This is a genomic window from Pseudomonas sp. BF-RE-25 (genome assembly GCF_019956105.1).
Classification (GTDB): domain Bacteria; phylum Pseudomonadota; class Gammaproteobacteria; order Pseudomonadales; family Pseudomonadaceae; genus Aquipseudomonas; species Aquipseudomonas migulae.
On record NZ_JAHBDB010000097.1, the window covers coordinates 1 to 56739 of the forward strand.

The 56739-nt window shown below is 58.8% G+C and carries 55 protein-coding genes and 1 pseudogene (1 of these 56 only partly in view); 20 read left to right on the top strand and 36 right to left on the bottom strand.

From position 1 onward, the window contains the following. Positions 1-143 precede the first annotated feature (143 nt). The 3 genes from htpG to KGB24_RS28540 form a co-directional block, all read right to left on the bottom strand. Entirely contained in the window at positions 144-2048 is a 1905-nt protein-coding gene (gene htpG / locus KGB24_RS28530) for a molecular chaperone HtpG (RefSeq protein WP_223416199.1), read from the bottom strand. Positions 2049-2129: 81 nt separating this feature from the next. Continuing rightward, complete coding sequence (locus tag KGB24_RS28535) at positions 2130-2582, bottom strand: PaaI family thioesterase (protein WP_008032685.1); 453 nt, start codon at positions 2580-2582, stop codon at positions 2130-2132. Further along, positions 2579-3055 carry a PaaI family thioesterase gene (locus KGB24_RS28540; RefSeq protein ID WP_008032683.1) on the bottom strand — a complete coding sequence of 159 codons (477 nt, stop codon included), beginning with the start codon at positions 3053-3055 and terminating at the stop codon, positions 2579-2581. The genes KGB24_RS28535 and KGB24_RS28540 overlap by 4 nt, the downstream gene beginning before the upstream one ends. Positions 3056-3213: 158 nt before the next feature. Between KGB24_RS28540 and KGB24_RS28545 the strand changes: the two genes are divergently transcribed. Then, entirely contained in the window at positions 3214-3447 is a 234-nt protein-coding gene (locus KGB24_RS28545; protein ID WP_008032682.1) for a hypothetical protein, read from the top strand. 76 nt (positions 3448-3523) lie between these two features. On the opposite strand, the gene KGB24_RS28550 is transcribed toward KGB24_RS28545, so the two are convergent. The 14 genes from KGB24_RS28550 to sdhC form a co-directional block, all read right to left on the bottom strand. Then, entirely contained in the window at positions 3524-4183 is a 660-nt protein-coding gene (locus KGB24_RS28550) for a hypothetical protein (RefSeq protein WP_008032680.1), read from the bottom strand. Between the two features lie 5 nt (positions 4184-4188). Then, positions 4189-4977, bottom strand: a complete 789-nt coding sequence (locus KGB24_RS28555) for a hypothetical protein (protein WP_223416198.1) — start codon at positions 4975-4977, stop codon at positions 4189-4191. A 159-nt stretch (positions 4978-5136) separates the two neighbouring features. Then, a complete protein-coding gene (locus tag KGB24_RS28560; RefSeq protein WP_223416197.1) occupies positions 5137-5538 on the bottom strand; it encodes an MAPEG family protein in 402 nt (133 codons plus the stop codon). Then, positions 5538-6275 carry a DUF599 domain-containing protein gene (locus tag KGB24_RS28565; protein ID WP_008032675.1) on the bottom strand — a complete coding sequence of 246 codons (738 nt, stop codon included), beginning with the start codon at positions 6273-6275 and terminating at the stop codon, positions 5538-5540. Before KGB24_RS28565 ends, KGB24_RS28560 begins: the two co-directional genes overlap by 1 nt. A gap of 265 nt (positions 6276-6540) precedes the next feature. Further along, positions 6541-7854 (bottom strand): branched-chain amino acid transport system II carrier protein, encoded by a 1314-nt coding sequence (gene brnQ / locus KGB24_RS28570; protein ID WP_223416196.1) that lies wholly within the window; start codon positions 7852-7854, stop codon positions 6541-6543. A 428-nt stretch (positions 7855-8282) separates the two neighbouring features. Next, on the bottom strand, positions 8283-9164 hold the full coding sequence (sucD, locus tag KGB24_RS28575) for a succinate--CoA ligase subunit alpha (RefSeq protein WP_008032672.1): 882 nt from the start codon (positions 9162-9164) through the stop codon (positions 8283-8285). Beyond that, on the bottom strand, positions 9164-10330 hold the full coding sequence (gene sucC, locus KGB24_RS28580) for an ADP-forming succinate--CoA ligase subunit beta (protein WP_007898980.1): 1167 nt from the start codon (positions 10328-10330) through the stop codon (positions 9164-9166). Before sucC ends, sucD begins: the two co-directional genes overlap by 1 nt. 196 nt (positions 10331-10526) lie before the next feature. Further along, entirely contained in the window at positions 10527-11963 is a 1437-nt protein-coding gene (lpdA, locus tag KGB24_RS28585) for a dihydrolipoyl dehydrogenase (RefSeq protein ID WP_008032670.1), read from the bottom strand. Between the two features lie 108 nt (positions 11964-12071). Continuing rightward, a complete protein-coding gene (gene odhB, locus KGB24_RS28590) occupies positions 12072-13292 on the bottom strand; it encodes a 2-oxoglutarate dehydrogenase complex dihydrolipoyllysine-residue succinyltransferase (protein WP_008032669.1) in 1221 nt (406 codons plus the stop codon). A gap of 42 nt (positions 13293-13334) precedes the next feature. Further along, positions 13335-16166 (bottom strand): 2-oxoglutarate dehydrogenase E1 component, encoded by a 2832-nt coding sequence (locus KGB24_RS28595; RefSeq protein WP_008032666.1) that lies wholly within the window; start codon positions 16164-16166, stop codon positions 13335-13337. A gap of 259 nt (positions 16167-16425) precedes the next feature. After that, positions 16426-17130, bottom strand: coding sequence for a succinate dehydrogenase iron-sulfur subunit (locus KGB24_RS28600; RefSeq protein WP_008032664.1), 705 nt, complete (start codon positions 17128-17130; stop codon positions 16426-16428). Between the two features lie 11 nt (positions 17131-17141). Further along, positions 17142-18917, bottom strand: a complete 1776-nt coding sequence (sdhA, locus tag KGB24_RS28605; protein WP_059402220.1) for a succinate dehydrogenase flavoprotein subunit — start codon at positions 18915-18917, stop codon at positions 17142-17144. A 3-nt stretch (positions 18918-18920) separates the two neighbouring features. Beyond that, the gene (gene sdhD / locus KGB24_RS28610) at positions 18921-19289 is read right to left on the bottom strand and encodes a succinate dehydrogenase, hydrophobic membrane anchor protein (protein ID WP_008032661.1); all 369 of its coding nucleotides are present in this window, start codon (positions 19287-19289) and stop codon (positions 18921-18923) included. Continuing rightward, positions 19283-19657: a succinate dehydrogenase, cytochrome b556 subunit gene (gene sdhC, locus KGB24_RS28615; RefSeq protein ID WP_017127965.1), complete on the bottom strand. Its 375-nt coding sequence runs from the start codon at positions 19655-19657 to the stop codon at positions 19283-19285. Before sdhC ends, sdhD begins: the two co-directional genes overlap by 7 nt. Positions 19658-20021: 364 nt before the next feature. Here sdhC and gltA point away from each other — a divergent pair, with 364 nt between their 5' ends. Beyond that, positions 20022-21311, top strand: a complete 1290-nt coding sequence (gene gltA / locus KGB24_RS28620; RefSeq protein ID WP_008032658.1) for a citrate synthase — start codon at positions 20022-20024, stop codon at positions 21309-21311. A gap of 1028 nt (positions 21312-22339) precedes the next feature. On the opposite strand, the gene KGB24_RS28625 is transcribed toward gltA, so the two are convergent. From KGB24_RS28625 to KGB24_RS28635, 3 genes are all read right to left on the bottom strand, one after another. Continuing rightward, complete coding sequence (locus KGB24_RS28625) at positions 22340-23998, bottom strand: cation acetate symporter (protein ID WP_008026758.1); 1659 nt, start codon at positions 23996-23998, stop codon at positions 22340-22342. Next, on the bottom strand, positions 23995-24306 hold the full coding sequence (locus KGB24_RS28630; protein ID WP_008026759.1) for a DUF485 domain-containing protein: 312 nt from the start codon (positions 24304-24306) through the stop codon (positions 23995-23997). The genes KGB24_RS28625 and KGB24_RS28630 overlap by 4 nt, the downstream gene beginning before the upstream one ends. Positions 24307-24589: 283 nt before the next feature. Next, entirely contained in the window at positions 24590-25441 is an 852-nt protein-coding gene (locus KGB24_RS28635; RefSeq protein WP_008039894.1) for a glycine betaine ABC transporter substrate-binding protein, read from the bottom strand. Between the two features lie 301 nt (positions 25442-25742). Here KGB24_RS28635 and KGB24_RS28640 point away from each other — a divergent pair, with 301 nt between their 5' ends. Continuing rightward, positions 25743-27338: a beta (1-6) glucans synthase gene (locus KGB24_RS28640; RefSeq protein WP_223416195.1), complete on the top strand. Its 1596-nt coding sequence runs from the start codon at positions 25743-25745 to the stop codon at positions 27336-27338. Between the two features lie 109 nt (positions 27339-27447). On the opposite strand, the gene KGB24_RS28645 is transcribed toward KGB24_RS28640, so the two are convergent. Next, the gene (locus KGB24_RS28645; protein WP_223416194.1) at positions 27448-27816 is read right to left on the bottom strand and encodes a hypothetical protein; all 369 of its coding nucleotides are present in this window, start codon (positions 27814-27816) and stop codon (positions 27448-27450) included. A 225-nt stretch (positions 27817-28041) separates the two neighbouring features. On the opposite strand from KGB24_RS28645, the gene KGB24_RS28650 reads away from it, so the two are divergent. Both KGB24_RS28650 and KGB24_RS28655 read left to right on the top strand, forming a co-directional pair. Further along, entirely contained in the window at positions 28042-29340 is a 1299-nt protein-coding gene (locus KGB24_RS28650; RefSeq protein WP_008026764.1) for a hypothetical protein, read from the top strand. Then, the gene (locus tag KGB24_RS28655; protein WP_008026766.1) at positions 29333-30121 is read left to right on the top strand and encodes a VacJ family lipoprotein; all 789 of its coding nucleotides are present in this window, start codon (positions 29333-29335) and stop codon (positions 30119-30121) included. The genes KGB24_RS28650 and KGB24_RS28655 overlap by 8 nt, the downstream gene beginning before the upstream one ends. Positions 30122-30305: 184 nt before the next feature. On the opposite strand, the gene KGB24_RS28660 is transcribed toward KGB24_RS28655, so the two are convergent. After that, positions 30306-31220 carry a DUF808 domain-containing protein gene (locus KGB24_RS28660; RefSeq protein ID WP_223474902.1) on the bottom strand — a complete coding sequence of 305 codons (915 nt, stop codon included), beginning with the start codon at positions 31218-31220 and terminating at the stop codon, positions 30306-30308. A gap of 134 nt (positions 31221-31354) precedes the next feature. On the opposite strand from KGB24_RS28660, the gene KGB24_RS28665 reads away from it, so the two are divergent. Then, positions 31355-31963 carry a TetR/AcrR family transcriptional regulator gene (locus KGB24_RS28665; protein ID WP_008026771.1) on the top strand — a complete coding sequence of 203 codons (609 nt, stop codon included), beginning with the start codon at positions 31355-31357 and terminating at the stop codon, positions 31961-31963. Positions 31964-32062: 99 nt separating this feature from the next. Here KGB24_RS28665 and KGB24_RS28670 read toward each other — a convergent pair whose 3' ends face one another. Both KGB24_RS28670 and KGB24_RS28675 read right to left on the bottom strand, forming a co-directional pair. Then, entirely contained in the window at positions 32063-32521 is a 459-nt protein-coding gene (locus tag KGB24_RS28670; protein ID WP_223416499.1) for an REP-associated tyrosine transposase, read from the bottom strand. A gap of 197 nt (positions 32522-32718) precedes the next feature. Beyond that, a complete protein-coding gene (locus KGB24_RS28675; RefSeq protein ID WP_008039877.1) occupies positions 32719-33159 on the bottom strand; it encodes a GlcG/HbpS family heme-binding protein in 441 nt (146 codons plus the stop codon). Between the two features lie 267 nt (positions 33160-33426). Here KGB24_RS28675 and gcl point away from each other — a divergent pair, with 267 nt between their 5' ends. From gcl to KGB24_RS28715, 8 genes are all read left to right on the top strand, one after another. Next, entirely contained in the window at positions 33427-35202 is a 1776-nt protein-coding gene (gene gcl / locus KGB24_RS28680; protein ID WP_008026775.1) for a glyoxylate carboligase, read from the top strand. 132 nt (positions 35203-35334) lie between these two features. Next, the gene (gene hyi / locus KGB24_RS28685) at positions 35335-36117 is read left to right on the top strand and encodes a hydroxypyruvate isomerase (RefSeq protein WP_192226085.1); all 783 of its coding nucleotides are present in this window, start codon (positions 35335-35337) and stop codon (positions 36115-36117) included. 150 nt (positions 36118-36267) lie between these two features. Continuing rightward, the gene (locus tag KGB24_RS28690; protein ID WP_223416498.1) at positions 36268-37161 is read left to right on the top strand and encodes a 2-hydroxy-3-oxopropionate reductase; all 894 of its coding nucleotides are present in this window, start codon (positions 36268-36270) and stop codon (positions 37159-37161) included. Between the two features lie 147 nt (positions 37162-37308). Next, on the top strand, positions 37309-38589 hold the full coding sequence (locus KGB24_RS28695; RefSeq protein ID WP_223416497.1) for a glycerate kinase: 1281 nt from the start codon (positions 37309-37311) through the stop codon (positions 38587-38589). Beyond that, entirely contained in the window at positions 38579-39994 is a 1416-nt protein-coding gene (pyk, locus tag KGB24_RS28700; protein WP_008026782.1) for a pyruvate kinase, read from the top strand. The genes KGB24_RS28695 and pyk overlap by 11 nt, the downstream gene beginning before the upstream one ends. 152 nt (positions 39995-40146) lie before the next feature. Continuing rightward, the gene (locus KGB24_RS28705; RefSeq protein ID WP_008026785.1) at positions 40147-41061 is read left to right on the top strand and encodes an urea transporter; all 915 of its coding nucleotides are present in this window, start codon (positions 40147-40149) and stop codon (positions 41059-41061) included. Between the two features lie 21 nt (positions 41062-41082). Further along, on the top strand, positions 41083-41907 hold the full coding sequence (locus tag KGB24_RS28710) for an ion transporter (RefSeq protein ID WP_008026787.1): 825 nt from the start codon (positions 41083-41085) through the stop codon (positions 41905-41907). A gap of 93 nt (positions 41908-42000) precedes the next feature. Continuing rightward, positions 42001-42996: a sulfate ABC transporter substrate-binding protein gene (locus tag KGB24_RS28715; protein WP_223416496.1), complete on the top strand. Its 996-nt coding sequence runs from the start codon at positions 42001-42003 to the stop codon at positions 42994-42996. A gap of 184 nt (positions 42997-43180) precedes the next feature. Here KGB24_RS28715 and KGB24_RS28720 read toward each other — a convergent pair whose 3' ends face one another. Further along, complete coding sequence (locus tag KGB24_RS28720) at positions 43181-43798, bottom strand: hypothetical protein (protein WP_223416495.1); 618 nt, start codon at positions 43796-43798, stop codon at positions 43181-43183. A 214-nt stretch (positions 43799-44012) separates the two neighbouring features. Between KGB24_RS28720 and KGB24_RS28725 the strand changes: the two genes are divergently transcribed. Next, positions 44013-45218, top strand: coding sequence for an MFS transporter (locus tag KGB24_RS28725; protein ID WP_223416494.1), 1206 nt, complete (start codon positions 44013-44015; stop codon positions 45216-45218). A gap of 113 nt (positions 45219-45331) precedes the next feature. On the opposite strand, the gene KGB24_RS28730 is transcribed toward KGB24_RS28725, so the two are convergent. Further along, entirely contained in the window at positions 45332-45736 is a 405-nt protein-coding gene (locus KGB24_RS28730; protein ID WP_192226071.1) for a type II toxin-antitoxin system HicB family antitoxin, read from the bottom strand. A gap of 314 nt (positions 45737-46050) precedes the next feature. Here KGB24_RS28730 and KGB24_RS28735 point away from each other — a divergent pair, with 314 nt between their 5' ends. The 4 genes and pseudogenes from KGB24_RS28735 to KGB24_RS28750 all read left to right on the top strand — a co-directional run bounded on the left by KGB24_RS28735 (position 46051) and on the right by KGB24_RS28750 (position 48923). Then, on the top strand, positions 46051-46770 hold the full coding sequence (locus KGB24_RS28735) for an SDR family oxidoreductase (protein WP_223416493.1): 720 nt from the start codon (positions 46051-46053) through the stop codon (positions 46768-46770). 145 nt (positions 46771-46915) lie between these two features. After that, a complete protein-coding gene (locus KGB24_RS28740; protein WP_223416492.1) occupies positions 46916-47803 on the top strand; it encodes a LysR family transcriptional regulator in 888 nt (295 codons plus the stop codon). A gap of 81 nt (positions 47804-47884) precedes the next feature. Next, positions 47885-48352: a helix-turn-helix domain-containing protein gene (locus KGB24_RS28745; protein WP_008026802.1), complete on the top strand. Its 468-nt coding sequence runs from the start codon at positions 47885-47887 to the stop codon at positions 48350-48352. Continuing rightward, positions 48349-48923: pseudogene (locus KGB24_RS28750) on the top strand (PIN domain-containing protein). The gene KGB24_RS28745 and the pseudogene KGB24_RS28750 overlap by 4 nt, the downstream one beginning before the upstream one ends. Before the next feature lie 56 nt (positions 48924-48979). Here the strand turns inward: KGB24_RS28750 and KGB24_RS28755 are convergent. The 10 genes from KGB24_RS28755 to ccmA all read right to left on the bottom strand — a co-directional run bounded on the left by KGB24_RS28755 (position 48980) and on the right by ccmA (position 56348). Continuing rightward, positions 48980-49384 carry a hypothetical protein gene (locus KGB24_RS28755; protein WP_008026806.1) on the bottom strand — a complete coding sequence of 135 codons (405 nt, stop codon included), beginning with the start codon at positions 49382-49384 and terminating at the stop codon, positions 48980-48982. Between the two features lie 14 nt (positions 49385-49398). After that, entirely contained in the window at positions 49399-50601 is a 1203-nt protein-coding gene (ccmI, locus tag KGB24_RS28760; RefSeq protein WP_223416491.1) for a c-type cytochrome biogenesis protein CcmI, read from the bottom strand. Further along, the gene (locus KGB24_RS28765) at positions 50594-51067 is read right to left on the bottom strand and encodes a cytochrome c-type biogenesis protein (RefSeq protein WP_192419640.1); all 474 of its coding nucleotides are present in this window, start codon (positions 51065-51067) and stop codon (positions 50594-50596) included. Before KGB24_RS28765 ends, ccmI begins: the two co-directional genes overlap by 8 nt. Continuing rightward, positions 51064-51600, bottom strand: coding sequence for a DsbE family thiol:disulfide interchange protein (locus KGB24_RS28770; RefSeq protein ID WP_223416490.1), 537 nt, complete (start codon positions 51598-51600; stop codon positions 51064-51066). The genes KGB24_RS28765 and KGB24_RS28770 overlap by 4 nt, the downstream gene beginning before the upstream one ends. Beyond that, positions 51597-53585: a heme lyase CcmF/NrfE family subunit gene (locus KGB24_RS28775; protein ID WP_223416489.1), complete on the bottom strand. Its 1989-nt coding sequence runs from the start codon at positions 53583-53585 to the stop codon at positions 51597-51599. Before KGB24_RS28775 ends, KGB24_RS28770 begins: the two co-directional genes overlap by 4 nt. A gap of 3 nt (positions 53586-53588) precedes the next feature. Further along, a complete protein-coding gene (gene ccmE / locus KGB24_RS28780) occupies positions 53589-54044 on the bottom strand; it encodes a cytochrome c maturation protein CcmE (protein ID WP_008026817.1) in 456 nt (151 codons plus the stop codon). Continuing rightward, complete coding sequence (gene ccmD / locus KGB24_RS28785) at positions 54041-54217, bottom strand: heme exporter protein CcmD (RefSeq protein WP_008026820.1); 177 nt, start codon at positions 54215-54217, stop codon at positions 54041-54043. The genes ccmE and ccmD overlap by 4 nt, the downstream gene beginning before the upstream one ends. Continuing rightward, on the bottom strand, positions 54214-54969 hold the full coding sequence (locus tag KGB24_RS28790; RefSeq protein WP_008026821.1) for a heme ABC transporter permease: 756 nt from the start codon (positions 54967-54969) through the stop codon (positions 54214-54216). The genes ccmD and KGB24_RS28790 overlap by 4 nt, the downstream gene beginning before the upstream one ends. A gap of 78 nt (positions 54970-55047) precedes the next feature. Then, positions 55048-55716, bottom strand: coding sequence for a heme exporter protein CcmB (gene ccmB / locus KGB24_RS28795; RefSeq protein ID WP_008026823.1), 669 nt, complete (start codon positions 55714-55716; stop codon positions 55048-55050). Continuing rightward, positions 55713-56348: a cytochrome c biogenesis heme-transporting ATPase CcmA gene (ccmA, locus tag KGB24_RS28800; RefSeq protein ID WP_008026825.1), complete on the bottom strand. Its 636-nt coding sequence runs from the start codon at positions 56346-56348 to the stop codon at positions 55713-55715. The genes ccmB and ccmA overlap by 4 nt, the downstream gene beginning before the upstream one ends. Before the next feature lie 196 nt (positions 56349-56544). Here ccmA and KGB24_RS28805 point away from each other — a divergent pair, with 196 nt between their 5' ends. Beyond that, positions 56545-56739: the start of a flagellar hook-length control protein FliK gene (locus KGB24_RS28805; RefSeq protein WP_223416488.1), read on the top strand. Its footprint extends 1380 nt past the window's final position; 195 of the gene's 1575 nt are visible here — the first part of the coding sequence; the start codon lies at positions 56545-56547; its stop codon lies off the right edge, out of view.

Consider the following 56739-nt stretch of genomic DNA (forward strand, 5'->3'; position numbering starts at 1 on the left):
TGGGTATAAGAGACAGCATGAGGACGCCATCGCCGGCAAGCCGGCTCCTACAGGTTGGGTGATCAGCCCTGGCTCATGACTCACTCCCAGTAAAAGACCCCAGAATGAAAAAACCCGCCGAAGCGGGTTTTTTTACAACGTCGTTAAACCGACAGTTCAACCAGCAGCTTGTTGAGACGGCGCACATACGCGGCCGGGTCCTTCAAGCTGTCGCCGGCCGCCAGGGCCGCCTGATCGAAGAGAATGTGCGACAGGTCACCGAAGCGCTCGTCGCTCTGCTCGTTGTCGAGCTTCTCGATCAGCGGGTGCGCCGGGTTGAATTCGAAGATCGGCTTCGAATCCGGAACCTTCTGCCCGCTGGCTTCCAGGATCTGACGCATCTGCATGCCCAGGTCCTGCTCGCCGATGGCGAGAATCGCCGGGGAGTCGGTCAGACGATGGGAAACCCGCACTTCAGCCACGGATTCGCCCAGCGCAGTTTTCAGACGCTCGACCAGACCTTCTTTGGACTTGGCGACTTCTTCCGCGGCTTTCTTGTCTTCTTCCGAATCCAGGTTGCCCAGGTCGAGGTCACCGCGCGCCACGTCGACAAAGCTCTTGCCGTCGAAGTCGTTGAGGTAGCTCATCAGCCACTCGTCGATGCGGTCGGTCAGCAGCAGCACTTCGATGCCTTTCTTGCGGAAGACTTCCAGGTGCGGGCTGTTTTTGACTTGCGCGTAGGTTTCGCCGGTCAGGTAGTAAATCTTGTCCTGACCTTCCTTGGCGCGAGCCAGGTATTCGGCCAGACCCACAACCTGCTCGCCTTCTTCGCCCTGAGTGGACGCAAAACGCAGCAGGCCGGCGATTTTCTCTTTGTTGGCGAAGTCTTCTGCCGGGCCTTCTTTCATGACCTGACCGAAGTTCTTCCAGAAGCCTTTGTATTGCTCTGGCTCGTTCTTCGCCAGTTTTTCCAGCATGTCCAGCACGCGCTTGGTCAGCGCCGACTTCATGGAGTCGATGATCGGGTCTTTCTGCAGGATTTCCCGCGACACGTTCAGCGACAGGTCATTGGAATCGACCACACCCTTGATGAAGCGCAGGTACAGCGGCAGGAACGACTCGGCCTGGTCCATGACGAACACACGCTGCACGTACAGCTTCAGGCCTTTCGGCGCTTCACGCTGGTACAGGTCGAACGGAGCGCGGGTCGGTACGTAGAGCAGTGAGCTGTATTCGAGCTTGCCTTCGACCTTGTTGTGGCTCCAGCTCAGCGGGTTTTCGAAATCGTGAGCGATGTGTTTGTAGAACTCCTGATACTCCTCGTCCTTGATCTCGGTACGAGGACGGGTCCACAGGGCGCTGGCGCGGTTGACGGTTTCCCATTCAACAGCCGGCTTCTCTTCGCCTTCAGCCGCTGCCACTTCTTTCGGCAACTCGATCGGCAAAGCGATGTGATCGGAGTACTTCTTGATGATGTTGCGCAGACGCCAGCCATCGGCGAACTCGTCTTCACCGGACTTCAGGTGCAGGACGATGCGAGTACCACGATCGGTTTTCTCGACGGTGGCAACTTCGAAATCACCTTCGCCCTGCGACGACCAATGCACGCCTTCGCTGGCGGCAGCACCGGCACGACGGCTGAACACGTCGACTTTGTCGGCGACGATGAAGGCAGAGTAGAAACCCACGCCGAACTGACCGATCAGGTGCGAGTCCTTTTTCTGATCGCCCGTCAGGTGTTTCATGAAATCGGCGGTGCCGGATTTGGCGATGGTGCCCAGGTGGGTGATCGCATCTTCACGGCTCATGCCGATGCCGTTGTCTTCGAGGGTGACGGTTTTAGCGTCCTTGTCGAAGCTCACACGGATTTTCAGTTCGGCGCCACCTTCCAGCAACTCAGGCTTGGACAGGGCTTCGAAACGTAATTTGTCGACAGCGTCAGAGGCGTTCGAGATCAATTCGCGAAGGAAGATTTCCTTGTTGGAATACAACGAATGGATCATGAGGTGCAGCAGCTGCTTCACCTCGGTCTGGAAGCCCAGGGTTTCCTTTTGAGTTTCCACACTCATGGTCATCAAACTCCAATCAGATGGCAGTGGCCGCGACCTAGAGGGTCGGCGGCGGGTTGTCATCAAAGTTGGGGGCTCGGATCAGGATTTCAAGGGCTCATCGATTTTGAAGTGGGCGCGGGCCGTGGCGATGGGTTCGGATTCGGTGCTTTGCCAGGCGGTCACTGCCACGTTTGCGACACGCCGCCCCTGACGGCACACCTGGCAGCGCGCCCACGTATCGCGAAACTGCCCGGCGCGCAGGTAGTCGAGGGAAAAATCGATGATCTTCGGCACACCCGGTGAGCCGGTAAAAATCAGCAGGTGCAAGGCCGCGGACAGCTCCATGAACCCGGCAATGACGCCGCCGTGAATCGCTGGCAGTAAAGGATTACCAATGTTGTCCTTGTTCGCCGGCAGACGAAACAGCAGGTCATCCCCCACCCGCGAACACTCAATACCGATCAGTTTGGCGTAGGGAATCAGATGCAGCAGCGAGGCATAGTCGCCCTGCTCATGGGCCTGTTGCAGTTGTTCCTTGAAATTGTCGGTCATTTCGCACCTCCGGCAATGGCGCCACCAAACCCTTTGGTGCCTTTGACGCCCTTGCCCATGCGCATGAACGTGCCGACGACATGGGCGATGGGCTGCTCGGGATCGTCCTGATAAGCAAAGCCACGGGCGAAGATCACGTCGGTGGTGACCCGGTAGCACTGGGCAAAACCATAGACGTCCTTATGCGGTTCGGCGGCATGCATGTAGTCGATGCGCAGGTCGAGGGTCGGGCACACTTCGAATTCGGGTAGCACGCAGAGTGTGGCCATGCCGCACGCGGTGTCCATCAGGGAGGTCAATGCCCCGCCATGGATCACGCCGGTTTGCGGATTGCCGACAATTTGCGGGCTGTACGGCAGGATGACCGTCAGTCCGTCGCTGCTGGCGCTGTGAACGCGCAAACCAAGTACCTGGCAATGCCTGAGCGCCGAAAGGAATCGCGTCGCGCGCTCAAAAACGGGGTTTTCGGCCATGTGGTAAACACTCTTCTTAGTACTCGGAGATTGTATTAGGTGTATTCGTAAAAGTTCCCGCAGGAATAATCTTATATATCTGAACGAATTGAGGAACTTAACCCTGATGTCCACGCTCGAAAGGCCAGATAGATATTTTCCATAAGGAGAAACACCCCATGCGTAAGACTTTAGCTATTGCCTTGATGTTGACCGCTTCCCTCGGTCTCGCTGCCTGCGATAAAAAATCCGAGGACAAAGCTCAAGAAGCCGAGAAACATGCTGAGCAAGCTCAGCAAGACATGAGCAAAGCTCAGGATAAAGTGAACGACGCTGCGAAAGAAAACGCCGAAGCTGCCAAAGCTCAGGCTGAATCGGATGCCGCTGCAGCAAAAGAAGCACCTAAAAACTAAAACAGTTTTTAGCGTGATAAAGAAAACCCGCCAAGTGCGGGTTTTCTTTTGTCTGTCATTTGCCATTAGAGCAACTTTATCCGCCGCTAGTTGGCGGCGGCTGAAAGGCACAATCACCGGAATAGCCCGGCCGACCATCACACACTTTCAAACAGCCCGTCTCGTTTTTAAACCGTGCACTGACGGATAGCGCATAACCGTATTCCGGCGTTATCACGCTCAATGTCGATGCGCAGGACGTCTGCGTATTGAAGCGAAAGGTGATGATTTCATGCCTTTCACGACGCTGAAACAACAACGCGAAGGTGTTGCCGCTATTCCACATGGATTTGCGCGGCACCACGAAACGATAGTGCTGTTCGTCCAGTCGCTGACCAAACACCTTGAACTCGCTACGCCCGGTCTCGATCTTGGGCACCGGATAGGGAATCGGTAGCACGTAGGGCAGCCCGGTCAGGCCCGTGCTGGCATCCAGGCCTTTCTGGAAATAAGGCACCTCGATATGAGGGAAACCGCTGTAAGTGATGCGGTCATCGGCATAAAACTGCCGTTGGGATGGCTTGTAATCCGGGGGAACCGCAAATTCGACGTCAAACGTCAGCAACGCCTGGCTTGCGTCCAGATTTTCGGACAAGAACTCCCTGTTGCTCGCGCCATTGTCACTGACGCAGCCCCCAAGCGACACCGCGATACTGATCAACAGCAAGACGCCACAACCCACTGGTAAATTTTTCATCAGGCTTAGCGCTCGGAAAGAGGCAATGCGGGACCCAGGCCACGACCGACCAGCTCCCACGTGCCGTTTTTGGCCTTCCAGTGGAAGCGCTTGGCGAACCAGGCAATAGTCATTTCCCTATCCAGACGGTGGTTGTCCATGCTTGGCACGCCATCCTTGTGTGCTTGAACCGCCTGGACGTATGCGGCCTTGGAAATATCGGCCAATTCACCGACGTTGGCATCGGCCGGTAGCTGATAGGCAGCGTCGAGGCCGTCCTCACGTCCGGCCACCAATATTTGTCTGAATGTCAGGTACGCCGCCAGCCGATTATCCGGGGACACTGACATCAGTGCTCCCCAAGGTCCGTATTCCTTGGCCTTGAACCTGGTGTCGAACCACAGCACCTCGCCAGTGTGGGTATCCAGCGCACGGCCGGACTCGGCGAACAGCAAAACCTCCTCACGCCCTGGTTGCGGTACGCCCCAGTCAGGAAACTTCTTATCTTTGAGCGGGCTTAATATACGCGCCAAGGGCGCACCATTTTGCACACCAATGAGCAGCGTACCGACACCGTCGTAGCCCGAAGTGACTACCAAGAGCATCGGTTGACCTTCGCTCAACGCCTTGATCGGCCGCACACCGTTGACTTCCCGGGCGCCGAGGGGCCAGTAGCCCTGCGAACGAAACACGATGGAATACTGCGTCCCGGGGCCATAAAAACTTTCTTTATTGGGACCAATCAGGAAATCGCCGAAGCGCTTGGCCTCGGGCACGACGGATGGCGAGGCCTGCGCTAACGCACTCCCTGCCATTAGAGCCCATATCCACCAGCCGAGTCGGCGGTGTGGAGGCTGACACGTTTGAAATCCGTTCAAGAACTGCCTTCCATGAGAAACCGAAGCAGGATGTTACATCGTCATCCAGCTGACGCCCACTGATCTAAATACCCCGCAAAGTGATCGGCTCCTTCGTTATAACAACAGTGTTCTGAACGTCGGGCTGATCATCAGCAACAGCGAGCACACCAAACCGACAAACCAGACCAAACTGCGCTGCCAGGCCAGATCGCTCCAATAGCACACTAAGTAAATGACCCGCGTAATCACAAAGATGATTGCCAGCGAATCTATCAGCCAGCCCGCCATTTGCGTGGTGTGCGCCATCAACACCCCCACGGCAAACAATATAAACGCCTCAAAACAGTTCTGATGAGCTGCCACAGCGCGGGCGCCAAACCCAGTGAGTTGTGCCTGTTGCTGGCGCGGCAGATGATTGTCGTAACCGCCCTGCTCTTTCATGGCCCTGGCCACCGGCATGCGGGCCACATAGATCAGCAAGGCACTGATAAACACACACCAGAACGGAATACTCATCAAGCGGCCTCTCGGTTCGCCTCGGGCAATGGCGCCTCTGTAGGGGTATAGACCATCACGTCGAGAACGTCGGAATGAAACTCCCGGCGATACAGCACCAGCACCACGCCAGCGCTCATCAGCATGAACAACCAGGGGCTGACGAACCACGCCAGCATGGTCATGCCGAAGTAATAGGAACGCAGGCCGAAGTTGAACTGGTTGGCAGCCATGGAGATGACACGCGCCGCCCGTGCGGCAAAGGCTTTACGCTCCAGCTCGGAAACATGCCGCTCGCCGACCATAGGGGCCGACCCCACGAGAATCGCAGCGAAGTTGTACTGGCGCATGCACCAGCTGAACGTGAAGAACGCATAAACAAACACCAGCGCCAGGCACAGCAACTTGATCTCCGACATGCCCTGGGAGGCCTGTTGCACCATCGGGATGTCCGCCAGCAATGACACCGCCCGTTCCGACGCACCGAGCACGGTGAGAATACCGGCCAGGATAATCAGCGTGCTGGAGGCGAAGAACGAAGCGTTGCGCTCCAGATTGCCGATCACACTGGCATCGGCGATGCGGTTGTCCCGCATCAGCATGCGCCGCATCCAGTCTTCGCGGTACAGGTGCAACACACTGGCCAGGCACGCCGTGTCGCGGCCCTTCCACGTTGCATAACGGGTGTAGCCGCCCCAGCAGATGACAAACCAGATGGCGGCAAGAATGTGGATCAGGTTGGCGTGGATGAACGACATGCAGGTCCTTGTGATGTGTTAGGGAGTAACGAAATCCAATGTGGGAGCGAGCCTGCTCGCGATGACGGATTTACATTCAACACGGATGCTGACTGATCTACCGCTATCGCGAGCAGGCTCACTCCCACATTGGATTTTGCAATGCTTCGACGTTAGCTTAAGGAAAAAGACACTGCCTCACGCGCATAAAAAATGCCCCGTATCGATTGATACGGGGCATTTCCATGTTCGCTCAAGACCCGCTTATGGCGAGCCGTGAAACGCCTTAAGCCAGCGCTTCTTCGCGCTTGCCCAGCATGCGATCGCAAACCACCGCAACCACCAGGGTCATGACCGACGGCACCAGCCACGCCAGGCCCTGCTCACTCAGCGGCAAATGCGCCAATTGCGTCGGCATCCAGTCCGCCAGACCTGCGCCCTTGAGCGCGTCGATCAGGCCGAAGATGAACGACACCAGCATCACCGGACCAACAATACGGCCCTGCTCATGCCAGAAGTCCTTGCAGAAGCTCAGGGCGACCAGCGCGATGCACGGCGGGTAGATCGCGGTGAGGACCGGGATCGAGAACGCGATCAGCTTGGTGAGGCCCAGGTTGGACACCAGCAGGGAGAACGCGGCGAGGATGATGACCAAGGTCTTGTAGGACAGTGGCAGCACACGGCTGAAGTATTCGGCACAGGCGCACGTCAGACCGACTGCCGTAACCAGGCAGGCCAACGAAATCAGCACAGCGAGGAAACCACTGCCCAAGGAGCCAAAGGTGTGTTGAACGTAGGCGTGCAACACCGCCGCGCCGTTGGTCGCACCGGCGGCCACTTCATGGCTGCCCGAACCGAGGCGAAACAGGCTGACGTACACCAGCGCCAGACCGACGCCGGCAATCAGCCCGGCAATGATCGCGTAACGGGTGATTAGCACTGGAGAATCCACGCCACGGGAGCGGATTGCGTTGACGATAACGATGCCGAATACCAGCGCGCCCAGGGTATCCATGGTCAGGTAACCATTGATGAAGCCCTGGGAAAACGGTGCCGCGACATACTCGGGCGTCGCCACGCCGATATCACCGGCCGGCAACGCGAACGCGGCGATGCCGAGGGCGGCCAGGGCGATAATCTTCAGCGGTGCGAGGAAACGTCCTACGGTGTCCAGCAAACGACCCGGGTAGAGCGAGATGAAGAACACCAGCAGGAAGTACACCGAGCTATAGAGGAACAGCGCCAGCGGGCTTTCGCCGGTCAGCGGCGCCAGGCCCACTTCGAACGATACGGTCGCGGTGCGCGGCGTCGCGAACAGCGGGCCAACGGCGAGGTAGCACGCAGCGGCCAGCAAGCCACCGGCGATTTTGCCGATCGGGCTGCTCAAGGCATCCATCGCGCCACCGACCTTGGCCAGAGCAACAACGGTGATCACCGGCAGACCGACCGCGGTGATCAGAAAGCCCAGCGCCGCCATCCAGACATGAGGTCCGGACTGCAAACCGACGATAGGCGGGAAGATGATGTTGCCAGCCCCGACGAACAGGGCAAACGTCATAAAACCAAGTGCCAGGATGTCCTGGCCTTTCAACACTTTCATTAAGGAAATACCACACTACTGAATCGGAATTTAGAGAGGGATTTCCCTTATGGGTGAGGGAAATGCTGTCGACCCGTATAGGACCGACCCTTTAGCGCGAAGCTTCCTTGTGGGATGCGGACGCAAAAATGGCGGCTAGCCTAACGAATTTGAGCGACAAACGCACTGTTAGAGGGCGAACTATCCGATCTGCGACATTTTCGTGTCGCGTTTTTGCATGTAATTGGTTGGTGTCTGTAAGTACCCCTTCGCGGGCAAGCCTCGCTCCTACAGGTTTTTCGTCGTTTGCCGTACTTGTGATCGACGAAGAACCTGTAGGAGCGAGGCTTGCCCGCGAAGGGGTCGGCACCAACGATACAAACCCCGGAAACGACAAAGGCCACCCGAAGGTGGCCTTTGTTTGGTGAAGCGTCAGCTAAGCGCGAGGCTTACTTGACAGCCCAACCAGTCAGCTCGGCCAGGGCCTTGCCGATGTCTGCCAGCGAACGCACGGTTTTAACGCCTGCGTCTTGCAGTGCAGCGAATTTCTCGTCTGCAGTGCCTTTGCCGCCAGAGATGATTGCGCCAGCATGGCCCATGCGCTTGCCCGGAGGAGCAGTCACACCAGCGATGTAGGAAACAACCGGCTTGGTCACGTGTGCCTTGATGTAGGCAGCCGCTTCTTCTTCAGCCGAACCGCCGATCTCACCGATCATCACGATCGCTTCGGTCTTCGGGTCTTCCTGGAACAGCTTCAGGATGTCGATGAAGTTCGAACCCGGGATCGGGTCACCGCCGATGCCGACGCAAGTCGACTGACCGAAACCGGCGTCAGTAGTTTGCTTCACAGCTTCGTAGGTCAGGGTGCCGGAACGGGAAACGATACCGACCTTGCCTGGCAAGTGAATGTGACCTGGCATGATGCCGATCTTGCATTCGCCTGGAGTGATCACGCCTGGGCAGTTAGGGCCGATCAGGGTGATACCCAGCTCGTCGCACTTAACTTTAGCGTCCAGCATGTCCAGGGTAGGAATGCCTTCGGTGATGCAAACGATCAGCTTGATGCCGCCGAATGCTGCTTCCAGGATCGAGTCCTTGCAGAAAGGAGCTGGAACGTAGATCACGCTGGCGGTGGCGCCAGTGGCAGCTACAGCGTCTTTCACGGTGTTGAACACTGGCAGACCCAGGTGCTCGGTGCCGCCTTTACCAGGAGTTACACCACCAACCATCTTGGTGCCGTACTCGATGGCTTGCTGGGTGTGGAAACTACCTTGCGAACCGGTAATACCCTGGCAGATAACTTTGGTGTCTTTATTGATCAGGACGCTCATTATTTGCCCTCCGCAGCTTTAACGACTTGTTGAGCAGCGTCGGTCAGGCTGGTAGCAGCGATGATGTTCAAACCGCTTTCTGCCAGTACTTTAGCGCCCAGCTCAGCGTTGTTGCCTTCAAGGCGAACAACAACCGGGATTTTCACGCCGACTTCTTTCACAGCGCCGATGATGCCTTCGGCAATCATGTCGCAACGAACGATGCCGCCGAAGATGTTGACCAATACTGCAGCGACGTTAGTGTCGGACAGGATGATCTTGAACGCTTCGGTAACGCGTTCTTTGGTAGCACCGCCGCCCACGTCGAGGAAGTTGGCTGGTTTGCCGCCATGCAGGTTGACGATGTCCATGGTACCCATGGCCAGGCCAGCACCGTTGACCATGCAACCGATGTTGCCTTCCAGCGCTACGTAGTTCAGTTCGAACTTGGCAGCGTGCGCTTCGCGCGGATCGTCTTGCGACGGATCGTGGAAAGTCTTCAGCTTAGGCTGACGGTACATAGCGTTGGCGTCGATGTTGATCTTGGCGTCGAGGCAATGCAGATCGCCGTCAGCCTTGATCACCAGCGGGTTCACTTCCAGCAGAGCCAGGTCGTGATCCTTGAACAGCTTGGCCAGACCTACGAAGATCTTGGCGAACTGAGCAACCTGCTTGCCTTCCAGACCCAGCTGGAATGCCAGCTCGCGACCCTGGAATGGCTGAGCGCCAACCAGTGGATCGATAGTGGCTTTCAGAATTTTTTCTGGAGTGTCGTGAGCGATTTTCTCGATGTCCACGCCACCTTCGGTGGAAGCCATGAACACGATGCGACGGCTCGAACGGTCAACGACAGCGCCCAGGTACAGCTCTTTAGCGATATCAGTGCACGATTCAACCAGGATCTTGGTGACTGGCTGACCATTGGCGTCAGTCTGGTAAGTCACCAGACGCTTGCCCAGCCACTGCTGTGCGAAGGCTTTGGCGTCTTCTTTGCTGCGAACCAGCTTTACGCCGCCCGCTTTACCGCGACCACCAGCGTGGACCTGGGCTTTGACAACCCACTCGGTGCCGCCGATTTTGTCGCAAGCTTCTGCTGCTGCTTCCGGGGTGTCTACCGCATAACCGGTGGAAACTGGCAGGCCGTATTCAGCGAACAGCTGCTTACCCTGATACTCGTGAAGATTCATGCTTATTACCGTCTTCGTTAGGTACTGCGCATTCGGTGCTGCACTTGTTCAAGTGCCGCACCACCTGTGACTGCTGCTTGCGTAGCCTTTCCGGATACCCGGTGCAGCCACGCAAGACTGCGTCCAGCGGATATTCCGCGGTGAGTCTTGCATGCAAGGCTCACGACGGGCCATACCGCCGTGGTTTCTTATTGTCTTAACGCTTCTTGCGGTTGGCGATGTGGATGGCGCCGCCATTCACAGCCAGAGCTGCTTCGTGCAAGGCTTCAGACAGGGTCGGATGGGAGAAAACCATCATGCCCAAGTCTTCAGCGCTGGTGCCGAATTCCATGCCGATCGCGCCCTGCTGAACCAGTTCTGCAGCGCTCGGGCCAATCACGTGGACGCCCAATACGCGGTCAGTCTTGGCATCGGCAATGACTTTCACGAAACCGCCGGTGTCGTTGGCTGCCATGGCACGGCCACTGGCTGCGAACGGGAAGGTGCCAACGTTAACTTCAACGCCTTCAGCCTTCAAGGTCTGCTCGGTTTTGCCGACCCATGCGATTTCCGGGTGAGTATAAATAACCGAAGGGATCAGGTCATAGTTGATTTGCGCTTTGTGACCCTTGATGCGCTCAACCACCATGATGCCTTCTTCGGACGCCTTGTGCGCCAGCATCATGCCGCGAACCACGTCACCGATCGCGTAAACGCCCGGTACGCTGGTGGCGCACTGGTCGTCAACGAATACGAAACCGCGCTCGTCGATGGTCACACCGCTGTCTGCAGCCAACAGTTCGGTGGTCACTGGACGGCGACCAACGGCAACGATCAGCTTGTCAAAGGTGATGCTCTGTTCGCCGTTTGCGTCGGTGTAGTTCACAACGACTTCGTCGCCGTTCACTTTGGAACCGGTGACGCGAGCGCCCAGCTTGATGTCCAGACCTTGTTTGGTCAGGGTTTTGTAGGCTTCTTTGGAAACGGCGTCGTCAGCAGCCGGCAGGAACTTCTCCAGCGCTTCCAGAACAACCACTTCAGCGCCCAGGCGCGACCATACCGAACCCAGTTCCAGACCGATTACGCCAGCACCGATAACGCCCAGACGCTTGGGTACGGATTGGAATTCCAGTGCGCCGGTCGAATCGACGATCACTTTCTGGTCAACCGGAGCCGGTGGAATGTCGATCGGACGCGAACCCGAAGCCAGAATCACGTTCTCGGCTTCGATGATTTCAACGCTGCCGTCTGGCTTGGTCAGTTCGACTTTCTTGCCGGCCAGCAGTTTGCCGTGGCCTTGCAGGGAAGTGACGCCGTTCGCCTTGAACAGGGTGGCAACGCCAGAGGTCAGGCCTTTGACGATGTTGGCTTTACGGCCAACCATTGCCGACACGTCCATGGTCACGCCAGCGTGATTGATACCGTGGATCGCGAAGCCTTCTTTGGCTTCCTTGTATTTCCAGGAGCTGTCCAGCAGCGCCTTGGATGGAATGCAACCGACGTTCAGGCAAGTACCGCCGAGGGCCAGTTTGCCTTCCTTGTCGGTGTATTTCTCGATGCAGGCAGTGGTGAGGCCCAGTTGCGCTGCTTTAATGGCAGCCACGTAACCGCCAGGGCCCGCGCCAATCACTACCACGTCGAATTTCTGAGTCATGTGTCATTCCTTCTCGAATCAAACCGGACGGCCCCTTATGGGGACCGTCGTGGGACGAAGCTGGTCATTACAGACGGACCGCCATCCTGCACGGCCCATGCAACGAAATCAGATATCCAGCAGCAAACGAGCCGGGTCTTCCAGCAGGTTCTTGATGGTAACCAGGAAGGTCACAGCTTCTTTGCCATCGATCAGACGGTGATCGTAGGACAGAGCCAGGTACATCATCGGACGGATTACGACCTGACCGTTGATCGCCATAGGACGCTGCAGAATGTTGTGCATGCCCAGGATGGCCGCTTGCGGCGGGTTGACGATCGGAGTCGACATCATCGAACCGAAGGTACCACCGTTGGTGATGGTGAACGTACCGCCGGTCATTTCGTCCATCGACAGTTTGCCGTCGCGAGCCTTCTTGCCGAAGGTGGCGATGCCGCCTTCGATTTCAGCCAGGCTCATCAGTTCGGCGTTACGCAGAACCGGTACAACCAGGCCGCGGTCGCTGGAAACAGCAACGCCGACGTCAGCGTAGCCGTGGTAAACGATGTCGCCACCGTCGATCGATGCGTTGACAGCCGGGAAGCGTTTCAGCGCTTCGGTGGCAGCCTTGACGAAGAACGACATGAAGCCCAGGCGTACGCCGTTGTGGGACTTCTCGAACAGGTCCTTGTACTTCGAACGCAGGGCCATGACTTCGGTCATGTCGACTTCGTTGAAGGTGGTCAGCATCGCCATGTTCGACTGAGCTTCTACCAAGCGCTTGGCCACGGTAGCGCGAACGCGGGTCATCGGTACGCGCTTCTCGATGCGGTCGCCAGCGGCGAACACAGGAGCAGCGCCAGCAGGAGCAGCAGCCTTGGCAGGCGCGGCAGCCGGAGCGGCTTTCTTGGCAGCAACGGCTGCAACCACGTCTTCCTTGGTCACACGACCGCCTTTGCCGGTGCCGGCAACGGAAGCGATGTTGATGCCGTTTTCTTCAGCCAGCTTGCGAGCAGCCGGTGCAGCAACAGGATCGTCTTCGCCTTCGGCGGCTGGAGCAGCAGCCTGTGCAGCGGCCGGAGCAGCGGCAGCGGCTGGAGCGGCAGCAGCGCCGCCCGCTTCGATGGAGCCCAGGACTTCGTCGGACAGAACGGTGTCGCCTTCGTTCTTGACGATAGCGCCCAGCACGCCGTCAGCAGTGGCCAACACTTCCAGCACAACCTTGTCGGTTTCGATATCGACGATCAGGTCGTCACGCTTTACAGCGTCGCCCGGTTGCTTGTGCCAGGTGGCAACGGTGCCATCGGCAACCGATTCCGGGAAAGTGGGGGCTTTGATTTCGATAGCCATTATCTGTGAGTCCTTAAATTCGGTTTCAGGTGCGCGAAGGCGTTAAACAGTAAAGGCGTCTTGCAGCAGTTTTTCCTGCTGCTCAGCGTGCATCGATGCGTAACCGCATGCAGGTGCAGCAGAAGCCTCACGGCCCGCGTACTCAAGTACGAGAGACTTGTTGAGATTGCTGATGCTACGACGCATGTGGTGTTGGCTGCAGTACCACGCACCCTGGTTCATCGGCTCTTCCTGGCACCACACGGCATTTTTGACGTTGGTGTAAGGAGCCAGGACTTCTTTCAAGTCGTCCTCAGGGAATGGGTACAGTTGCTCGATACGCACGATGGCGATGTCATCACGACCTTCGGCACGGCGTTTTTCCAGCAGGTCGTAGTAGACCTTGCCGCTACACAGAACAACGCGCTCGACCTTTTTCGGGTCCAGTGCATCGATTTCCGGGATAACGGTCTGGAACGAACCTTCGGCCAGATCTTCCAGAGTCGAGATGGCCAGCTTGTGACGCAGCAGCGACTTCGGAGTCAGAACGATCAATGGCTTGCGCAGCGGGCGAATCACCTGACGACGCAGCAAGTGGTAGATCTGAGCCGGCGTAGTCGGTACGGCTACCTGAATGTTGTGCTCGGCGCACAGTTGCAGGTAACGCTCCAGACGAGCCGACGAGTGCTCCGGACCCTGACCTTCATAACCGTGCGGCAGCAGCATGGTCAGACCGCAGAGACGGCCCCACTTGTGCTCGCCACTGGTGATGAACTGGTCGATAACCACCTGGGCACCGTTGGCGAAGTCGCCGAACTGGGCTTCCCAGATCACCAGCGCTTCAGGCGTGGTGGTCGAATAACCGTACTCGAACGCCAGAACCGCTTCTTCGGACAGGAACGAATCGTACAGGTCGAAACGTGGCTGGCCGTTGTACAGGTTCTGCAACGGGATGTAGGTACCCGCGTCTTTCTGGTTGTGCAAGACAGCGTGACGGTGCGAGAACGTACCGCGACCGATGTCCTGACCCGTCATGCGAATCGGGTGACCTTCGAACGCCAGGGTCGCGTACGCCATGGTTTCGGCGTAACCCCAGTTGATCGGCAGGCCGCCGGCTTGCATCTTCTGACGGTCTTCGTAGATTTTCGAAACCTGGCGCTGAACCACGAAGCCTTCTGGAATTTCCAGCAGCTTGGCGGACAGTTCCTGCAAGGTCTTCAGATCGAAACGCGTGTCGTGACGCGCAGTCCAGGCGTGGCCCAGGTACGGACGCCAGTCCACGAACAACTCTTTGTTCGGCTCTTTGACCAGGCTTTTTACAACATGCAGACCGTTGTCCAGCGCGTTGCGGTATTCGTCGACTTTCGACTGAACACGCTCAACGTCCAGCACACCGCTCTGAGTCAGGCGATCGGCATACAGTTCACGGGTGGTGCGCTGTTTGGTGATCTGCTGGTACATCAGAGGCTGGGTGCCGCTAGGCTCGTCGGCCTCGTTGTGGCCGCGACGACGGTAGCAGACCAGGTCGATCACCACGTCACGCTTGAATTGCATGCGGTAGTCGATGGCCAGCTGGGTCACGAACAACACGGCTTCCGGATCATCACCATTCACATGGAGGATCGGCGCCTGGATCATCTTCGCAACGTCGGTCGCGTACTCGGTGGAACGCGAGTCCAGCGGGTTGCTGATGGTGAAACCGACCTGGTTGTTGATCACGATGTGCACGGTGCCGCCGGTCTTGAAACCGCGGGTCTGCGACATCTGGAAGGTTTCCATCACCACGCCCTGACCGGCGAATGCCGCGTCACCGTGGATGGAGATCGGCAGAACCTTCTCACCGGTAGGGTCGTTACGACGATCCTGACGGGCGCGAACCGAGCCTTCGACTACTGGAGATACGATTTCCAGGTGGGACGGGTTGAACGCCATGGCCAGGTGAACTTCACCGCCAGCGGTCATCACGTTGGACGAGAAGCCCTGGTGGTATTTAACGTCACCGGAACCCAGCTCGACCTTCTTCTTGCCTTCGAACTCGTCGAACAGCTCACGCGGGTTCTTGCCGAAGGTGTTGACCAGCACGTTCAGACGGCCACGGTGGGCCATGCCGATCACGATTTCCTTGGTGCCGTAGGAACCGGAACGCTGGATCAACTCGTCGAGCATCGGAATCAGGCTTTCGCCGCCTTCCAGACCGAAACGCTTGGTGCCCGGGTATTTGGTGCCCAGGTATTTTTCCAGGCCTTCACCGGCAGTGACGCGCTCGAGCAGGTGGCTCTTGATGTCGGCGGAGTACGTCGGACGACCACGCACGCTTTCCAGACGCTGCTGGAACCACTGGCGCTGCTCGGAATCGGTGATATGCGTGAATTCAGCGCCGATGGTGCGGCAATATGTCTGCTGCAACGCTTCGTGAATTTCGCGTAGGCTCGCCTCCTCTTTGCCGATGAACAGGTCGCCGGCACGGAAGGTCGTATCAAGATCGGCATTGGTCAAGCCGTAATGATTGATTGACAGGTCTGCAGGTGCAGGACGCTGCCACAGTCCCAGCGGGTCAAGCTGAGCTGCCTGGTGGCCACGCATACGGTAGGCCTGGATCAATCGCAGCACTTCAACTTGCTTCTTCTCGTGCTCACTGCTCACGCTGCCGGCGGAAACCGGTTGGGCGCGGCGCTGGTTCTTTGCCAGCAAGACGAAATGATCGCGAATTGTGGAGTGCGAAACATCGGTGGCAGAGTTGCCTTCGGTCGGCAACTTCTGAAAGTAGGTGCGCCACTCTTCTGGCACAGCGTTAGGGTCGTGCAGGTAGAGCTCATAAAGCTCTTCCACATAGGCAGCGTTACCTCCGGAAAGGTAGGCGCTGTTCCACATGCGCTGCATCACGCTTTCTTGCATGCTTGGTCACCCTCGGTTAGGGGAACACCATCGGCGTCGACACCGAGCAAACTTGCAGAAGTCCGAATGCAGCGACCAAAACAAGCCACTTAGGATCACGCTGATAGTCCGGGTACCAGCCCGGATGCCCCTGCTTGTCTCATTTCTTCAAAATAAGAGCGGCAGCTTTGTGAGCTGCTGCTCAGGTTAAAACTACGGCGCCGGTTGAAGCCTGCGCCGTAGCATCTACGGGTACAGCGGTCCTACGGGTACTGCTGAATCACACGCCGCTTTGCAGCAACATGTGACGTACGTGACCGATGGCCTTAGTCGGGTTCAGGCCTTTCGGACAAACGTTTACACAGTTCATGATCCCGCGGCAGCGGAATACGCTGAACGGGTCATCCAGCGCAGCCAGACGCTCGGATGTCTTGGTGTCGCGGCTGTCTGCCAGGAAGCGATACGCTTGCAGCAGGGCAGCTGGACCCAGGAACTTGTCCGGGTTCCACCAGAAGGACGGGCAAGAGGTCGAGCAGCAAGCGCACAGGATGCACTCGTACAGACCGTCGAGCTTTTCACGCTCTTCAGGGGACTGCAGACGCTCGATGGCCGGAGCCGGCGTGTCGTTCTGCAGGTATGGCTTAACCTTTTCGTATTGCTTGTAGAAGATGCTCATATCGACGACCAGGTCACGGATAACCGGCAAACCTGGCAGCGGACGAACGATCAGCTTGTTACCTTTTACGACAGAAGACAGCGGCGTGACGCATGCCAGAGCGTTTTTGCCGTTGATGTTCATGCCGTCGGAACCGCAAACGCCTTCACGGCAAGAGCGACGATAGGAAAAACCTTCGTCCTGCTCTTTGATCAGGGCCAGCACGTCCAGGACCATCAGGTCTTTACCACCGGTATCGACCTGGAATTCCTGCATGAACGGCGCGGCGTCCTGATCAGGGTTGTAGCGATAAACACTGACTTGCAACATGGCGGCCACCCTTAATAAGTCCGAATCTTAGGTTCAAAAGTCGGAACAGTCTTCGGCGAGAAGTTCACAGCACGCTTGGTCACGCGCTTGTCACCCGGGAAGTACAGGGTGTGGCACAGCCAGTTTTCGTCGTCGCGATCTTCGTAGTCTTCACGGGCGTGAGCACCGCGGGACTCTTTGCGGATCTCTGCAGCGATGGCGGTGGCTTCGGCCACTTCCAGCAGGTTCTGCAGTTCCAGGGCTTCGATTCGAGCAGTGTTGAACGCCTGGCTCTTGTCGTTGATCTTGACGTTGGCGATACGGCCACGCAGATCAGCCAGCTGAGCGATACCCTTCTGCATGTATTCGCCGGTACGGAACACACCGAAGTAGTTCTGCATGCAGTTTTGCAGTTCTTTACGCAGGGTAGCGACGTCTTCGCCTTCGGTACGCGAGTTCAGGCCATCGAGACGTGCCAGGGCAGCGTCGATGTCGGACTGGCGTGGACGGGCGTAATCAACGCCTTCTTTCAGGGTCTGCTCCAGGAACAGACCGGCCGCACGACCGAATACCACCAGGTCGAGCAGCGAGTTGCCGCCCAGACGGTTGGCACCGTGAACCGATACGCACGCCACTTCGCCTACTGCGAACAGACCAGGAATGATCTGGTCAACGCCGTCAGCGTCCTGAGTGATTGCCTGGCCATGAATGTTGGTGGCAACGCCGCCCATCATATAGTGGCAGGTTGGAACGACCGGAATCGGCGCCACGGCTGGATCGACGTGGGCGAAGGTCTTGGACAGTTCCATGATGCCTGGCAGACGGCTGTGCAGAACTTCTTCACCGAGGTGATCGAGTTTCAGCATTACGTGGTCGCCATCCGGACCGCAACCGTTGCCGGCGATGATTTCTTTAACCATCGAACGAGCAACAACGTCACGACCAGCAAGGTCTTTGGCGTTCGGAGCATAACGCTCCATGAAACGCTCGCCGTGCTTGTTGATCAGGTAACCGCCTTCACCGCGGCAACCTTCTGTAACCAGTACACCGGCGCCGGCGATGCCGGTCGGGTGGAACTGCCACATTTCAATGTCTTGTACCGGCACGCCAGCACGCAGAGCCATGCCGACGCCGTCACCGGTGTTGATCAGGGCATTGGTGGTGGACGAGTAGATACGGCCTGCACCGCCAGTCGCCAATACGGTCGCGTTAGCGCGAACGTAGGAGGTTTCACCGGTTTCGATGCAGATGACGATCATGCCGACAAAGGCGCCGTCTTCGTTCTTGACCAGGTCGACGCCGTAGTATTCGTTGAGGAATACGGTGCCGGCCTTCAGGTTGGCCTGGTACAGGGTGTGCAGCAGTGCGTGACCGGTACGGTCGGCAGCGGCGCACGTACGTGCAGCCTGGCCACCTTTACCGAAGTCTTTCGACTGACCGCCGAACGGACGCTGGTAGATGCGGCCCTGTTCGGTACGGGAGAACGGCAAGCCCATGTGCTCGAGCTCGAAGACCGCTTCCGGGCCTACGGAACACATGTATTCGATAGCGTCCTGGTCACCGATGTAGTCGGAACCCTTGACGGTATCGTACATGTGCCAGCGCCAGTCATCGTTCGGATCAGCAGACGCGATGGCGCAGGTGATGCCACCCTGGGCGGATACGGTGTGCGAACGAGTCGGGAAAACCTTGGTGACAACGGCAGTCTTGTGACCGCCCTGTGCCAGCTGCAGCGCAGCGCGCATGCCAGCACCGCCGCCGCCAATGATGATGGCGTCGAACGAAAGCGTATTAACTGTAGTAGACATGAATCAGATACCCCAAAGAATCTGCACACCCCAGACGAAGTAAGCGAACATCGCAACGCCGCATACTGCCTGGAAGAGGAAACGTACAGTGGTCGCGGACTTGCCGAACGCCATTGGCGTCAGGTAGTCGGTCGCGATGGTCCACATGCCGACCCAGGCGTGAGCGCCGAGGGCAACGAGGGCCAGGAGACTGAAGATACGCATCCAGTTATTGGCGAACAGTTCATGCCATTGGGCGTAGCCGATGCCTGGGTTGGCAACGACGTATCCGATCAGGAAGATGAAGTAAGCCGCGAGAACGACCGCAGACACACGTTGCGCCATCCAGTCATAGAGGCCCGAACGCGACAGGTTCGTGACGTTAGTTACCATATCCAAACTCCTGCCAGAACGATTACCACCACGGAAACGGCGATAACGATTTTCGAGCCCAGCTTGCCGCCTTCCAGCGTCTCACCGATGCCCATGTCCATAATCAAATGGCGCACACCGGCTACCAAGTGATACAGCAGAGCGGACAGGATGCCCCAAATCACTAGCTTGGCTAGCGGACTGGTCAGACACGCTTTCACCTGACCGAAGCCTTCCTCGGAGCTCAGCGACTTGTCCAATGCGTAAAGCATGATGGCCAGGCTGACAAAGAGGATGACACCGGAGATACGGTGAAGAATGGACGTGTAAGCAGTGACTGGGAGTTTGATGGTCCTTAGGTCTAGGTTTACAGGTCGTTGGCTTTTCACGGCTTTTTTTTCACACTGAAGAGCCCCTAACAATCAGGGCAAAGTTGTTGGGGAGTGCACTGGTCAGGTAACCACCACCCAGGGATGCGACCCCCAATGAAAGCAAGCCCAAAAGCCCTTGGCGGTCGGTGGCCGAGTATAGACAGTTAGGCTACTAATGACAACGCGTTCACCTTCCCCTAATAGCGCATTGCACAAGTTGAATAAAAGGCGTAAATGGCAGTCAATTTCGAGGAAAAAGTCCGGTTAAAGCCTTCTGGAGCAAGACTTTAGGCAAATTGACATTCGAATTTATCTCACTATAGTGGTGCGGGCCCTGCGTGGGGGGTCTGTCTGATGATTTCAAGCATAAATAGGAGGCCACATGGCTGACAAAAAAGCGCAGTTGATCATCGAGGGCGCAGCCCCCGTCGAGCTGCCCATTTTAACCGGCACCGTTGGTCCCGATGTTATCGATGTTCGGGGCCTGACGGCCACGGGCCGTTTCACCTTTGACCCTGGTTTCATGTCGACTGCTTCCTGCGAGTCGAAGATCACCTATATCGACGGCGACAACGGCATTCTGCTGCACCGCGGCTACCCGATCGAACAGCTGGCTGAAAAGTCGGACTACCTGGAAACCTGCTATCTGCTGCTCAACGGCGAACTGCCGACCGCAGAACAGAAGGCCCAGTTCGTCAGCACCGTGAAGAACCACACCATGGTTCACGAGCAGTTGAAGACCTTCTTCAACGGCTTCCGTCGCGACGCCCACCCGATGGCCGTCATGTGCGGCGTAGTCGGCGCCCTCTCGGCCTTCTACCACGACTCCCTGGACATCAATAACCCGCAGCATCGCGAAATTTCCGCGATCCGCCTGGTTGCCAAGATGCCGACCCTGGCAGCGATGGTTTACAAGTACTCCATGGGCCAACCCATGATGTACCCGCGCAACGACCTGACGTACGCGGAAAACTTCCTGCACATGATGTTCAACACCCCGTGCGAGATCAAACCGATCAGCCCGGTACTCGCCAAGGCCATGGACCGGATTTTCATCCTCCATGCCGACCACGAGCAGAACGCATCGACCTCCACCGTACGCCTGGCCGGCTCTTCGGGTGCCAACCCGTTCGCCTGCATCGCCGCCGGCATCGCTGCACTGTGGGGCCCTGCCCACGGCGGCGCGAACGAGGCTGTCCTGACCATGCTTGACGAGATTGGCGATGTGTCGAACATCGACAAGTTCATCGCCAAGGCCAAGGACAAGAACGATCCGTTCAAGTTGATGGGCTTCGGTCACCGGGTTTACAAAAACCGCGACCCACGCGCCACCGTGATGAAGAAGACTTGCGACGAAGTGCTGAAGGAACTGGGTATCCAGAACGATCCGCAACTCGAACTGGCCATGCGCCTGGAAGAGATCGCCCTGACCGACCCGTACTTCATCGAGCGCTCGCTGTACCCGAACGTCGACTTCTACTCGGGGATCATCCTCAAGGCGATCGGCATTCCAACCAGCATGTTCACCGTGATCTTCGCTCTGGCGCGGACTGTCGGCTGGATCTCCCACTGGAAAGAAATGCTCTCCAGCCCGTACAAGATTGGCCGTCCACGCCAGTTGTACACCGGCTACGAGTCGCGTGATATCACCAAGCTGGAAGACCGCAAGTAAGATCTTTCTTGCGATAGCGTGTTGAGTTGTACCGGGAACGGCCTCTATTTATATAGAGGCCGTTTTTGTTTGTGCGCTTTGGGTTGTGTGCGTATCCGTTTCTGCGGTGACGGCCACTAATGGTTTCGCCCTTACGGCGAGTCACTTGCAAAAGCGGCAAGTAACCAAGCGCTTTTGCCCCTGTCGTTCGGTGCCTCGCTGTGGCTCGGCATGCCCTCGCTCCGGTCCTGCTCCGTGGGCCCGCCGCCATCGGCCATCCATGGCCGGGGGCGGCTAACCCGGCATCCATGCCGGGTTGCCCACTACGCAGAACCTCCACTCGGCCTCTCGAGGGGGCGTGTACCGCCACAGCCGCCGAGGCGGCCTGGTAGCCGGCCTGGCTCTTTGGATGTCCGCGCTGTCCTTCTTGGCTGCGCTCACTCATTCCGGATTTGTACACCGCTCCCGTGTAGGAGCTGGCTTGCCAGCGATAGACGTCAACGATGGCGCGGGTTGTCTGGATGAGCGCGGTGTCCGGGCGTTTTTCGCGAGCAAGCTCGCTGCTACAGAGGAAACTCACTCCGGTCGTTGATTTTGCTGTTGCTTTGGCTTTTGATCTTGACTCACCCGCCCCTTCGGGAGGCTGAGTGGAGGTGTTCATCCGGGGATTGGCGCGCAGCGCCGTTCGACGCAGTCGAACTCATCGCATGTAGGTGCCAGCGAAGCCAACCGGAGGGCGATGCCCCCGGATGAATGCCGGAGCGAAGGAACGCCGAGCCTTAGCGAGGGGCCGGACGCTCGGGGCGAGCCTTTTTTGCTTACTTTTTTTGGCGTTTGAAAAAAAGTGAGTCGCCGTAAGGGCGAAACCCAAAGTGGCCGTTACCGCAGAAATGGATATGTACACCTGAAAGAAAATGGTCGGCTGTCAGGCCGTCTTCGCGGGCAAGCCTCGCTCCTACAAGGGCCGATAACCGCCCAATAAAAAATGCCCCGATCTCTCGACCGGGGCATTTCTGTTCAACACAAATTACACAGACAAACTCAAAGCCTTAGTGCGAAACCGCCCCACTCGCCCCCAACCCAGTCTGCGAACGAACAAACTGCGGGAAGAACAGCGCCCGCTCATTATCCGCAGCAGTCGACTTGTCAGTGATCGAGAAGAACCAGATCCCCACAAACGCAATGGCCATGGAGAACAGCGCCGGGTATTCATACGGGAAGACCGCCTTCTCGTGACCCAGGATCTGCACCCAGATGGTTGGCCCCAGCACCATCAAACCAACAGCACTGACCAGACCCAGCCAGCCGCCGATCATCGCACCGCGAGTCGTCAGCTTCTTCCAGTACATCGAAAGCAGCAGCACCGGGAAGTTACAGCTCGCCGCGATAGAGAACGCCAGGCCCACCATGAACGCAATGTTCTGCTTCTCGAACAGAATACCCAGACCGATCGCCAGCACCGCCAGGGCGATGGTGGTGATTTTCGAGACACGAATCTCGTCTTTCTCGTTGGCCTTGCCTTTCTTGATCACGCTGGCATACAGGTCGTGAGACACCGCCGAAGCACCGGCCAGGGTCAGACCGGCAACCACTGCCAGGATGGTCGCGAACGCTACCGCCGAGATGAAGCCCAGGAAGATACTGCCACCGACCGCGTTGGCCAGGTGCACCGCCGCCATGTTGTTGCCGCCCAACAGCGCGCCAGCCGCATCTTTGAAGGCCGGGTTGGTGCTGACCAGCAGGATCGCGCCGAAGCCGATGATGAAGGTCAGGATATAGAAGTAACCAATGAAGCCGGTTGCATACAGCACGCTCTTGCGGGCTTCTTTTGCGTCACTCACGGTGAAGAAGCGCATCAGGATGTGTGGCAGGCCAGCAGTACCGAACATCAGAGCCAGACCCAGGGAGAACGCGGAGATCGGGTCTTTCACCAGACCGCCCGGGCTCATGATCGCCTCACCTTTAGGGTGAACCTTGATCGCCTCGGAGAACAGTGCGCTGAAGTCGAAGTTGACGTGCTTCATCACCATCAGCGCCATGAACGAGGCACCGGACAGCAACAGCACAGCCTTGATAATTTGCACCCAAGTGGTCGCCAGCATGCCGCCGAACAGCACGTACATGCACATCAGGATACCGACCAGGATCACCGCAACGTGATAGTCGAGACCGAACAGCAGCTGGATCAGCTTGCCGGCACCAACCATTTGCGCGATCAGGTAGAACGCCACCACCACCAGCGAACCGCAAGCGGACAGCGAACGGATCTGGGTTTGCCCGAGGCGGTAGGACGCCACGTCGGCAAAGGTGTATTTACCCAGGTTACGCAGACGCTCGGCGATCAGGAACAGAATGATCGGCCAGCCCACCAGGAAGCCGATCGAGTAGATCAGGCCGTCGTAGCCGGAGGTGAACACCAGCGCGGAAATACCCAGGAAGGACGCCGCGGACATGTAGTCGCCAGCAATCGCCAGACCGTTCTGGAAACCGGTGATCTTGCCGCCCGCCGCATAGTAGTCGGCCGCCGAGTTGTTTTTCTTGGAGGCCCAGTAAGTGATGTACAACGTTGCGCCGACGAACGCCACGAACATCAGGATCGCGGCCATGTTCAGGGGTTGTTTCTGTACGGCGCCGGTCAGGGCGTCAGCCGCCCAGGCGCCAGGTGCGAAAGCTGCGATGCTCAATAGAGCCATTAGACGCCGGATCATTGCTGAGCCTCCTTGAGAATCGCATTGTTCAGGTCGTCGAATTCGCCATTGGCGCGTCGAACGTAGATCCCGGTCAGGATGAAGGCCGAGACAATCAGCCCGACACCGATCGGTATGCCCCAGGTTATCGATGACTCAGGGCTGATTTTCGCGCCCAGAATATGCGGCCCGTAAGCGATCAACAGGATGAATCCGGAGTAGAGACCAAGCATGATCGCCGAAAGAATCCAGGCGAACCTTTCTCGCTTACTAACCAGCTCCTTGAAGCGCGGGCTGTTTTGAATCGAGAGGTAAATGCTGTCGTTCATTGTTTTTATCCTCGCAGCACAGATTATTGTTGGAACGGTATCCACTCTATGCGGCTGCGGGGCAGGTTCCAGACGACCTTAGTATTAGAGCGACATGACAGAATCACCATTTGTAGGAGCGAGCCTGCTCGCGATGGACGTGAACGAAAACGCGTACTGTCTGAAAGGGTGCGGTGTCTTCACCTCCATCGCGAGCAGGCTCGCTCCTACAGAAATGCAAAAAGCCCCTTGGCTGTTATGCCAAGGGGCCTTGAGAAGTGCTGACCAGAAACGTCAGCTCAAATCATTTGGTCCAGTCCGCAACGCGCTCCGGATGCTTGGCGACCCAATCCTTCGCCGCTGCTTCAGGCTTGGCACCGTCCTGAATCGCCAGCATGACTTCGCCGATCTCGTCTTTCGACGCCCACTGGAAGTTCTTCAGGAACTTGGCCACTTCCGGCGCTTTGGTTGCCAGTTCTTTGCTGCCGATGCTGTTCACGGTTTCAGCCGCGCCATAAACGCCTTTCGGGTCTTCCAGGAAGCGCAGTTTCCACTTGGCGAACATCCAGTGCGGCACCCAACCGGTGACGGCAATGGATTCGTTTTTCTTCTCGGCACGGGTCAGCTCGGCAATCATGCCGGCGCCGGAACTGGCCTTGAGTTGGTAACCGGTCAGGTCGTAGTCCTTGATTGCCTGCTCGGTCTTGAGCATCACACCTGAACCGGCGTCGATGCCGACAATACGTTTTTTGAAGCTGTCGTCGGTTTTCAGGTCATCGAGGGTTTTAGCTTTCACGTACTCCGGCACGATCAAGCCGATTTTTGCATCCTTGAAGTTCGGGCCGTAGTCGACGACCTGATCCTTGTTCTTGGTCCAGTATTCGCCGTGAGTCACCGGCAGCCAGGCGGACAGCATGGCGTCGAGTTTGCCTGTGGCCACACCCTGCCACATGATCCCGGTGGCGACGGCTTGCAGCTTCACGTCATAACCCAGTTTCTGCTTGATCACTTCGGCCGCCACGTGGGTGGTCGCGACGCTGTCGGACCAGCCGTCAACGTAACCGATGCTCAGGGTTTTGCTCTCGGCATTGGCCATCGTGGAGCCAATCGCAAGTACCAGTGCGGCACCCGCGCCTAAAAGTCGTCGCATCTTCATCGTTACTTCCCCGAAAGTGCTGCGCTCGACGGATGCCGAGTCGCGTCAACGTATTGTTATGGTGCACTGCGCGCCCATCACGCCTCACCGCAAACTCGTACGATCATCAGCGCGTTTTATTAATGAGAACACTGACGCATCGATAATCAACCTGACGCCAACCTGAACCTGTGCTGTCAGCGACCTCAAGGCATCGAGAAACGACATCAGAACGCCATTAATCACGAGCACCTGAAAGGCCTCGGGCGATCCGCCCGAACTTTGCATGTCAAAATTATGCGAGCCACCAAGCGCGGGACAAATGCGGGTAACATGCGCGGCTTTGCTCCCAGACGGCCTGACCATGCCCGCGACATCACGCTTTCCTTTTTTCGCTTACCTTTTCGCCTGCCTGCTGGGGCTCTTTGCTCTCGGCGGTTTTTGGTACGGCCTCGGCAAACCGGTGATTCTGCCGGACGTGGCCAGCGCGACGCACAAACTGCAATGCGCCTCCTACACCCCGTTCGACAAGGACCAATCACCGTTCGATCAGCCGTTCAAGTTGCGCCCCGAGCGCATGGACGCTGACCTCGCGCTGCTGGCCACCCGCTTCGAATGCATTCGCACCTATTCCATGACCGGCCTCGAGGCCTTGCCCGACCTGGCGCGCAAACATGGTCTGAAGTTGATGATCGGTGCGTGGGTGAACAGCAACCCGGTGGACACCGAGAAAGAAGTCGACCTGCTGATCGCCTCGGCCAACGCCAACCCGGACGTGGTCACGTCGGTGATCGTCGGCAACGAAGCCCTGTTGCGCAAGGAAGTCACCGGTGCGCAATTGGCCAGGCTGATCAACAAGGTCAAAAGCCAGGTCAAGCAGCCTGTCACTTATGCCGACGTCTGGGAGTTCTGGCTCAAACACCCGGAAATCGCCCCGGCGGTGGACTTCCTGACCATCCACCTGCTGCCGTATTGGGAAGACGATCCGTCGAACATCGACGCCGCGCTGCAACATGTTCGCGAAGTGCGTCAGGTGTTCGGCAACAAATTCGCACCCAAGGACGTGATGATTGGCGAAACCGGCTGGCCAAGCGAAGGCCGCCAGCGCGAAACCGCACTGCCGAGCCGGGTCAATGAGGCCAAGTTCATTCGCAGCTTTGTGATCATGGCCGAGCAGGAAGGCTGGCACTACAACCTGATCGAAGCGTTCGACCAACCCTGGAAACGCGCCAGCGAAGGGGCCGTTGGTGGTTACTGGGGCCTGTTTGACGCCGACCGTCAGGACAAGGGCGTGCTGGCCGGGCCGGTGTCCAACGTACCGTACTGGTCGCAGTGGCTGGCGGTGGGCGGGATGATTTTCCTTGGCACGCTGATCCTTGGCGGTCGTGTACGCAGTACCCGCTCTGCGTTGGTGCTACCGCTGCTCGGCGCTTTGGCGGCCTGTTCGATTGGCGCCTGGGGCGATCTGGCACGCGTCACCACCCGATTTACCAGTGAATGGTTGTGGGTTGCGTTGCTGACGGCTTTGAACCTGTTGGTACTGATGCATGCAGCGCTGACACTGAGTGACCGTAGCGGCTGGCGTCAACGGGCCTTCAATGTGCTGGAGCGTCGGGCCGGCTGGTTGCTGGCAGCAGCAGGTTTTGCAGCGGCTGTGATGATGCTCGAACTGGTGTTCGATCCGCGTTATCGCAGCTTTCCGAGCGTAGCTTTCATTCTGCCCGCGCTGGTCTATCTGTGCCGGCCGGTGAGCGTGCCACGTCGTGAAATCGCGCTTCTGACCTTCATCATCGGTACCGGGATTGCGCCGCAGCTGTATCGCGAAGGTTTGCAGAATCAGCAGGCCTGGGGCTGGGCGCTGGTGAGTGTGTTGATGGTGGCGGCGTTGTGGCGCTGTTTGCGGGTTCGCAAGGGTTGATGGCCCCATCGCGAGCAGGCTCGCTCCCACATTTGATCTCCATCGTTCACATAATATGTGTTCACTGAAGATCTACTGTGGGAGCGAGCCTGCTCGCGATGGCGATCTGTCAGGCGCTACGAGACGCCCGGACCAACCGCAACCCCGCAATCACCACCGCAAACACCGCCATCGTCGTGTTGTACAACGCCAACGCCGGAAACCCGAACACCAGCGCCAACACCGCCAACCACCACCCTGCCCGCCCCGGCAACACGAACCCGATCACGGCGGCGGCCACTGCCGCCCAACCCAACACCTGGAAATGAATCATCAGGCCCAGGTTCGAGCGGACCAGGCATTCCCAGCGACTCGTATCGTCCGCGCAGAGGCCGACCCATTGCGCATCCTCCATGAAGCCATACCGCGCGCCATAACTGGCAGCCAGCCATAAAGGCAGCAAAACAAGCAGCAGAATTACCGGTAAACGGCGGGACATGAAGCACTCCAATCAGCGAAAAACGGCGGCCAGCTTAATCCCCCGGCAGCCTGACGCAAGCCTTAACAACAGTTAACTGGGCACTCAATCACTGCAAAGTGTATCGTCCAGCTACTATTACTCTGAAATTTGGCCTGATTGGTGTCGATACATGGCACTTTGGCGCAACCCCCGTGGTCATAGCCTGCGAACTTCATTCGGCACCTTTCTATAAGGGATCCAGTCATGCTCCGTTCCTTGCGCTTCGCCGCTCTGTTTAGCGGCCTTATCTTGAGTGCGTCCGCACTGGCGGTCGATATCGACGCCGCCAGTTATGGCTATCCCTTGACCAACCCGTTCGAGGCGACCATCGCCACGACGCCGCCGGACCTGCGCCCGGAGTTGCCGCTTGACGATGACATCGACCAGGAAACCCGCACCGTCACGCTGCGCCCGGAGCGTGAGTTCGAACTGCCGGACAACTTCTGGCCGGTGAAGAAGCTGACCTACCGCATCGCCACCCAGGATAAAGCCGCCCCGTTGATCTTCCTGATCGCCGGCACCGGTGCGCGCTTTGACAGCAGCCTTAACGAATACCTGAAAAAGCTCTACTACAAGGCGGGTTACCACGTGGTGCAGCTGTCGTCGCCCACCAGCTTCGACTTCATGAGTGCCGCTTCACGCTTTGCCACACCCGGCATCACCAAGGATGACGCCGAAGACATGTACCGGGTGATGCAGGCCGTGCGGGCACAAAACCCGAAAGTGGCCGTCACCGATTACTACCTGACCGGCTACAGCCTGGGGGCGCTGGATGCGGCATTTGTCGCGCATCTGGATGAAACCCGCCGCAGTTTCAATTTCAAGAAAGTCTTGCTGCTCAACCCACCGGTCAACCTCTACACCTCGATCACCAACCTGGACAGACTCGTCCAGACCGAGGTCAAGGGCATCAACAACACCACCACGTTCTATGAACTGGTGCTGGACAAACTGACCCGATACTTCCAGCAAAAAGGCTACATCGACCTCAACGACGCCCTGCTCTACGACTTCCAGCAGTCCAAGCAGCACCTGACCAACGAACAGATGGCCATGCTGATCGGCACGTCGTTCCGCTTCTCGGCGGCCGACATCGCTTTCACTTCGGACCTGATCAACCGTCGCGGCCTGATCACTCCGCCGAAAACGCCCATCACCGAAGGCACCAGCCTCACGCCATACCTCAAGCGTGCGCTGCAGTGCGACTTCGACTGCTACATCACCGAACAAGTGATCCCGATGTGGCGCGCGCGCACTGACGGCGGCAGCCTGCTGCAACTGATCGACCAGGTCAGCCTGTATGCCCTGAAGGATTACCTGCACGACAGCCCGAAAATCGCGGTCATGCACAATGCCGACGACGTGATCCTCGGCCCGGGTGACCTCGGTTTCCTGCGCAAGACCTTCGGCGACCGCTTGACGGTTTATCCACTGGGCGGCCACTGCGGCAACCTTAACTATCGCGTCAACAGCGACGCCATGCTGGAGTTCTTCCGTGGCTAAATACCTCCTGCTTATCGCAGCGTTACTCTGTGCAGGCGTCGCCAATGCCGACAACAGCAAAGCCAACGCCCCGGTGGTCGTCGACAGTGACGGCTTCAAGGAGCCACTGAGCAAACTCAAGTTCAACCCGGGCCTGGATCAGCGCGAATTCGAACGCTCCTCCCTCAACGCCCTGAACGTGTACGACCCGCTGGAAGAGTGGAACCGCCGGGTGTATCACTTCAACTACCGCTTCGACCAATGGGTGTTCCTGCCGGTGGTCGACGGGTATCGCTACATCACGCCAAGCTTCCTGCGCACCGGGGTCAGCAATTTCTTCAACAACCTCGGCGACGTACCGAACCTGCTCAACAGCTTGTTGCAGTTCAAGGGCCAGCGTTCGATGGAAACCACCGCACGCCTGTTGCTCAACACCACCATCGGCATCGCCGGCCTGTGGGACCCGGCCACGGCCATGGGCCTGCCGCGCCAGAGCGAAGACTTCGGCCAGACGCTCGGTTTCTACGGCGTACCGGGCGGCGCCTACTTCGTGCTGCCGATCCTCGGCCCGTCCAACATCCGCGACACCGGCGGCCTGGCCGTGGACTTCACTGCCGAATCGGCGATCAACTTCCTGAACGTCTCCGAAGTCAGTTCCAACCACCCTGAGGTGTGGGCCCTGCGCAGCATCGACAAGCGCCACCAGACCAGCTTCCGCTACGGCCAGCTGAACTCGCCGTTCGAATACGAAAAGGTGCGTTACGTGTACACCGAGTCGCGCAAGCTGCAGATCGCCGAGTAATTCATCGGCAACAAAAAAGGCCATTCGATGTGAATCGAATGGCCTTTTTTTGCAGCTTTCACTGGGTTGTAGGGCCCACGGTGTAGGAGCCGGCTTGCTGGCGATGGTCTCAAGTGCACCGCGTTTAACCAGTACCCCCGCGTTATCGTTAACGACCATCGCCGGCAAGCCGGCTCCTACAGGTTCAGCGTTTGACTGCCCGCCAGATTTTGCTGACAACCATCACACCCGCCAACACCACCGCCCCCGCCACAATCCCCGCCACGGCATTCAGCAACGTTGGCACGATAAACCCGGCACCGCCCGCCCCTGCGCTGACACCTTCAATCCAGTGATGAACCACCGGCACGCCGTGAGTGAGAATCCCGCCACCGACCAGGAACATCGCCGCCGTCCCGATCACCGACAGGCTTTTCATCATGTACGGCGCCGCACGCAGAATCCCGCCGCCAATGCTTTTGGCCATCTGGCCGGGCTTCTGGGTCAGCCACAGACCGAGGTCATCGAGCTTGACGATGCCCGCCACCAGCCCATAGACGCCGATGGTCATGACGATGGCAATGCCCGAGAGCACGATGACTTGCTGGGTCAGCGACGCATCGGCCACGGTGCCAAGGGTGATGGCGATGATTTCGGCCGAAAGAATGAAGTCGGTACGGATGGCGCCCTTGATCTTGTCCTTTTCGAACGCCACCAGATCGACCGCCGGATTCGCCACCGCTTCGACAAGCTCGGCATGCTCGACCTGGTCTTCAGCCTTGCTGTGCAGGAATTTGTGCGCGAGTTTTTCAAAACCTTCGAAACACAGGTAGGCGCCGCCGACCATCAGCAACGGCGTGACCAGCCACGGAATGAATGCACTGATCGCCAGCGCCGACGGCACCAGAATCAGTTTGTTGAGAAACGAGCCCTTCGCCACTGCCCAAACGACCGGGATTTCCCGTTCGGCACGTACGCCGCTGACCTGCTGGGCATTGAGCGCCAGATCGTCACCGAGCACGCCGGCGGTTTTCTTGGCGGCCATTTTGGTCATCAACGCCACATCGTCGAGTACCGCGGCAATGTCGTCGATCAGCAACAGTAAACTGCTTCCTGCCATGAATCAGGTGTCCTTCTGGAATGAATGCTGCGCAGCATAGCGCGGCCGAGCGCCACATGGGGCATTCTTGAGCGCCGCGCGAGGCCGGTGCTACCATGCGCAACCGCCAGAACAGGCAAGGAACCACCTGGTTTATGAGCACTATCCGCGAGCGCAACAAAGAACTGATCCTGCGTGCCGCCAGTGAAGAATTTGCCGACAAAGGCTTCGCTGCGACCAAAACCAGTGACATCGCAGCCAAGGCGGGATTGCCCAAGCCCAACGTCTACTACTACTTCAAATCCAAGGAAAACCTCTACCGAGAGGTTCTGGAAAGCATCATCGAGCCGATTCTGCAGGCCTCGACGCCGTTCAACGCCGACGGCGTGCCCAGTGAAGTGCTGAGCGGCTACATTCGCTCGAAAATCCGCATCTCCCGCGACTTGCCCTTCGCCTCCAAGGTGTTCGCCAGCGAAATCATGCACGGTGCCCCGCACCTGAGCGCCGACCTGGTCGAACAACTGAACAGCCAGGCGAAACACAACATCGACTGCATCCAGACCTGGATCGACCGCGGCCAGATCGCCCCCATCGACCCCAACCACCTGATGTTCAGCATCTGGGCCGCGACCCAGACCTATGCCGACTTTGACTGGCAGATTACTGCCATCACCGGCAAGGCCAAGCTGGATGAAGAGGATTATGAAGCGGCGGCGCAGACGATTATCCGGTTGGTGCTCAAGGGGTGTGAGCCGGATCGGTAGACCGAGTTGCCTTCATCGCGAGCAGGCTCTCTCCTACATTTGGAATGCATTTCCCTGTAGGAGTGAGCCTGCTCGCGATGAAGGCAACTCGATTTCAGCTCAAACCCAAACAGCATCCCACAACGGATAATCGCCAAGCTTCCCGACCAGTCCAGCCCGCAACGGGTTGGCTACTACATATCGAGCCAGTTTCACCAAATCCTCTTCCCGCCGCAGTGCCCGATCATGAAATCCTCTCTGCCAGAGACTGGTGCTTCGACCGGTAGACTGCTTTATGGCTTTGGTGCTCATCGACTTGGTTTTTTGCATCAGCTCACTCAAAGATCCCTTCTGCAACTCAATCAACCAATGAAAGTGATCGTGCATGACCACCCAGGCCAGTGAATTAGCGAAACCTTGATCCTGAGCGCAGCGAAATTGATTAACCACCACTCTACCCAAAGTGAAGTCTTTGAATATCGGCTCTCGGTCGCGTGTAATGGTAGTCAGCAGATAAATCCGGCTGGGCTCGGTATAACGGCCAATGCGCAGGCGATTTGACGCGGGTAGATCAGGCATTCCTTTGCCCCTTGCATGATTAATTCATGAAGAAGGCTAGTCCTGATATTACCCAAGGGTGGGGCAGACATTTAGATGGATGTGTCTGACGGCTTGTCATCGCCAGCAGGCTGGCTCCCACAGTTGATTTCTGACACTCAGATGATCCCTGTGGGAGCCAGCCTGCTGGCGATAGCGGTGGATCAGTCACCCATGATTCAAGCTGCTACCCCCGCATCCGCCTTCAACCCCAACGCCTCGATCGCATTGATCGCACACTGTTCATCAACATCTGACAAATCCCCGCTGATGCCCACAGCTCCCAGCACATTCCCGTCCTGATCCCGAATCAACACACCGCCCGGTGCCGGCACCACGCTGCCCTGCCCCAGGCTGTTCAATGCCGCGATAAACGCCGGGCGTTGCTGGGCGTCCAGCGCCAGCAGGCGTGAGCCTTTGCCCAGCGCAATGGCGCCCCAGGCTTTGCCGATGGCGATTTGTGGCCGAAGCAGGCTGGCGCCGTCTTCACGTTGCAGGGAAACCAGGTGTCCGCCGGCATCCAGCACGGCGATGGTCAAAGGGGCCGCGTTGATTGCACGCGCGGCGGAGATGGCCTGACTGGTCAGGTTGACTGCCACTTTCAAGGTTAAAGCGCTCATGGTGCCGTCCTCATTTTGTTATAGGGAAAGCGGAAGGACTGCGCGCTTGCATCGCAGTCCGATGCAACAAATAGAACACAATGAGTTATTTTTTTGTATACAATAATTATCGAAAAGCGCCACATGCGACGAAAAGCCACAGCAGAACAGGCTTCCGACGAATGAAACAGTCGCTTGAGAAAATGGATTGACCTGCGCCGTCCGCCGTGAATACACTCTGCGCAAAGCCACTTGTATACAATTACAAAACGTAAGAGACACAAAACCATGAGCAAAATGAGAGCAATCGAAGCCGCCGTTCTGGTGATGCGCCGTGAAGGGGTTGATACCGCTTTTGGCATCCCCGGTGCCGCCATCAACCCGCTGTACTCCGCCCTGCAAAAGGTCGGCGGCATCGATCACGTCCTCGCTCGACACGTTGAAGGCGCGTCGCACATGGCCGAGGGCTACACCCGCACCAAGGCCGGCAACATCGGCGTGTGCATCGGCACTTCCGGCCCGGCCGGTACCGACATGGTCACCGGGCTCTACAGCGCCTCGGCCGACTCGATCCCGATTCTGTGCATCACCGGGCAAGCACCCCGCGCCCGCATGCACAAGGAAGACTTCCAGGCTGTCGATATCACCACCATCGTCAAGCCAGTGACCAAGTGGGCGACCACGGTCATGGAACCGGGCCAGGTGCCGTATGCGTTCCAGAAAGCCTTCTACGAAATGCGCTCCGGCCGTCCAGGCCCAGTGCTGATCGACCTGCCGTTCGACGTGCAGATGGCCGAAATCGAATTCGACATCGACGCCTACGAACCGCTGCCACTGGCCAAGCCAACCGCTAATCGCGTGCAAATCGAGAAGGCCCTGGCCATGCTCGATCAGGCCGAGCGTCCATTGCTGGTCGCCGGTGGCGGCATCATCAATGCCGACGCCAGCGAGTTGCTGGTGGAATTCGCCGAGCTGACCGGCATTCCGGTGATCCCGACCCTGATGGGCTGGGGCACGATCCCGGACGATCACCCGTTGATGGTTGGCATGGTGGGCTTGCAGACTTCGCACCGTTACGGCAACGCCACCCTGCTGAAGTCCGACGTGGTACTGGGCGTCGGTAACCGTTGGGCCAACCGCCACACCGGCTCAATCGACGTGTACACCGAAGGCCGCAAGTTCATTCACGTTGACATCGAGCCGACGCAAATCGGCCGCGTGTTCAACCCGGACCTGGGCATCGTTTCCGACGCCGCTGCCGCGCTGACCGTGTTCATCGAAGTCGCTCGCGAATGGCAAGCCGCCGGCAAGCTGAAAAACCGCAGCGCCTGGCTGCAAGACTGCCAGCAGCGCAAAGCCAGCCTGCAACGCAAAACGCACTTCGATAACGTGCCGGTCAAACCGCAGCGCGTTTACGAAGAGATGAACCAGGTGTTCGGCAAAGACACCTGCTACGTCAGCACCATCGGTCTGTCGCAGATTGCCGGCGCGCAGTTCCTGCACGTCTACAAGCCGCGTCACTGGATCAACTGCGGTCAGGCCGGCCCGCTGGGCTGGACGATTCCGGCTGCACTGGGCGTGGTCAAGGCCGATCCGAACCGCAAGGTTGTGGCACTGTCGGGCGACTATGACTTCCAGTTCATGATCGAAGAATTGGCGGTGGGCGCGCAGTTCAAGCTGCCGTACATCCATGTTGTGGTAAACAATTCGTACCTGGGACTGATTCGTCAGGCCCAGCGTGGTTTCGACATGGACTACTGCGTGCAGCTGTCCTTCGATAACCTGAACGCTCCGGAACTCAACGGTTACGGTGTCGACCACGTCGCGGTTGCCGAAGGCCTCGGTTGCAAGGCGCTGCGTGTGTTCGAACCGGCTCAGATCCAGCCTGCACTGCGCAGGGCCCAGGAGCTGATCGAAGAGTTCAAGGTGCCGGTGATCGTCGAGATTATTCTGGAGCGCGTGACCAACATTTCCATGGGCACCGAGATCAACGCCGTCAACGAATTCGAAGACCTGGCGCTGGTCGGCAACGATGCGCCGACCGCGATTTCGCTGCTCGATTAACAACTGACCGCCTCCCTTGTAGGAGCCGGCTTGCTGGCGATGCGGTGTGTCATCCACATCAATGTCGATTGATACACCGCTATCGCCAGCAAGCCGGCTCCTACAAGGGCCACACATTTACGGGAGACCACCATGCCGCGTTTCGCAGCCAACCTGTCCATGCTGTTCACCGAACAGGATTTTCTTGCCCGTTTCGAAGCGGCCGCCAAGGCCGGCTTCAGTGGTGTCGAATATCTGTTCCCTTACGATTTCAGCTCCGCAGAGATCAAGGCCAAGCTCGACGCCAACGGTCTGACCCAGGTGTTGTTCAACCTGCCGGCCGGTGACTGGGCCAAGGGCGAACGCGGTATCGCGTGCCTGCCGGACCGGGTTGAAGAGTTCCGCGCCGGGGTCGATCTGGCGATCGCCTACGCGCAAGTGCTGGGCAACACCCAGGTCAACTGCCTGGCCGGTATTCGTCCACAAGGTGTCGACGATGCCACCGTGGAAAAAACCTTTGTCGCCAACCTCAAGTATGCGGCCGACAAGCTGCAAGCGGCGGGCATCAAACTGGTGATGGAAGCGATCAACACCCGCGACATCCCAGGGTTCTACCTGAACAACACGGCGCAAGCCCTGTCGATTCGCGAACAGGTCGGCAGCGCCAATCTGTTCCTGCAATACGACATCTATCACATGCAAATCATGGAAGGCGACCTGGCCCGCACCCTGCAATCGCACCTCAGTGAAATCAATCACGTGCAATTGGCGGACAACCCGGGACGCAACGAACCGGGCACCGGTGAAATCAACTACCGCTTCCTGTTCGAACACCTGGACCGGATTGGTTATCAGGGTTGGGTCGGTTGCGAATACAAGCCGCTGACCACCACCGAAGCCGGCCTGGGCTGGCTGAAAACCCATAACGCGATCTGACGTAGATCCCTTGTAGGAGCCGGCTTGCTGGCGATCCAGGCAACGCGGTGTTTCTGATACACCGTGTCGATGCCATCGCCAGCAAGCCGGCTCCTACAAAAGCGCTCCCCTATTTGCTTGAAGCAGCAATAAAAACAAGAGGAATTTCTCATGGCTAAAATCGGATTTATCGGCACCGGCATCATGGGCCACCCAATGGCGTTGAACCTGCAGAAAGCCGGTCACAGCCTGTTCCTGTCGGCGCACCACGATGCCGCGCCTGCCGACCTGATCGCCGGTGGCGCTGTCGCCCTGGCGAACCCGAAAGAAGTCGCGCAAGAAGCTGAATTCATCATCGTCATGGTGCCGGATACCCCGCAGGTCGATGACGTGCTGTTCCGCGCCGACGGCATTGCGGCCGGTGTCGGCAAGGGCAAAGTCGTCATCGACATGAGCTCGATCTCGCCCACCGCCACCAAGGCCTTCGCAGCCAAGATCAACGAAAAAGGCGCGCAGTACCTCGACGCGCCGGTGTCCGGCGGTGAAGTCGGTGCCAAGGCTGCGACCCTGAGCATCATGGTCGGCGGCGATGCCGATGCCTTCGAACGCGCCTTGCCGCTGTTCCAGGCGATGGGCAAGAACATCACCCTGGTGGGTGGCAACGGCGACGGTCAAACCGCGAAAGTGGCGAACCAGATCATCGTCGCGCTGAACATTCAGGCCGTAGCCGAAGCCCTGCTGTTCGCTTCGAAAAACGGTGCCGATCCAGCCAAGGTGCGTGAAGCGCTGATGGGCGGTTTCGCTTCGTCGAAAATCCTCGAAGTGCATGGCGAGCGCATGATCAAAGGCACCTTCGACCCAGGCTTCCGCATCAGCCTGCACCAGAAGGACCTGAACCTGGCCCTGCAAGGCGCCAAGGAGCTGAACATCAACCTGCCGAACACCGCCAACGCCCAGCAAGTGTTCAGCACCTGCGCGGCCATCGGTGGCAGCAACTGGGACCACTCGGCGCTGATCAAAGGCCTGGAGCACATGGCGAATTTCTCGATTCGCGATAAGCAGTAAGCCATTGCTCCCTGTAGGAGCGAGGCTTGCCCGCGAAGGGAGCGCCTCGGTGCAGCAGAAACACCGTGGTGTCCGGTTCGCGGGCAAGCCTCGCTCCTACAGGGGCAAATAGTTTTCCTCTAATAACAAGAATTCCGGGAGCCCGCCATGTCGGTCGATCCGCAACAATTCCTGCGTGAGCTGTTTGCCACAGCCATTGACGCGGCCCATCCGCAGCAAGTCCTCGAAGCTCATTTGCCCACTGACCGCAGCGGTCGCGTGATCGTCATCGGTGCCGGCAAAGCCGCCGCCGCCATGGCCCAAGTGGTCGAGCGCTGCTGGCAGGGTGAAGTGTCCGGCCTGGTAGTGACGCGTTACGGTCACGGCGCCCCGTGCGAAAAAATCGAAGTCGTCGAAGCCGCTCACCCGGTACCGGACGCCGCCGGCCTGGCCGTCGCCAAGCGCGTGCTGGATCTGGTCAGCAACCTGAGCGGAGACGACCGCGTCATCTTCCTGCTCTCCGGTGGCGGTTCTGCGTTGCTCGCCCTTCCGGCCCAAGGGATTACGCTCGCCGACAAGCAATCGATCAACAAAGCCCTGCTCAAATCCGGCGCGACCATCGGCGAGATGAACTGCGTGCGCAAGCACCTCTCGGCGATCAAGGGCGGCCGTCTCGGCAAAGCCTGCTGGCCCGCCACTGTTTATACCTATGCGATTTCCGATGTACCGGGCGACCTCGCCACGGTCATCGCTTCCGGCCCCACCGTGGCCGACCCGAGCACCTCCGCCGAAGCGCTGGCGATCCTCAAGCGATACGACATTGAAGTCCCGGCGTCGGTGCGCAACTGGCTGCAAAGCCCGGAATCGGAGACGGTCAAACCCGGCGACCCGAGCCTGGCGCGCAGTCATTTCCAATTGATCGCCCGTCCACAACAGTCACTTGAAGCCGCCGCGGTGAAAGCCCGTCAGGCCGGTTTCAGTCCGCTGATCCTCGGCGATCTGGAAGGCGAATCCCGCGAAGTGGCCAAGGTTCACGCCGGCATCGCTCGGCAAGTGGTCTTGCATGGCCAGCCATTGGCGGCGCCGTGCGTGATCCTTTCGGGCGGTGAAACCACGGTCACCGTGCGCGGCAACGGTCGCGGCGGACGCAACGCCGAATTCCTCCTGAGCCTGAACGACAGCCTCAAAGGCTTGCCCGGCGTCTACGCGCTGGCCGGCGACACCGATGGCATCGACGGCTCGGAAGACAATGCCGGGGCGATCATGACCCCGGACAGCTACGCCCGCGCGGCCGCCCTCGGTTTGAGCGCCAGCGATGAACTCGACAACAACAATGGCTACGGCTATTTCGCGGCGCTCGACGCGTTGATCGTCACCGAGCCGACCCGCACCAACGTCAACGACTTCCGCGCCATCCTGATTCTCGAGAGCACAAAAAATGACGCCTGATAAAAAGGTCAAAATCCTCGCCACCCTCGGCCCGGCCACCGACGGGATCGAAGACATCCGCGAACTGGTGCAGGCCGGGGTCAACATCTTCCGCCTGAACTTCAGCCACGGCGATCACGCCGACCACGCTCAACGCTATCAATGGATTCGTGAAGTCGAGCGCCAACTGAATTATCCGCTCGGGATCCTGATGGACCTGCAAGGCCCGAAACTGCGGGTCGGCAAGTTCGCCGAAGGCAAGGTGCAGTTGCATCGCGGTCAGGCCCTGCGCCTGGACCTGGACCCGACGCCGGGCGATCAACGCCGGGTCAACCTGCCGCACCCGGAAATCATCGCCGCGCTGGAACCGGGCATGGACTTGCTGCTCGACGACGGAAAACTGCGACTGCGCGTGGTCACCAAATACGCTGATGCAATCGACACCACGGTGCTCAATGGCGGCGAACTCTCGGACCGCAAAGGCGTGAACGTGCCGCAAGCGGTGCTGGAGTTAAGCCCGCTGACGGCCAAGGATCGTCGCGATTTGAGTTTCGGTCTGGAGTTGGGCGTGGATTGGGTCGCGCTGTCGTTCGTGCAGCGCCCGGAAGACATTCGCGAAGCGCGTGAACTGATCGGCGACAAAGCGTTTTTGATGGCCAAGATCGAGAAGCCGTCGGCGGTCACGCAACTGCGGGAAATCGCCGAATTGAGCGACGCGATCATGGTTGCCCGTGGCGACCTCGGCGTCGAAGTGCCCGCCGAAAGCGTGCCGCAGATTCAGAAGAACATCATCAGCATCTGCCGCCAACTCGGCAAACCGGTGGTGGTGGCGACGCAGATGCTGGAGTCGATGCGTTTCTCCCCGGCCCCGACCCGCGCCGAAGTCACCGATGTGGCCAACGCCGTGGCCGAAGGCGCCGATGCGGTGATGCTGTCGGCGGAAACCGCATCCGGCGAATACCCGATAGAAGCTGTGCAGATGATGAGCAAGATCATCCGCCAGGTGGAAAACGGTCCGGACTATCAGACGCAACTGGACGTCAGCCGGCCGAAAGCCGAGGCGACCGTTTCCGATGCGATCAGCTGTGCGATTCGTCGCATCAGTAACGTGTTGCCGGTGGCGGTGCTGGTGAACTACAGCGAGTCCGGCACGTCGAGTCTGCGAGCGGCGCGGGAACGGCCGACGGTGCCGATTCTGAACCTGACGCCGAACCTGCAGACCGCTCGCCGCTTGACCGTGGCGTGGGGGGTGCATTCGGTGGTCAATGATCGTCTGCGCCAGGTGGATGAGGTGTGTTCGACGGCGCTGGAGATTGCGCAGGCGCAGGGCATGGCGCAGCGCGGGGACACTTTATTGATCACGGCGGGTGTGCCGTTTGGGCAGCCTGGGTCGACTAACTCTTTGCGTATCGAGACGTTGATCTAGAGCGCCCATACCGGCCTCATCGCCAGCAGGCTGGCTCCCACATTGGTTTTGTGTCGATAACGAAATCAAGACTGAACGCAGATTCAGTGTGGGAGCCAGCCTGCTGGCGATGCTGGCGACTCGGTTTCACTGAAACACCCACAGACTTCATCATGCCTGCCAACCACTTCAACACCCACTGCCCCGATTGGGCGACTGCCCTGCTCAACGGCTTCAGCCAGATTTTCCTCCAGCGCCATCCGCTGTTTGGTCTGTTGTGCCTGCTCGCCATTCTATTCACCGCACCGGCCCTGCTCGGCGGTGCGCTGCTGGGCGGTGTCGCCGGTTTGCTCACCGCACAACGTCGCCACTACGCCAAGGCCGATCGTCAGGCCGGGCTGTTCAGTTACAACGGTGTCCTGCTCGGTTTGCTGCTGAGCCTGTATTTCCCTTGGTCCGCGCTGTTGCCGCCGCTGATCATTGCTGCGGGTGGATTGAGCGCGATGCTCACTCAGCAGTGGCTCAAACGCATCCGGGTCAGCCAATACCTGCCGGCCTATACGGCGCCCTTCGTGGGATTGGGCTGGTTGCTGCTGTGCTTCGCCACCCCCTCGACCGAAGCCCATTTGATCGAAGTCAGTGCGTTGAACATGCTCCTCGCCCCCCTGAAAGGCCTCGGCCAGGTGATGTTCCTCGGTCATCCGCTGGCCGGTGCGATGATCGCCGTGGGCTTGCTGATCGCTGATCGCCGTGCATTCTGCTGGGCAATGCTGGCGTCTGTCGCGGGCATGGGCTGGAGCCTGCTGCATCAAGACTTCTATAGCGCATTGATCGGCCTCGGTGGCTATAACGCCGTACTCGCCGCCCTCGCCCTCAGCTCGCAGCGCCAGCAACCGTGGCTGCCGCTCATCGGCATCGCAGCGGCGCTGTTGCTGACGCCAGTGTTTGCCGCCATCGGCCTGCCAACGCTGACCGCGCCGTTTATCCTCGCCTGCTGGCTGATCCGCACGGTTATGCAAATGTTCGGCAAAACCACCGTCGCCGGTACGCCTTGCACTCTGGAGGAGAATCACCCTAGGCTGCGCTGATTCTCGATTCAGGCGTTATCCATGGACAGCAGCAAAAACTGGCGTGAAGACCTTTACGTCATGGTTTTCCAGAGCGACACCAAAGCCGGGCGGCGCTTCGACGGCATTCTGCTGTTGATCATCCTCGCCAGCATCGTCATCGTGATGCTCGACAGCATCGACGCGATTCATCAGAACTACGCCAACGTACTGGCGTACATCGAGTGGGGCTTCACGGTCATTTTCGCCATCGAATATGGCCTGCGCCTGTACTGTTCGCCCAAGCCGCTGCGTTATGCCTTCAGCTTCTACGGGCTGGTGGATTTGCTGGCGATCGTGCCCGGCATCCTCGCGCTGTATTACGCCGATGCGCAGTACCTGCTGATTATCCGGATCATCCGGATGCTGCGGATTTTCCGTGTGCTCAAGCTCAGTCCGTACCTCAAGCAAGCCAATTACCTGATGTTGGCGCTGCGTGGCAGCAAGCAGAAGATCGTGGTGTTTCTGGTCAGCGTCTGCACGCTCGTCACGGTGTTCGGCACGCTGATGTACGTGATCGAAGGCCCGGAGCATGGCTTCACCAGCATTCCAAAAGGCATCTACTGGGCTATCGTGACGCTGACCACCGTCGGTTTCGGCGACATCGTGCCGAAGACGCCCCTGGGCCAGGTGATTTCGTCGCTGGTGATGATCACCGGTTACTCGATCATCGCCGTGCCAACCGGGATTTTCACCGCCGAACTGGCCAACGCCATGCGCGGCGAACAGTTGCAACACGACTGCCCGGTGTGTAAGAAAAACAGCCACGAGCACGGCGCTGCATTTTGCTCGCGGTGCGGCAATGTGCTGTTCAAAAAACTGGAATAAGCAAAGTGCTTTTTAATCTTTAAAGGACTATACGAGCCCGGTTATAGTCGCTGGCAAATTGCCTCACATTTAAATTAGAACAAGGAATGCGCAGTGAAAAAACTCTTTGGCGCCTCACTTCTGGCCGCTGGCCTGGCATTGACCAGCGTGGCTCAGGCTGCACCGACCCTGCTCAACGTTTCCTACGACGTGATGCGCGATTTCTACAAGGACTACAACGCTGCCTTCCAGAAACACTGGCAAGCCGAGCACAACGAAAACATCACCCTGCAGATGTCTTTCGGCGGTTCGAGCAAACAGGCGCGCTCCGTGATCGACGGCCTGCCGGCTGACGTCATCACCATGAACATGGCCACCGACATCAACGCCCTGGCAGACAACGGCAAACTGGTGCCGGACAACTGGGTCACCCTGCTGCCGAACCACAGCGCGCCGTTCACCTCGGCCACGGTGTTCATCGTCCGCAAAGGCAACCCGAAAGCCCTGAAAGACTGGCCGGATCTGCTCAAGGACGGTGTGCAAGTAATCGTGCCGAACCCGAAAACCTCGGGCAACGGCCGCTACACCTACCTTTCGGCCTGGGGTTATGTGCTGAAGAACGGCGGTGACGAGAACAAGGCCAAGGCCTTCGTCGGCAAGCTGTTCAAGCAAGCACCGGTGCTGGATACCGGTGGTCGTGCGGCTACCACTACCTTCATGACCAACCAGCTCGGCGACGTGCTGGTGACCTTCGAAAACGAAGCGGAAATGATTGCCCGCGAGTTTGGCCGTGATCAGTTCGAAGTGATCTACCCGAGCGTCTCCGCTGAAGCCGAGCCGCCAGTGGCCGTGGTCGAAAAAGTGGTCGAGAAGAAAGGCACCCGCGCAGCAGCCGAGGAATACCTGAAGTACCTATGGTCGCCGGAAGGCCAGGAAATTGCTGCGGCAAACTACCTGCGTCCGCGTGACCCGGCGGTACTGGCCAAGTACACCGACCGCTTCCCGAAAGTGGATTTCCTGTCGGTGGAGAAGACCTTTGGTGACTGGCGCACCGTGCAGAAGACGCACTTCAATGATGGTGGGGTCTTTGATCAGATTTACGCTCAGTAAACGCTGATAGCCCAATGAAAAAGGCGACCTGAGAAGGTCGCCTTTTTTTGTGAAAGTTTTCGCCACGCCACACAACAACTGTGGGAGTGAGCCTGCTCGCGATAGCGGTGGCTCATTCACATTGATGGTGACTGATACACCGCAATCGCGAGCAGGCTCACTCCTACAAAGGTTGGGTTAGGTCCTACATCGGTGGTGTCACGCCGTCCTTGCCGGCCGAAATCGATTGAGCGGTCAGCATTCCATCCGCACTCTGAGTTACAAACGTCACGACCTTCACACCCACCTTCAGCAAGCTGCGATCCCCCGGCACCAGGTTCACGATCGGCACATCTTCCGGCACCAGAATCTTCTGCTGTCCACCCTTGTAGTTGACGGTCAACACCCGACCATTACTGACCACCAGATCACCGACGCTGCCGTTGGTCATGCTGCTGCCCTTGACCAGGTCGAAGGGGCGATGGCCGTCGCCACTGCCGGCCAGCTCCGGCGGAAAGACGTGGACTTCCAGCGCTTTGAGCGAGCCATCTTCCTGCGCAGTGGCCGCCGAGCCGATGTAGCTGCCGGGTTTGATGTCTTCAATATTGGCCAGGGTGACGGCGCGAATCTTGGTGTCCTTGGTCAGGTTGATGACCACGTTTTCGCCGCTGTTGACGTGGACTTTCAATACGTCGGGGCTGACCCCGGTGATCACCCCGCGTACGCCGATGCGCATGCCCGGTGCGTCCGCAGCCTGAGCGAGGCTTGCCATGAACAATCCGATCAAAGTGCCGCGAATCAGGTAACGGAACATCGCGTTCATGAAAGTGCCTTCCGGTGATGAGTCGTAAGAGAGAACATAAGCACGCTATCGAACAAGATGTAAGTGAATGTATCATCGGATCTTGAAATTCAGGCGCAGGTTCCAGCGCCACTCATTCCGCAAAGGAATGATTGCTATCACTCCAATCCCTCTTCCGCCGAATCGGCCTGCCACTTAGCCTTCACGCATTCCTTTCTGTTCAGCGAGACACGTTATGAACTCAGCGACTCAGGCGCCCCACGGTGCCGCGACAATGACCAAAGGCATGGTGCTGCTGTTTGCCTTCTGCTGCGGCGCCATCGTTGCCAACATTTACTACGCGCAACCGATCATCGGCCTGATCGCGCCCGACATCGGCCTGACCAGCACCATGGCCAGCCTGATCGTTTCGCTGACCCAGATTGGCTACGCGCTGGGCCTGTTCTTCCTGGTGCCGCTGGGTGACCTGTTGGAAAACCGCCGACTGATGATCATCACCACCGTGGTGGCGATTGCCAGTCTGTTGGGCGCCGCGTTCACCGATCAGCCGAATGTGTTTCTGCTGATCTCGTTGCTGGTGGGTTTCAGCTCGGTGTCGGTACAGATCCTGATTCCACTGGCCGCGCACCTGGCGCCGGAGGAGTCTCGCGGTCGAGTGGTCGGCGGGATCATGGGCGGTTTGCTGCTGGGGATCCTGCTGGCGCGACCGGTGTCCAGCGTCGTGGCTGACCACTTCGGCTGGCGGGCGATGTTTGTGATTGCGGCAGTGTTGATGGCGGCCATCAGCATCGTGCTGGCCGTGACCATTCCCAAGCGCCAGCCTGATCACAGCGCTTCCTACGGTCAGTTACTCGGTTCGCTGTGGACGCTGCTGCGCCAGCAACCGGTATTGCGCCAGCGCGCGTTTTATCAGGGCTGCATGTTCGCCACGTTCAGCCTGTTCTGGACCGCCGTGCCGCTGGAATTGGCGCGTAATCATGGCTTGTCGCAAACCCAGATCGCGATTTTCGCCCTGGTCGGCGCCATCGGTGCCATCGCTGCGCCCATCGCCGGTCGACTCGCCGATGCTGGCCACACCCGCATCGCTTCGCTGCTGGCGCTGCTGTTCGCCAGCTTGAGCTTCCTGCCAGCATTTATCCATCCGGTCTACAGCGTCATCGGCCTCGCCGTCACCGGCGTGGTGCTCGACTTCTGCGTACAGATGAACATGGTCCTCGGCCAACGGGCGGTCTACGCCCTCGACGCCAAAAGCCGCAGTCGCCTGAACGCGTTGTACATGACCAGCATCTTCATCGGCGGCGCGTTTGGTTCCTCGGTAGCCAGTGCGGTGTACGAGCATGGCGGCTGGTTGTGGATCGTGATTGTGGGTAGCGCGTTTCCACTGTTGGCGTTGTTGCGGTTTTTGAGTGTTTCGCAGAAGGCTTCATTCGCAACTGCTTAAGACGTTAAAAAGCTTCGCGGGCAAGTCGGATCGCCGCATCGCTCGCTCCTACAGATCATCGGTGCTCTTGTAGGAGCGAGGCTTGCCCGCGAAGGCGATGTAACTGGCACTACTCAATGTCGAACCAGCTTCTCCATCGCCGCATCTGCCAAAAAGGAAGAGCGGCTTTTGACATTGTGCTCGCGCACATACCGGTCAATACGCTGAATCACATAGCCGGGCAACGTCACATTGACCTTCTCGGTCTTGCCCATGTACGGCGAGATGTCCAGCTCCAGCATTCCCCATCCCATGTCGGCGAAGTCCGGGTTGCCACGATGGGCGGCAGCCGAAGTCGGCATCGGGATCGACTCCCCGTCAGCCGCCAGTTCCTGAAGCATGATGTGGGCAATCTCGATGGCGGCGTTATAGGCGTCTTCAAACGTATCCCCGGCTGTTACGGCGCCCGGAATATCGGGGATCTGAATACCGATGGCGGTGTTCTCGTCGCCCCACTCGATACAGATTGGATATTGCATTATGGATCTCCTGCGTGACTGGCTGGCGGGCAGTACAGCCCGACTTGCTCCGGCCCAGACAAAAATAACTCTAGAGTTATCTTTACTTAAGCACAAAAAACCCGATCACGACGTTCGGTTGTTTTACGATTTGTGATTGCGGCCCCGCATTTCCTTCCCGAGAATGAATTCTTTCGCTCTGCGTCAGCAGTCACCCCGAGGTAATCCCGGTTTACACTCAGCGTCCGGAGCCTGAAGCGATGCGGGATGCGGTTCGCGGTTGACCGGTTCAAATGCCGCCTGACCTGCGGCATGTTTTGTTCAAGGAGTGTGCAATGACCCGACGTACTTTTCTCATCACCGGCGCCAGCAAAGGCATTGGCCGCGCGGTGGCCGAACACCTGGACCGCGCCGGGCACCGGGTGGTCGGTATTGCCCGCACGCCTGACCTGAGCTTTCCCGGCATCCTGTTTCCGCTGGATTTGAGCGACAGGGCACTCACCCAGGAAGTGCTGGCGGACCTGGCCGGGACTTACGAGTTCGATGGGCTGGTCAACAACGTCGGCCTGGTACGCCCGCAAGTGTTGGGAGAAATCGACCTCGATACGTTCGATGACGTAATGCGGGTCAACCTGCATTCAGCGTTGCAGGCCACCCAGGCGCTGCTGCCGAACATGCGCGCCAAGGGTTGGGGTCGGGTGGTGAACATTTCCAGCCTGACGGTGCTCGGGATTACCCAGCGCACAGCGTATGCCGCGGCAAAAGCGGCGTTGATCAGCTTCACGCGCTCCTGGGCGCTGGAACTGGCGCAAACCGGCGTGACGGTGAACGCCGTGGCACCGGGCCCGACGGAAACGGAACTGTTTCGTACCAACAATCCCCCGGGCAGTGAAAGTGAGGCGCGGTATCTGGCCGGTGTGCCGATGGGGCGTCTGGGACAACCGCAAGAAATTGCCGCGGCGATTGCATTTTTGCTGTCAGAACAGAGCGGGTTCATCACCGGCCAGACGCTGTTTGTAGACGGTGGTTCTTCAATAGGCAAAGCGGCGTTCTGACCCACAACACCATCCCTTGTAGGAGTGAGCCGGCTCCGGGCGGCGTTCCGACGATAGCGGTGGGTCATTCACATTGATGGTGACTGATACACCGCTATCGCGAGCAGGCTCACTCCTACAATTATGATCTTCACAAGGACTTGAGATGGACCGTTTGGCCGCAATGGAAACCTTCGTCTACGTGGTGGAAACCGGTTCGTTTTCCGCTGCCGCGCGACGGCTGAATATCGGCCAGCCAGCCGTGTCGAAAACCATCGCACAGCTGGAAGCGAGGCTCGCGGTCCGGCTGCTGTTGCGCTCTACCCGAGGACTGACACCAACCGAAGCCGGGCTGGCGTTTTTCGAACGCGCCAAGCGTGCCATCGAAGAAGCCGATGAAGCAGACAATGAGGCTCGCGGTGCCGCCAACGGGCTGACAGGCAACTTGCGCATCTGCGCCGCCGTGACCTTCGGCCGGATGCACATCGTCCCGCACCTCGGGCCGTTTCTCGAGCAAAACCCTGAATTGACCATCGACCTGATGCTGGATGATCGCAACGTCAATCTGGTGGAGGAAGGGGTCGACGTCGCCCTGCGCATGGGTACCTTGAGCGATTCGAACCTCACCGCGCGCAAGATCGCCGAATGCCGGCGTGTGTTACTGGGTACGCCTGCGTACTTCGAACAACACGGCGAACCCGCCTGCCCTGCCGATCTGAGCCAGCATCAGGCGGTGATTTACACGCTGGCCGGCGGCGCTCACTGGCCGTTCAAAAAGGCGGATGAAGAACAAACCGTCACTGTCAGCGGCAGGATTCGCGTCAGCGCCGCGGAAGGTCTGCGTGAAGCGGTGCTGGCCCATCAAGGGCTGACCATGGCATCGGCGTGGATGTTTGCGCCAGAGCTGGCCACCGGAGTGGTCAGGGAGGTGATGACGGAGTGGAAGCTGCCGATTCAGGAACTGTGGGCGGTGTTTCCAACCGGGCGGATGGCCAGCGCCAAGGCTCGGGCGTTTGTGGAGTATGTGCAGGGGTTGTTGGTAAAAAGGGTTTGATAGTATCTGTTTCGTTTATTGCGATTTTCGATTATTTCGAATAGCCTGCCAGCTTCGCTTGTTCAGAAGACTGGAACCATCATGTCACCCACCCTCCATCCGACGATAAACCTCCCACTGGAGCGCGAAGTACAGGCTGCTATTGAAGGTCAGCGCGCATTGGCGGCCTACCTTGCCACTCAATTCGAAACACAGCGCATCCAGATTTTCGACGAACAGAATGAGGCTCACAGCGTCGAATTACCCACTTCGGCTCTTCGTTTGCTAGTCGATATCCTGGAAGCGCTCGCTGCGGGCAATGCTGTCAAAGTAGTCCCGGTTCACGCTGAGCTGACGACGCAGGAAGCGGCTGATCTGCTTAACGTCTCACGCCCGCACCTGATCAAACTGCTCGAATCCGGCGACTTGTCCTACCACAAAACCGGCAAGCACCGACGTGTGCGCTTTGCCGATTTGATGGACTATAAAAACCGGCGCGATACCGCCAGCGAGCAAGCAATGATGCTGCTCGCCGAGCAGGCACAAGCGTTAAGGACAGGATACGAGTGAGGCACTCCTCTTTTACCGCTGTATATGACGCCTGTGTGTTGTACCCCGCGCCCCTGAGAGATTTTTTGATGTGGCTTGCACTCTCCGGACGTTTTAGAGCGAAATGGACAATGGAGATACACAACGAATGGAAACGCAATTTGCTCAAAAACCGTCCGGATCTGACCACAGGACAACTGAACCGCACGTCGAACTGATGGATCAAGCATTACCCGACGCTTGCGTGTCCGGTTACGAAGAGCTTATTGAAGGATTGACGCTACCCGACGTCGATGATCGACATGTCCTGGCTGTTGCCATTCACTGTAATGCCAGCGTCATCGTCACCTTCAACCAGAAAGATTTCCCCTGCACCGCCCTGAGCCCCTTCGGTATTGAGGCTCAACACCCTGACGAGTTCGTCGATAACCTTTTTGACCTCGATCCGGCGGCAGTGATCGAGGCGGCACAACGGCAGCGCAAGCAACTGAAGCTGCCGCCGATGGATGTCGATAGTTACCTTGAACTTCTGCTGCGTCAGGGCCTGGTTCAATCGAGCAAGGCATTGACCGAGTACCGCGCCATTCTCTGAACGTCCTTCACAGACTCCAGACAGCAAAACGGCGATCCGTAGATCGCCGTTTCCATTTACTGCCCGAATTGCCGTCCCAACCCACCGGGTACGCCATGGATGTCCGTGTCTTCCCATGGCCCGTTCGGGCTGATCGAGCGGCTCCAGCCGTTGTTCCAGCGGTAGTACGTGCGCTGGCGGTAGAAGGTGTTGGTCTGGTCATCGAGCACATACACGCCGAGCTTCTGATCCCAATGGCTATTACCGCCCGGTGGCGGTGCGAAGCTGGCCGAGGTGCGTGGCAGCGGTTTGGCGGGCTTGGCCGGAATACTTGGCTTGCCAGGCGTCGGTGTCGTTGACGGCGTCGGGCGGGGTTGCGACGGCGGGATCGGGGGCAGCGACGTCGGCTCGGGGCGCTGGACCGCACACGCGCTTAACCCCAAAACCAGACTGAGCAGGGTAATACGAGCAATGGCGGTCATGGCGGTGGTTCCTGTTATTTGTCTGGGCTGTCGATGATCAGTTTTTGCGCCGCGGTGGTGCTGCTGGCCAGAGGCTGGCTGCGACCGATCCATTCGCCTGCAGTCGGCTGGCCCGCACGTGAGATGCGCGCAACCAGTTGGACTTCAGGAAAGTTCGACAGTTTCAACTGCGGCATCATTGCATCGGCATCGCCCAGTTCGACGGTCGCCGGCAAGTCAGCCACGGTCAGGCGTTTGGCGGCCAATGGTGCAGGAGGCCCCGAGGTGGAGCGAGCGAAAATGAACACGCTGTCACCCGGCTGAACCTTGGCCTTTAGCTCTGGCGCCAGATCGACGCTGACCTTGAGCAACGCTGCAACCTTGGGCGCAGGCACCTGGGCAACCTTGCCGCCGCTGGCTTCGAGTTTTTCGGTAGCCCGGGCAATACCGCCTTGCAGCGCGGCGCGGGAGCCGTCTTCCGGTGGCAGTTGCACCAACAGGCGATTCCAGTAATCGATGGCGTCCTGATAATGCGCGCTTTCAAACGCGGCGATACCGAGCAGGCCAAGGCTGGTGACTTCCTTCGGATCGGCTTTCAGCGCTTCGTCGGTCAGGGCCTGAACCTTGTCCGACCACTTCTTGCCATCGGCGAAGTACTGGGCTTGCGCCCATTGGCCGAGCAGTTCCGGCTGACGACCGGCCAGGTTCACCGTGCGCTCGAAGATCTTCGCCGCGTCGGCGGGACGATCCTGCGCCATGTATGTGCGACCCAGGAAGTACAGGCCTTCGGCCGAATCCGGTTGAGCGGCGACGGCGCGTTCCAGACGGCGGGTCATCTCTTCCATCGACTGCGGTGCCTGGGAGAATTCGCGGGTCAGTTCGACCTTGTCACTGGCGCCAAAATGCAGGTAGAGCCCAAGCCCCAACACCGGCACCAGAATCGCCGCCAGCAATGGCAACGGTTTGCCCAGACGCGCCGCGCGCGGTGCATCGGCGCCTTCGGTGTCGGCGAGCAACTCACGAGCAGCTTCGGCGCGACCGGTTTCCAGTTGCGCAGCGTTGAGCACGCCCTCTTCCTGCTCGGTTTGCAACTCAGCCACGCGCTCTTGATACAGCGCGACGTTCAGGGCAGTACGATCCTCTTCCAGCTGGGCGCGGCGGCCACGCAGAACGGGAATCAGCAGAAAACTCAGGGCAACCAGAAGCAGCAGACCTGCAGCGAGCCAGAAATCAATCATTCTTGGTTTTATCCAACAGTTGATCGAGGCGCTCGCGCTCCTCGGCAGAAAGCTCATCCTTGGCATCAGCGCGTTGGACGCGACGACGGCGGACGATCACGGCGATGATCACAAAACCGCCCAACAGCAGGCCGGCGGGGCCGAACCAGAGCAAGGCAGTCTTGGCGTTGAGTGCGGGTTTGTAGCGGACGAAATCACCGTAGCGATCGACCATGAAATCGATGATCTGCTGATTGTCCTTGCCCTCGCCCAGCATGCGAAAAATTTCTTTGCGCAGGTCGGCGGCGATCGGTGCGTTGGAATCGGCGATGTCCTGATTCTGGCACTTGGGGCAACGGAGTTCTTTGGTCAGTTCGCGAAAACGCTCGCGATCAGCTTCTTTGGCGAACTCATAGGTATCGATGGCCGCGTGCGCCACGCCGGCCATGCTCAAGCCCAAAACGGCGGCAGCTATCCAGCGCTTCATGGCTTGGCCTCGTCCACCAGCGTCTGATACTTGGCCGCCAGTTTTTCGCGCCAGACCTGCTCGTCGATCACGCCGACGAATTTGTCGCGGATGATGCCCTTGGCGTCGATGAAGAAGGTTTCCGGAGCGCCGTATACGCCGAGGTTCAGGCCCAGCGTGCCTTCGTCGTCACGGATGTCCAATTGGTACGGGTTGTGGAACTCCACCAGCCACTTCAAGGCATCCGCATTGATGTCCTTGTAGTTGATGCCATAGATCACCACGCCCTTCTCGGCCAGTTTGTTCAACACCGGGTGCTCGACCCGGCAGGAAATGCACCAGGTGCCCCACACGTTGACCAGTGCCGGCTTACCGAGAATATCTGCCTTGGTCAGGGTCTTGTCGCCCTGCACCGCGGGCAGGGAAAACTCCGGAAACGGCTTGCCGATCATTGCCGAAGGCAGCTCGGCCGGGTCCAGATAGAGCCCGCGATAAAGGAAAACAGCCACCACCAGAAAAACCGCCAGCGGCAACAGCATCAACCAACGTCTCATGCAGTCGCTCCCGTCATGCCCAATGCTTCACGCACGCGGCTTTTCACCTTGACCCGATAACGACGATCCAGCGCCGCCAGCAGCCCGCCCAAACCGGTCAGCAGACCGCCGAACCAGATCCAGCGCACGAACGGTTTGACGTGCACGCGCACGGCCCAGGCGCCTTCACCCAGCGGCTCGCCGAGTGCGACATAAAGGTCGCGGGTGAACCCGGCGTCGATCCCGGCTTCGGTCATCACCGAGTTCTGCACGGTGTACAGGCGTTTTTCCGGGTGCAACACGCTGATTTCCTTGCCGTCGCGGATCACCCGTACGGTGCCTTTGTCGGAAGTGAAGTTCGGGCCTTCGAAGTGCTTGGCGCCTTCGAACACGAACTGATAACCGCCCAGGTCCATGGACTCGCCCGGTGCCAGGCGCAGGTCACGTTCGGCGCTGTTCTGGCTCGACAGCACGACACCGAGCGCGCACACGGCGATACCCAAATGCGCAAGCTGCATGCCCCAATAGCTGCGTGTCAGGGTCGGCAGGCCTTTGATCAGGCCTTTGTGGCGGGTCTTGTCGAAGATGTCGCGGATACCGGCCATCAACACCCAGGCGGCCAGCATAAACGTCGCGATCACGGCCCAGTTGAAATCGCCATAAGCGACGCCAGCCACCACGGCCAGCGCGGCGCTGCCGAGCAACACCGGGGTCAGCATGCTCATCAGCCATTTGACCGGAGTGTCTTTCCAGCGCACCAGCATGCCAACCGCCATCACCACCATCAGCAACGCCATCAATGGAATGAACAGCGCATTGAAGTACGGCGGGCCGACCGACAGCTTGGCGCCGGTCATTGCATCAAGAATCAGCGGGTACAAGGTTCCCAGCAGGATCATCGACGCCGCTACCACCAGCACCAGGTTGTTGCCCAGCAGCAAGGTTTCGCGAGACCAGAGGTTGAAGCCGACATGGCTCTTCACCACCGGCGCACGCAGGGCAAACAGCGTCAGCGAGCCACCCACCACGAACAGCAGGAAAATCAGGATGAACACGCCGCGCTCGGGATCGGAGGCAAAGGCGTGAACCGAGGTCAGCACGCCGGAACGCACCAGGAACGTACCCAGCAAGCTCAACGAGAACGCAGCGATGGCCAGCAACACGGTCCAGCTCTTGAACACGCCACGTTTTTCCGTGACCGCCAACGAGTGGATCAACGCAGTGCCCACCAGCCAAGGCATGAAGGAGGCGTTTTCCACCGGGTCCCAGAACCACCAGCCGCCCCAGCCGAGTTCGTAGTAAGCCCACCACGAACCGAGCGTGATGCCGATGCCGAGGAAGGCCCAGGCGACGATGGTCCACGGACGCGACCAACGCGCCCACGCCGCATCGAGTCGACCGCCGAGCAATGCCGCGATGGCGAACGCGAAGGCCACGGAGAAACCGACGTAGCCCATGTACAGCATTGGCGGGTGAACGATCAGGCCGATGTCTTGCAGCAGCGGGTTGAGGTCACGACCGTCCGCCGGAATCTGCGGCAGGATCCGTGCGAACGGGTTGGAGGTAAGGATCAGGAACATCAGGAAACCGGTGCTGATCATGCCCATCACCGCCAGCACCCGCGCCAGCATGACTTGCGGCAACTGCCGGGAGAACACCGACACGGCGAAGGTCCAGCCGCCGAGGATCAACGCCCACAACAGCAACGAGCCTTCATGCGCGCCCCACACTGCACTGAACTTGTAGTACCACGGCAAGGCGCTGTTGGAGTTGCTGGCGACGTAGGCGACGGAGAAGTCGTCGGCCATGAACGCGTAGGTCAGGCAACCGAAAGCGAACAGCAGAAACGCGAACTGCCCCCAGGCGGCCGGCTGGGCCAGGCTCATCCACAAACGATCACCGCGCCAGGCACCGAGCAACGGCACCACGGCCTGAACCAGCGCGAAACACAGCGCCAGAATCATGGCCAGATGGCCGAGTTCAGGAATAAAGATTCCAGACGTCATCGATCAACCCTCCTTCGCGGGCGTTGGAGCAGATTGACCACTGTCTTTCAAAGCCTTGGTCACTTCCGGCGGCATGTACTTCTCATCGTGCTTGGCCAGCACTTCGTCAGCCACCACCACGCCGTCGGCGTTCAGTTTGCCCAGCGCAACGATGCCCTGCCCTTCACGGAACAGGTCCGGGAGGATGCCGCGGTAACTGATGGTCACGGACTTGTTGAAGTCGGTGACGATGAATTTCACGTCCAGCGAATCGCCGGAGCGTTGCAGCGACCCCTTCTCGACCATGCCGCCCGCACGGATACGCGTGTCTTGCGGCGCTTCGCCGTTGGCGATTTGCGTCGGGGTGTAAAACAGATTGATGTTCTGCTGCAGGGCGCTCAGGGCCAGACCGACGGCAGCGCCGACACCGACCAGGATCGCGAGAATGATGATAAGACGCTTTTTGCGCAGCGGATTCACTTGCCGTTCTCCCGGCGCAGACGACGCGCCTCTTGTTGCAGATACCGCTTGCGGGCCAGGATCGGCGCCGCCACGTTGAGGGCCAGCACTGCCAGGCTGATGCCGTAGGCTGACCAGACATACAGGCCGTGATGGCCCATGGCGAGGAAGTCGCCGAATGAAGCAAAAGTCATCGAGCGGCCTCCAGGCTGTTCTGCACTTCGGCTTTCACCCAACTGGCACGGGCCTCGCGCTTGAGCACTTCAAGGCGCATGCGCAGCAGCAAGACCGCGCCGAAGAAACAGTAGAAACCCAGCACCGTCAGCAGCAATGGCAGCCACATTTCGACCGGCATCGCCGGTTTTTCGGTGAGGGTGAAGGTCGCGCCCTGGTGCAGGGTGTTCCACCACTCCACCGAGTATTTGATGATCGGGATGTTGATCACGCCGACAATCGCCAACACCGCACAGGCCTTGGCCGCGCTGTCACGATTGCTGATGGCGTTGCCCAGCGCAATGAGACCGAAGTACAGAAACAGCAGAATCAGCATGGACGTAAGTCGTGCATCCCAGACCCACCACGAACCCCAGGTCGGTTTGCCCCAGATCGCGCCGGTGACCAGCGCCACGGCGGTCATCCAGGCACCGATGGGCGCCGCGCATTGCAGGGCGACGTCGGCCAGTTTCATTTTCCACACCAGCCCGACGATGCCGCACACCGCCAGCATCACGTAGACCGACTGCGCCAGCATGGCGGCGGGAACGTGGATATAGATGATGCGAAAGCTGTTGCCTTGCTGGTAGTCCGGCGGCGCGAAGGCCAGGCCCCAAACGACACCAATGCTGATCAGCAGCAACGCTCCGATGCTCAGCCACGGCAGCAGTTTGCCGCTGATGCCATAAAACCATTTGGGTGAGCCGAGCTTATGAAACCAGGTCCAGTTCATTACTGTTTCCATCACGGTTGCTGCTCGTTATCACAAGCAGCCTAGGGTCTTTACTGGTTAAAATTTAACCAGACCTCATTATTCGCCGACGCTGATCTTCAGGCCAGCAGCTATTGCAAAAGGTGTCAGGGTTATCGCCAGGGCGGTCAGGCTACCAAGCCACAGGAGATAACCGATCGCCGGCATGCCCTGCAATGCCGCCTGCAAGGCGCCACTGCCGAGAATCAACACCGGGATGTACAACGGCAGAATCAGCAAGGCCAGCAACAAGCCGCCCCGCTTCAAGCCTACCGTCAGGGCCGCGCCCACTGCACCGAGCAGGCTCAGCACCGGTGTACCCAGCAACAGGGAAAGCAGCAACACGGGCAGACAGGCGGTGGGCAAACCGAGCATCAACGCCAGCAGTGGAGCGAGCAAAACCAGTGCCAGACCAGAGAAGGCCCAGTGTGCCAGTACCTTGGCCAAAACCAGAAGAGGCAGGGGGTGCGGCGAAAGGACCCACTGCTCAAGGGAACCGTCTTCGAAATCACTGCGGAAAAGCCCGTCCAGCGAGAGCAAAACCGATAAAAGGGCTGCCACCCAGACCAGTCCCGGAGACAAGGTTTGCAACAATTGAGACTCGGGACCGACCGCCAACGGGAACAGCGAAACCACAATCGCGAAGAACACCAACGGATTGGCCAACTCCGCCGGACGACGGAACAACAAGCGAGCCTCACGGGCGACCAACAGGCCGAAAACACTCATACGGCCCAATTCCCCAGATCAATGTCGCGATAGCCGGTCGGCATTCGACTCAGCGTGTGGTGCGTGGTCAGTACCACCATGCCGCCGCGCTCACAGTGCGCGGCCAGGTGTTCTTCGAGTTGCGCCACGCCTTGCTTGTCGAGCGCAGTGAACGGCTCGTCGAGGATCCACAGCGGCGGGCTGTCCAGATACAACCGTGCCAGGGCCACGCGGCGTTGCTGACCGGCGGACAGGGTGTGGCACGGAACATCTTCGAAACCGCGCAGTCCGACAGCAGCAAGCGCTGCCCAAATGGCTTCATGGGAGGCCGGTTGATGCAGCGCGCAGAGCCAGCTGAGGTTTTCTTCGGGGGTCAGCAAATCCTTGATGCCAGCGGCATGACCGATCCACAGCAGATTGCGCGCCAGTTCGCTGCGTTGTTCGTTCAGCGGCTGGCCATTGAGCAGCACTTGACCGGCGGTCGGTTGCATCAGGCCCGAAAGCAAACGCAAAAGGCTGGTTTTGCCACTGCCGTTGGGGCCGCTGATTTGCAACATTTCGCCACTGGCCAGTCTCAATTCGAGATTTTCGAAGAGCAGTCGAAGGTCTCGCTCACAAGCAAGGGCAACGGTTTGCAGGACAGGACTGGTCAAGAGATCACGGGCCTTTACGGTTCAAGTCGGCGGCGGAACGGCCGCTAAAGAGATGCAGCATAGATGCATTGGCGGCCTGTTCTAGAGAGCTGCGTCAAACAAATGCAATGTTTTCGCCACTCTGTGAAAGACGGGCGGCATTATACATGCCATGCCCCACTCTAAAGAGGGCAATTTCCTCAGGTTGTGACCGCGTATGACAGGCGAAATGAACATCCTCCCGCTACCACCGACCACGCCCGCGACGCCGCGACCGCAGGTGGTGAGTGGCGAACTGCTCAAGCTGCTGACGCCGATGGAGGGCCTGATTACCGTCGGGCAGACAGCCAAAGCCGAAGTGCTGTCGCTGAAGCAGGCGGATCAGTCCTTTCAACTGCTGCTCAAGGTCACC

Excerpts from the sequence above, each read along its gene's own strand:
- KGB24_RS28690 (WP_223416498.1), top strand. The coding sequence starts at position 36,268 with ATGGCTAAAATCGGATTTATCGGCACCGGCATCATGGGCCACCCAATG.
- KGB24_RS28765 (WP_192419640.1), bottom strand. The coding sequence starts at position 51,067 with ATGAAGCGCTGGATAGCTGCCGCCGTTTTGGGCTTGAGCATGGCCGGC.
- htpG (WP_223416199.1), bottom strand. The coding sequence starts at position 2,048 with ATGAGTGTGGAAACTCAAAAGGAAACCCTGGGCTTCCAGACCGAGGTG.
- KGB24_RS28710 (WP_008026787.1), top strand. The coding sequence starts at position 41,083 with ATGGACAGCAGCAAAAACTGGCGTGAAGACCTTTACGTCATGGTTTTC.
- pyk (WP_008026782.1), top strand. The coding sequence starts at position 38,579 with ATGACGCCTGATAAAAAGGTCAAAATCCTCGCCACCCTCGGCCCGGCC.
- KGB24_RS28645 (WP_223416194.1), bottom strand. The coding sequence starts at position 27,816 with ATGTCCCGCCGTTTACCGGTAATTCTGCTGCTTGTTTTGCTGCCTTTA.
- gltA (WP_008032658.1), top strand. The coding sequence starts at position 20,022 with ATGGCTGACAAAAAAGCGCAGTTGATCATCGAGGGCGCAGCCCCCGTC.
- KGB24_RS28725 (WP_223416494.1), top strand. The coding sequence starts at position 44,013 with ATGAACTCAGCGACTCAGGCGCCCCACGGTGCCGCGACAATGACCAAA.
- KGB24_RS28565 (WP_008032675.1), bottom strand. The coding sequence starts at position 6,275 with ATGTCGTTCATCCACGCCAACCTGATCCACATTCTTGCCGCCATCTGG.
- KGB24_RS28595 (WP_008032666.1), bottom strand. The coding sequence starts at position 16,166 with ATGCAAGAAAGCGTGATGCAGCGCATGTGGAACAGCGCCTACCTTTCC.
- KGB24_RS28630 (WP_008026759.1), bottom strand. The coding sequence starts at position 24,306 with ATGAACGACAGCATTTACCTCTCGATTCAAAACAGCCCGCGCTTCAAG.
- sucC (WP_007898980.1), bottom strand. The coding sequence starts at position 10,330 with ATGAATCTTCACGAGTATCAGGGTAAGCAGCTGTTCGCTGAATACGGC.
- KGB24_RS28555 (WP_223416198.1), bottom strand. The coding sequence starts at position 4,977 with ATGGCAGGGAGTGCGTTAGCGCAGGCCTCGCCATCCGTCGTGCCCGAG.
- KGB24_RS28695 (WP_223416497.1), top strand. The coding sequence starts at position 37,309 with ATGTCGGTCGATCCGCAACAATTCCTGCGTGAGCTGTTTGCCACAGCC.
- KGB24_RS28735 (WP_223416493.1), top strand. The coding sequence starts at position 46,051 with ATGACCCGACGTACTTTTCTCATCACCGGCGCCAGCAAAGGCATTGGC.
- sdhD (WP_008032661.1), bottom strand. The coding sequence starts at position 19,289 with ATGGTAACTAACGTCACGAACCTGTCGCGTTCGGGCCTCTATGACTGG.
- KGB24_RS28775 (WP_223416489.1), bottom strand. The coding sequence starts at position 53,585 with ATGACGTCTGGAATCTTTATTCCTGAACTCGGCCATCTGGCCATGATT.
- KGB24_RS28740 (WP_223416492.1), top strand. The coding sequence starts at position 46,916 with ATGGACCGTTTGGCCGCAATGGAAACCTTCGTCTACGTGGTGGAAACC.
- KGB24_RS28675 (WP_008039877.1), bottom strand. The coding sequence starts at position 33,159 with ATGAGCGCTTTAACCTTGAAAGTGGCAGTCAACCTGACCAGTCAGGCC.
- KGB24_RS28705 (WP_008026785.1), top strand. The coding sequence starts at position 40,147 with ATGCCTGCCAACCACTTCAACACCCACTGCCCCGATTGGGCGACTGCC.
- KGB24_RS28770 (WP_223416490.1), bottom strand. The coding sequence starts at position 51,600 with ATGAGACGTTGGTTGATGCTGTTGCCGCTGGCGGTTTTTCTGGTGGTG.
- KGB24_RS28560 (WP_223416197.1), bottom strand. The coding sequence starts at position 5,538 with ATGAGTATTCCGTTCTGGTGTGTGTTTATCAGTGCCTTGCTGATCTAT.
- ccmI (WP_223416491.1), bottom strand. The coding sequence starts at position 50,601 with ATGATTGATTTCTGGCTCGCTGCAGGTCTGCTGCTTCTGGTTGCCCTG.
- KGB24_RS28535 (WP_008032685.1), bottom strand. The coding sequence starts at position 2,582 with ATGACCGACAATTTCAAGGAACAACTGCAACAGGCCCATGAGCAGGGC.
- KGB24_RS28640 (WP_223416195.1), top strand. The coding sequence starts at position 25,743 with ATGCGGGTAACATGCGCGGCTTTGCTCCCAGACGGCCTGACCATGCCC.
- sdhA (WP_059402220.1), bottom strand. The coding sequence starts at position 18,917 with ATGTCTACTACAGTTAATACGCTTTCGTTCGACGCCATCATCATTGGC.
- ccmD (WP_008026820.1), bottom strand. The coding sequence starts at position 54,217 with ATGACTTTTGCTTCATTCGGCGACTTCCTCGCCATGGGCCATCACGGC.
- KGB24_RS28670 (WP_223416499.1), bottom strand. The coding sequence starts at position 32,521 with ATGCCTGATCTACCCGCGTCAAATCGCCTGCGCATTGGCCGTTATACC.
- KGB24_RS28660 (WP_223474902.1), bottom strand. The coding sequence starts at position 31,220 with ATGGCAGGAAGCAGTTTACTGTTGCTGATCGACGACATTGCCGCGGTA.
- KGB24_RS28720 (WP_223416495.1), bottom strand. The coding sequence starts at position 43,798 with ATGAACGCGATGTTCCGTTACCTGATTCGCGGCACTTTGATCGGATTG.
- lpdA (WP_008032670.1), bottom strand. The coding sequence starts at position 11,963 with ATGACTCAGAAATTCGACGTGGTAGTGATTGGCGCGGGCCCTGGCGGT.
- KGB24_RS28625 (WP_008026758.1), bottom strand. The coding sequence starts at position 23,998 with ATGATCCGGCGTCTAATGGCTCTATTGAGCATCGCAGCTTTCGCACCT.
- ccmB (WP_008026823.1), bottom strand. The coding sequence starts at position 55,716 with ATGAGTGTTTTCGGCCTGTTGGTCGCCCGTGAGGCTCGCTTGTTGTTC.
- odhB (WP_008032669.1), bottom strand. The coding sequence starts at position 13,292 with ATGGCTATCGAAATCAAAGCCCCCACTTTCCCGGAATCGGTTGCCGAT.
- KGB24_RS28730 (WP_192226071.1), bottom strand. The coding sequence starts at position 45,736 with ATGCAATATCCAATCTGTATCGAGTGGGGCGACGAGAACACCGCCATC.
- KGB24_RS28745 (WP_008026802.1), top strand. The coding sequence starts at position 47,885 with ATGTCACCCACCCTCCATCCGACGATAAACCTCCCACTGGAGCGCGAA.
- hyi (WP_192226085.1), top strand. The coding sequence starts at position 35,335 with ATGCCGCGTTTCGCAGCCAACCTGTCCATGCTGTTCACCGAACAGGAT.
- KGB24_RS28635 (WP_008039894.1), bottom strand. The coding sequence starts at position 25,441 with ATGAAGATGCGACGACTTTTAGGCGCGGGTGCCGCACTGGTACTTGCG.
- KGB24_RS28600 (WP_008032664.1), bottom strand. The coding sequence starts at position 17,130 with ATGTTGCAAGTCAGTGTTTATCGCTACAACCCTGATCAGGACGCCGCG.
- KGB24_RS28790 (WP_008026821.1), bottom strand. The coding sequence starts at position 54,969 with ATGAACTGGACCTGGTTTCATAAGCTCGGCTCACCCAAATGGTTTTAT.
- KGB24_RS28755 (WP_008026806.1), bottom strand. The coding sequence starts at position 49,384 with ATGACCGCCATTGCTCGTATTACCCTGCTCAGTCTGGTTTTGGGGTTA.
- sucD (WP_008032672.1), bottom strand. The coding sequence starts at position 9,164 with ATGAGCGTCCTGATCAATAAAGACACCAAAGTTATCTGCCAGGGTATT.
- KGB24_RS28650 (WP_008026764.1), top strand. The coding sequence starts at position 28,042 with ATGCTCCGTTCCTTGCGCTTCGCCGCTCTGTTTAGCGGCCTTATCTTG.
- KGB24_RS28545 (WP_008032682.1), top strand. The coding sequence starts at position 3,214 with ATGCGTAAGACTTTAGCTATTGCCTTGATGTTGACCGCTTCCCTCGGT.
- gcl (WP_008026775.1), top strand. The coding sequence starts at position 33,427 with ATGAGCAAAATGAGAGCAATCGAAGCCGCCGTTCTGGTGATGCGCCGT.
- KGB24_RS28540 (WP_008032683.1), bottom strand. The coding sequence starts at position 3,055 with ATGGCCGAAAACCCCGTTTTTGAGCGCGCGACGCGATTCCTTTCGGCG.
- KGB24_RS28665 (WP_008026771.1), top strand. The coding sequence starts at position 31,355 with ATGAGCACTATCCGCGAGCGCAACAAAGAACTGATCCTGCGTGCCGCC.
- brnQ (WP_223416196.1), bottom strand. The coding sequence starts at position 7,854 with ATGAAAGTGTTGAAAGGCCAGGACATCCTGGCACTTGGTTTTATGACG.
- KGB24_RS28550 (WP_008032680.1), bottom strand. The coding sequence starts at position 4,183 with ATGAAAAATTTACCAGTGGGTTGTGGCGTCTTGCTGTTGATCAGTATC.